Origin of the sequence: Sphingopyxis sp. MC1 (assembly GCF_000371385.1) — a bacterium.
Classification (GTDB): Bacteria; Pseudomonadota; Alphaproteobacteria; order Sphingomonadales; family Sphingomonadaceae; genus Sphingopyxis; species Sphingopyxis terrae.
Window position 1 is genome coordinate 283,028 of sequence record NZ_AOUN01000002.1, and the last position, 55,901, is coordinate 338,928.

Consider the following 55,901-nt stretch of genomic DNA (forward strand, 5'->3'; position numbering starts at 1 on the left):
CGCGGGCGATGATCAGATTCTCGCCGCGATCGTCGACGCCGCGCAGCATGATGTGGGTGTGGGGCTGGTCGGTATTGAAGTGATCGACCGCGACCCAGTCGAGCTTCGTGCCGAGATCATGCTCGGCCTGGGTCATCAGCCGGCGCACATAGGGCTTGAGGTCGGCATACTCCGCACCGTCCTCGGCCGACACGATGAAGCGGAACTGGTGCCGGTCGCCGTCGCAGCGCTCAAGGAACGCCTTGCCGTCGGCCTGATCGACCTCCCGCCCGTAGAGCTCGCCCGGCGCGCCGTCTCGCGTCACCCCGTCGCGCTGGATGTAGCGCAGATGCGCGCGGGCACCGGGCAGACCCTTCGAGCCCAGCCGCACGAGCCTGGTCTTCACGATCGCGCGACGGGCGCGCAGGCCGGTAAAGCGATCGCGGCTGGACAGCAGCCTGCCGATGCTCGCGCCGCGACCGATCCGGCTGCCGTCGAAGCGACGGCGGACGATGCCTGTCTTGGCCCCGGCGAGCCGTGCGGCGACGACGATGCGGCTCCCGTAGCGCAGCACCTTCTTGCCGTCCTTGCCTTTGGTGCGGCCGAGCTTGGGCGTGAACTCGTCATCATCCATAGCGAGTCTCGCGATTTCGGAAGAGAAGTACCGGTTTTCGGAAGTTTTCTTCCGAGGAGTCTCGCACCCTCAATTGCTTGTCTCGCGAAAATACGATGTGCAGACAATCACTTGAGCAGGGTCGCGAGACACTGCCTTTATCTTGTTTTCCCTTCTCCCCTTCTTCCTCACCCTTCTGGCTCAAAAAAGGGGGAGAAGCAGCGCCGGTCCGACGCCGCCTCTCCCCGTCGATCCATGCGCAATCAGTGCGCATCGACCATCGCTTCGTGCGCCGATCTGCGGGACCGGCAGAAGCGCTTTCGTATCGTCCCGTGCGCCATTCCGTCGCCATCCACGAGCATCACGCTTGCGAACCAGCGACCGTCCAGCCGCCCGCAGATCGCTATCCGATCGAGTTCCAGATCATCGTCGTCGATGCTCTCGTAAGACCCCAGCCAACGCTCCTCGATCCGCGCATCCCAGAGAAAATCCGTCTCCTCCGCTTCGAGAAAGCGATGCGCCAATGCCTCCCCTGCACCGCGTCCAAATTCGATTTCCAAACCCGCCATCAGCATCGCCATCACGCGATCCGACGCCGTTCCGATGTTCTGATACATGCCCATGATGACCTCCAACGCTTGCGTCCTCACCATCGAGAACGGCGTTTGAGGGACGGGTGGCGGAGCGGCTGTCAGGGCCGCGGAGCGAAGCGCAGCGCCGCGAAGCGGACGTGGGGGGAACCGATTTGCGCAGCAAATTGGGGGGCACCCGCGGGCCTTGATAGCCGCTTCGCCAGCCGTCATGCTGGGTCTATCGAGACGAGCCTCCAACCTCTCGGTCGTGCGCAACCTCACCTCATTGACCATCACGCCGCACCGCGAAAAGCGTCGCCGATGATGGCTTGGACGGGGGCAATTCCGGCTGTGAAGAGGCGTGGTATCGCACGACGAAAAGGGTCTCGCGCGGTGTCTCGATCGGTGTGGCGGGAGCGATACTGGCCGCGCCGCCGACGCTCTGCAGATAGGCGATGGTCTCGGCAGGCAAGGTGCGATCGCCCGCGAGATGGGCAGCATATCGGCCCGGCCCTGCATTGTAGGCCGCGAACAGGCCGGGGTAGCCGAAGCGATCATACATCAATCGCAGATAGAAGGTGCCGGCCAGGATGTTGTCGCGCGGATCGTCTGGATCGGCGCCGAGACCGAGCCGCTGTCGCATCGCCGCCCACGTCGCGGGCATGAGCTGCATCAGGCCCATCGCCCCGGCGCGGCTACGGATCGGGCGGCCATCGAGCGTGGTCCGGCCGCGACTCTCGGCCTGCATCACCCGCTCGATCCAGGCGGTCGGCACGCCGAACCGCAGCGAGGCTTCGGTGATGTAGGGCCGCCAGTCGGCCACCGATTCCGCGCGGGCTGGCACTGCGACGGACAGCACCAGCGCGGTGGCTGCGAGCCTCAGCGGCGCCATAGCAAACGTGCCTTTCCGATGACATCGCGGCCCTCGGTCGCCCCGAAATAGCGCCCGTCGAACGAGGCCGGATTGTCCATGAGCACAAAGAGTTGACCGCCCCGAAGGCGGGTGCAGCCCGACCATGCCGGCATCGGTCGGCCCTGGCCGTCCGCGACGCGGCGTTCTGCCGTCCAGCGTCCGTTGACGAAGATCTCCTGCCCGAGGGCACAGATTTCGTCGCCGGCGATGGCCGTCACCCGCTTGACCAGTGGCACGTTCATCGGGAGGTAGCGGCGTTCCGCGGCGAGCCGACGAAAGGGCTCGGGGACGCGCGCGATAACCATGTCGCCGGGATCGACGGCGGCGCCGGGCGATACCCCATAGAGACCGACGGGCGCGCTGGCGCTGGCGTTCCAGACGAGGCGCGGCGCGGGCGGCAGGGCGGCGCTCGCGAGCAGAATGACGATTCCGCCTCCGGTGATCGCGCTACGCTTGCGGAGCTTCGAGCGACGTATCTTGTCGGCGCGTAGCGCGTCACCCCAGGCGAGGGGCGGGGTGTCGCCAGCTCGGTTGCGGCGGCCCGTCACTGCACGATCTCGCGTGCGGCCCGCTCGCCAGACCAAGCGTCTAGGTCGTCGATATGATATTGGACGAAGCGGCTGTGACGCCGGAAGACCGGTCCCTTGCCGGCCCGGCGGAGACGCTTCAGGAGCCGGGTCGATATCTTGAGATAGGCGGCGGCCTGGTCGGTATTGAGGAAGGGCGAGCCGCGCTTGGCGCGGCTGGCCCGGGCGATGTCGTCGTCGGTATCCATGGGGGTCGGCATCCTTCGGCGGATCGCAACCGTGCGATCACGGCACCGGGGATGCCGCCGGGAACACCGGGCGGGCAGTGTCGAAAGCCGAAGGGCGATTTTCGACACACCCGCAGTGGGAGCGGTGCGGGTTAGGCCGGGTGGCACGGGTCCGAAGCCCCATGCGACGGAAAGCGGACCGAACAGACGCCCCCGCCTGCAAGGTCCCTCGCGAGCTATGGCAAATCCGGCTCACCGCTCGAACCCCGCGCGCCGAAGCGCGCGGGGCACCGTGTTCAGCGCGACCAGATGAGCTTGTGCTCGCCATTGTCGCCCTGCGTCAGGGTGGCGTAGATGGGCACCGGGAAGGACGGATCGTCGAGCTTGAGGCTCAGATATTCCGCGCCGGTGTCGCGCGCCGCCTTGGTCCAGCCTGCGCCGAACTCGACGCCGCCGGCACTCACGCGATGGTCCGGGGCCTTCTCGTTCTCGCGGTCGACGGGCCGGATGCTGGCCTTGACGCGCAGCGTCAGGGTCCGGATTTCGCCGTTGTAGACGCCGCCTTCACCGCGGGTGAAAGTGCCGATCTGTGCCATGATAACCTCCATTCGATGTTCCGACGCCGCCCCATGCGGCCTCGATGCGGTTGTCAGGCCGCTGGTCGGACGGTGCGCACCGACAGGCCGAAGCGAAGCGGAGGACGGCCGGAAGCCGGGCTTCTTGCCTCGCGAGGAAGGCGCGGGCACCGCGCCGGGGAAGAAGGTCGGCGTGGCCGTTGCGCGCCAGAGGACGGACTGCGGCAGACCGCAATCGATCAAGGCCGCCGGGCTGCGGACGAACGGAATGGGGTGGTAAGGTCAGGCAGATCGTCGGCAATCGCGAAGGGGCGTCCGACCCCAAACGGTGGAAGCTGTCGCCCGACTTGGCCGTTGGCCTGCGTGCTCGGCGTCGCTAGACGATCGGACAGGGGGCATGTGATGACGGTACTGGATCAGGTTCGCGGGTTGATCGAACGGCTGTCGCCCGAGCCGATCTGCGACGACTGTATCAGCGAACGGCTCGGACTTTCCGTGCGCCAGCACGCCAATCACAAGGCGCGCGAACTGGCCGGCACGCGCGGTTTCGAGCGGCAAATCGGCTCGTGTGCTATCTGCGGCGCCACAAAGAAAGTGATCCGGGCAAAGGGGTCTTGATCCATGACCTCAAGTCGGCGGGGCGGTCGTTGCTAGCCGTTTCCGTGACTAGTCGGCTTCGTCGACCTCCGTGCCGACCGCTGTGACGCGAATGTCAAACGCCTGCACGAACGCGGCCATCGAAACAACGGCATCGATCCAGGAGCTCCGCGCGCGCGTATAGGCATCGCCAATCTCGCCGCCGAAGATCGCCTCGCGTGCCGATTGCCACACGTCGAAATCGTCCGATCCTTCCTCGAGCACACGCTCAATGAGATTGGCCGTGGCCTTCACATGCTTGGTGAAAGGCAACCTCTCGCCGTCCGATCCGCCGCGCAGGATTGCTTCGAGCGAAGGGCCTTCGATATTTGCGGGCTCGGAATGGGCGATGCCGAAGTTGCCGGGGGCGGTGTAGGTAAAGCGCTGATGGCCCGTCAGCATTCCCGCGCTCGCAATGTTGCTGCTTGTCACGATGGCGCCGGCACGGGCAAGGTCGAACAGGTCACTGCTTTCCCAGAAGGCGGGTGCGGCATAGACAACAGCCGCGCGCCCGGCAGCTGCCGCCATGATCTTTTCCAGAAGCCCCTGCTGCTTCGGATCGATGCTGTAGCGATAGTAGGACGTGTTCCAGCTTGCCCATTCGGTTGCATTGCTGCGTTGGAGCCATTCGGGCCGCTTGTACTGAACGAAGAGATTAAGATTGAATGGCGGTAATCTCGCGTCGAGAGCACGGCCGAATTCATCAATCTCCGATGCGGTCATCCCGATGAAGTGTCGCCAACGGCGGACGCGGACAAACGGGAAGAATGCCCGATATTCGGGCAGCGGAAGAAAGAACGCGCCATCGAATCCGAGGATTCCCTCATCGCTCTGGTCCGGTGAAAACAGGACGTTGGTGAGCCGGGCCATCTCGGCCAGAAAATAGGTCTCGAACGGCTTTTCCTTGAACTCGGCCCACATTTCAGATGCCCCCTGGCTCTGGCATAGCCGGGCACGGCCGACTTTGCGAACCACGTCAGCATCAACGAGATTGAAAAAAACCGCGCGCCGACCCCGGAACGGCGGAGGCGCGCGGCCGATTTTTCGGGGTCCTAAGGGCGGGCGGGGTCACCCCCGCCCGCCATCCATCACGCCGCTTCGGCGAACGGCTCGGCCTGCTCATCGGGTTCCGGCACGGTCGCGACATCGCGCGCGGCATCAACCTTGGCGTGGGCCGCGACGGTGCCGACACCGCCGCGCGTGGTGTAGGCGCTCGGCGGGAACTGCATCCAGCGCGGCACCCAGCGCTCGACCTTGGGGCGTCCGTCATTGCCCGCCAGATGGTCGGCGATGATCCGCTTCAAGGTCTTGGACTTCTCGCCCGCATTGGCGCTGGCAACCGTCTCGCCTGCCACCTCGGCGACCACCCGGCCCAGCACCTCGCGGTCGCGGATCAGCCCGAACAGCGCCTCGTCGGCCTGCCACCAATCGGCCATGTCGATGCCGATCTCGGTGCCGACCGCCGCGACGGCGGCGCTGCCCGCCGCCAGCGTCTCGCCGATAACGACCGCGATCACCTCCATGACGGCGGGATCGGGAAGCTCGACGAGGCGCAGGAACACGCCCGCCACGCCGTAGTCGTCGCCGTTTCCCCCGGTCACGGTCGGCTCCTCGGACGAGAAACCGAGCAGGGCGAGCACGGCGCGGCGGCGCTCGTCGAACACCGTTTCGCCGCGCGCGGTTTCGAGGCTTTCGCGCACCTCGTCGTTGCGTGTGGTCTGCGGCTCCGGCGACACTCGCCAAAGATGCGAGCCGACCACAGCGTGGGCGACCATCAAGCGGAGCGCCACCTCGGGCCGGGTCAGCAACGCGGCACGGACGGCGGCGTGGCGGTGCAGATCGACATAGGTCTGCAAGGTCGAGGTCAGTTCGGGGCGCCGCGGCTTCGCGCCTTGGGGAGCCTCGCCGCTGGCGACGCGGCGGGCTTCCTTGCGGGTCAGATAGCCTTCGTGGAAAGTCACCTCGCCGGTCGAGCGGACATCGACATAGACGCGCCCGCCCTTGCGCTTGGCGGCCTTCTCATATTCCCACGAATGGAAATGCTCCGACGCGGGGACGATCACGACATCGCTCCAGCCGTCCTCCAGATAGGCCGCGCGCCGTGCCTCGATGGCTTCATTCTGCGCGGTCCAGAACGCCTCGGGGTCTGCGAAATAGCGGTCGTCGCCGAACAGGTCGGCGACGGTCGCGCCCGCATAGGTGGCGAGGTCGAACAGCGCCACCTTCGCCGCGATCGACTGCCCGCCGAACAGCCATGCCTTCAACTGATGGCCGGTCGGCGTGTAGTTGTCGGGGTCGTCGTAGAGCGCCAGCCACGCCTTTTGCTGGCTCTTGCTGGCAAGGGTCAGGTGGCGGACAGTGGTGCGGTCGATCTTCTCGTCGCGGTAGAGTTGGCGGATGCGCGGCAGCAGATTGCCGAGCGCCAGCACGCGGCGAATGGTGAGGTCGGGAAGCCCGAAGGTGGCGGCGATGTCGTCCACCTCGCGGCCTTCCTTGACCAGCCGGGTGAAGGTTTCCCACTGGGTGACTTCGTCGGGATCGAGCCGCGCCAAGTTCTCGATAAGCGAGGCTTCGAGCGCGGCGGCATCGTCGCCCGCCTCCATGATCGCGGACGGCACCCGGCCAAGCTCGGGGTCCGCGCCCTCGTCGGCCTGCGCGATGCGAGCGGCATGAACGCGCCGCCGCCCGGCGACGAGTTCGAACCGGCCTTCGGCAGCGCCGGGCCGCAGGATGACGGGGACGATGATGCCGCGCTTGCGCACGGTCGGCAGGATGTCGGACACATCGGGCGCCTTCTTGCCGTGGCGCATGTTCACGGCGCTGTCGTCGATGTTGCCAATGTCGATGAATTCGAGTTTCATGACGTCACTCCTTGTGAGTGCCGGTCCGTCGCTCTTTCCGGGATGGCGGATCGGCTTACGAATGGCGGCGAACGGCCGCCTGCGTCAGGGACCCCATCAAAGTAGTACTTTGATGGGAACCCTCATCCGCCTCGTGGCGGAAGCTGGTTGGCTCCGGCGCTGCGGAGTTCCTGTTGAGCGGACAGGATCGACCCGGTTCGGCGGGCGGCATCGGCCCAAACGGACAGCGCGTGCGGCGTCTCGAACCCGATATCGCGCTCGATGCCGAGGCCGAACGGCAGGCGAACCGAGGCGATCTCGGACAGGCTGAAATAGCCGAGTTCGGGGCATCCGAAGCCAAGGTCGGCGAGGCCGAACAGGGTGTCGTCATCGCTGTCCAGTTCGGTCGCAAGCCATGTCGCCGCGCCCACCGGATTGAACAGTTTCAGCACCGGCACGGGATCGGGTTCGGGCTTCTCGTCGCGCTGGGCGGCGCGGTGGTTGATGGCGTTCGCGCGTAGCGCGAAGCGAAGATCGGCGGTGAGGAGGATCATGCTGCGATTCTCCCTTGCGCGCGCGCCTCTTGGGCTTCCCGATGCCGCGCGAGCAGCCAATCGGCGGCTTTGGTCGCGGCGCTGGCGGCGCGGAAGATGGCGCGATTGTCCTCGCGCAGCACCTCCAGCCATGAGCCGATATAGTCGGCATGGCGGACGGTGGGGACGATGCCGAGCGCGGCGCAGAGGAAGGCCGAACCCATTTCGGCGACCAGTTCCTCGCGCCCATAATCCTTGCTGCCGAAGGAATTCTTCAAGTCGCGTCCGAGCCGCTTGGCGTGGCCGGTGGCGTGGGTCAGTTCGTGCAGGCAGGTCCGGTAATAGTTGATCTGGTCGAAGAAAGCGGGCTGCGGCGGCACCTGCACGAAATCGGGTTCGGGGGCATAGAATGCCTTGGCCCCGCCGACGCGGAAATCGACACCCGATGCGGCAATAACTTCCTCGGCAACGGGCACGATCTCGCGTTCGGGCAACGGCGCGGGATCGGAGGCCAGCCCGGCGCGCAAGCCCTCGCACTGCGCGACGTTGAACACGGTAAACCGCTTCAAGAACGGCACCGCCTTGGGGTCGTCGCCGTCGCGCTGGGCGCGTTCCTTCTCGGCTTCGGGGGTGAAGCGGTCGGCATAGACCACGGTCACGCCATGCTCGCCCTTGCGGACGCAGCCGCCCGCCTCCCGTGCCTGCCGGAAGGTCAGCCATGATTGCGACGGCCAGCCATGTTCGATCACCGCGCCCCACAGGATCAGGATATTGACGCTCGAATAGCTCCGGGCGGTGAGCGCGTTGCGCGGCAGGCCGGGGCCGGTCCCGCCGGTTCGTCCCCACGGCTGGACCCATGGAAACCGCCCCGCCTCAAGCTCGGCGATGATCCGGGCGGTCACCTCGTCATAGAGGTTGGCGCGGTTCTCGGGTTGACGATCCTCGCCCGCAACCTCTCGGCGGGCACGGCGGCTGGTAGCTTTGCGCATCGCGGTCCTCCATCGCCACCCAAAAAGCAGCAAGCCTCCCCGGAAGGCGGGGTGGGCGGCGAGACGCGACCAAGAGGCCCGGCTCAGTGGCCGGCGGCACCGCAGGGCGGAACGAAGAGGAGCACCCGAGCGCGAGCGAGGGTTGCCGCAGGCCGCGTCGGGCCTAGCCGGGAGCGCCGCCCGCACCCGCCGTACCGGGAGAGGCACAAAAACAACGCCGCCGCGCAGACGCGCGGCGTCCGCAGCCACGCCAGCGATCGTCACCGGACGGCCGAGACCCGGTACGGGACTCGGCGAAGACCGCCTGCGGCGGTCTGAGTAGAGCGCGGTCGCACCCTGGTGCGAGGCGCCGAGATCAGTGTTGCAAGGCTATTGCGTCATCCGCGCATTGAACGCGACAAGAGCGGTCGCGAGTCCTTCGCCGACGATCCAGCGCGCCCGTTCGAGGTGCGATCGCCAGCAGGTCTCGGCCTCCTCGTGGGCTATGTCGAGTTGCATGAGTGTGGCTGCGGCATCGCGCCAATCACGCCCGGCATCATCGGCCTCGAGCAGCGCGGCGTAGAGTGCGAGGTTCCTTCTGTCATAGTCGACCACTTTCTCGCCGCTTGGTGCACGCCAGTCGATGCTGTCCATCAATGATCCTCGTCTCAAGGGACCTACTTAGCGAATAGGAACTATCGTTCCTAGCACTTTCGTTCCCATTCCGTGATCCACTTGGCATGGATCTCAAGGACGTTCTGGCCACAAATTTGCGAAGAATTCGCCATGAGAAGGGACTGACCCAGGAAGATCTAGCTGGGCTGACCGGCCTTAGCCTTCGCTACATCGGTTCTATCGAGAGAGGGCGGGTTTCCGCCAGCGTTACTGTGCTTGGAAAGCTCGCCGCCGCACTCGAAGCCGATCCGTGTAAGCTCATTATGTCGTGATCTACCCGAGTTTTGGACTTGCCCGCGTCAGCTGCATAATGTTCCAGCGTGATCCCGCTTTAACGATGTGTGGACCAGCCTGAACCATTCTCTCGCCACAGCTTATCATCCGACGGACCAGAGATTTCCGATACTCGCCATCACCTGGCCAGTCCCCCGGCCCTAGGATGAGTTCGGCGGTCTCCCGGAGGCTTGCCCCAGCCGTGCGAGCGTCTGCGGCGTGGAGCGCCAGGAGCCTGTCGGCCAGCCGAAGATGTCGATGGGTGACGACCCGACTCCCGACGAAGGCGTAAATGACGGCAAGCTTCTCCTCGAGGAGGTGATCGTCTGGCAGGTCGAATCGCAGCGAAGCCGGCCCCGCCAGCACGGTGCCTTCGATGATGTCCAGTCGAAACGGCGGGCCGTCGCGATCAATCAGCACGTGTTCGCCCGCTCGACTACGAACGACGCGGTCGACCTCTCTGAATTCGAAGGCGCGCTCTTCCCGGCCTCGGCTAAATGAGGCGCGCACCGCAAGAACGCGCGGGTCAACGTCCGCCGACCAAAGCGGCCGTACGTTTGCGCAGCTGTACCTTGGATCTTCAGCGAAAGTGCAACCCCCAGCGCGCAGTAAAGTCGGCGTCTGCAGCAACCGCTTGGACCGGCGGCACCCGGAGTTCCGCATAAGCAGCGTGATATTCCGGGTCGCGACGTAGTACTTCCCAAGCGAGCGCACCGGGTCCGTACCTCAGGATCGCATCATAGGCTGCCGGATCGAGGCCGCGAGTCACGCTAGTCCCGTCCGCCTCGTTGACCGCGAACGAATGCGGCGGCCAATGCGGTCTGATCCGGTCTGAGCGCGTCTATCGCCGGGAGGTAATCGGGCACGTCGTCGGCGAGGAGGATAGCAGGCGACTGCCCCTCAACATTGCCGAGGTTCGGGCGATGCTGGGCGTAGCCGACGAGCGCGGCCAAGTCCGGACTGAACCGCCGCGCGACCGCCGGTGGATAGACCAGCCATTGCAGCTCGAACGGCTTCAGCCAGCCGAGACAGTAGCTGATCACGATGCCTCGACGAGGCGCGGAACCTGCGTTGCCGCCGCCGCCATGGAGCGTCGAGCCGAGGAAAATGAGCGCGTCGCCGGGCAGGACCGTGGGCACAACGCTGTCATCTTCAGGTAGCAGGCTATCCGGGTCGTCGATATGGCTGCCTGTCCACAAGCGCGTCCCGCCATTCGTCCGCGTGAAGGTGGTGAGCGGCCACATCACGTTGACGAGGTATTCGATGCCGCCTTTTGGGCCTCCCCACATATCCTGGTCTCGGTGCGGCAGCTGCGGTAGCGCACCGGGATGGATTTCGATCGCCTGGGTGAGGTTCAGGGAGATCCGCTCGCATGAGGGCAGCAGGGCCTGCTCGACGACCGCGAGCACGAGCGGGTGCATCACCAGTTGCGCAATGCCTCGGGAGCGCGTGAGCAACGAGCCGAACCGCTTGGTACGTTCGCCGTAGAAGGCGCCCTGACAAAGCGGAGTGCCCGCAAAGCGGGCATCGAGCTCGGCATCAATGCGCCCAATGAGATTGGGATCGACAGCGCGGCCGAAGATGCACCAGCCGTCGCGTGCCAGGATGGCCGCGCAGGTGTCGACGCCGGTCATGCGGCCGCCCCGTTCAGTGTTTTCATATACACGCCGGTCCAGCTGAGGCGCTCGGGCGTGTCGCGATCGATCGCGATCAGGAACGCACCGATGGGACCTCCTGCGATGCGCACGGCAGGCCCCAGCGGTTCTGCGCGCCAGCCCATCGCCAACACCTCCTTGCGGAATGCCTCGGGAATGACCCCGGTGTAGCGATCGATTCCGCGAGCGAGCGCAACGTCAACCATCGCGCTGAACAAGGCATTGCGGAGGCGCCGCCGCTCATCGGCTCCGTGACGCTGCGGCAGGCACAGCCTCGAACTCTCCCAGGTGCGAGGATCAGCCGGCACCCCCAGCGGGCACAGGTGAGCGAAGAGCGTCCCGAGCATATGAGGCTCGCTCGTCGGGTAGAGCCGGATCGAAGCAGCATGCCGCCCCTCACCGTCGTCCGCGATCAGGTAAACCGTATGGCCATTGTCGAACTGATCCATTTCATATTTCCCGTCGACGACGGGCACATCCCAGCCGAACAGATCGACAAACAGCCTCTTGCGATCGGCGAACATCGACTGAAGCAAAGGCCGCTTTGCAGCCGCGAGGTGATCATCGACGACATGGATCATGAGAAGGCTCCCGAGACTGTGATGGAGCCAAGGATGCAGCTTCTCACAGCTGCCTGCAGGCCGAGTGATTACTCGGGTTGACGGCGCAATTCGTGGAGCCCGACCTCGCCGGCGAGCACCGCGCTGACGACGAGTTCGGTGCGGTCATGTGCGCCGAACATCTCCCGCGCTTCGGTGAGGTATCCGTCGACCGTCCGAGGAGACAGCGCGAGTGCTCGGGCGATTTCCTTGTTGCTGAGCCCCCGTCCGGCAAGAACGACGCAGTCGCGAGGTCGCGGGTGGAGCTGGGGTGGCGGGAACCGCCGATGCGCCGCGCCCGAGAGGCGGCGTGCGGCCTGGAACGCGAATATGCCTGCGACCTGAACTACACCCAGTCGCCGTTGGGCGAGGTCTGGGTGCCTTGTCCCAGCAAACGTGCACGATCCAATACAATCGCCGAGCAGCACGCAGGGCACGGTGATGCCCTGGTTGAGACCAAGTGCAAGGCCAAAAGCCAGCGATGCCTTATCGCGACGATCCAAGTCGATGTAGCGATCGAGATCGCTCCAGAGGAAAGCACTGTCGGCAAAAAGGCAGGCTCGAAGGATCGGGTCGCGACGGAAATGGCCTTCTTGGAAGAGCCTCTTTTCGACGGCTTGCGGGTAATCCTTCATGTCGACGCGACCGAAGCTGTCGTCGCTAGGTGCCGAATGATGAATCAGCGCATAGTGGCGAAAACCGAGTTCACGAGTGGCAGCCACCATCAGCGCGCACAGTTCGCTCTCCGACGCGGTCGCGCGGACCGCCGCGAGGAAGTCCTCAGCAAACTGCGATTCCGAGGCCATTGTGGATCGAGGCATTCAGCCCAGACTCGGTTGACCGATTACTCCTTTGGCATGCCCCTTGCCGTGATACTCGACGCGCCACGGCGGCGAGCGAGCTAGTCGTGCAATGCGGCGAGAAGTGCCGCACTTTCCCCGATCCGATCGAGATTCACCATTCCGGTTGCATGATAGCCGCCATCTACGTGGACGAGTTCGCCGGTCACTCCTCGACCAAGCGGCCCGATAAGGGCAATCGCCGCGCCCGCCACGTCTTCGAGCGTCGTTTGCCGTCGCAGCATGCTGTTGTGCTCTGTCCAACTGACGATCGCGCGGATATCATCGATACCGCTTGATGCGAGGGTGCGGATCGGGCCCGCAGACAAAGCATTTACCGACACCCCGCGGGCACCCAGATCCGAAGCAAGATATCTGACGCTGGCCTCGAGTGCCGCCTTTGCCACGCCCATGACATTGTAGTTGGGAATAACCCGCTCTGAGCCCAGATAGGTCAAGGTGAGGATCGCCCCGCCGTCAGTCATGAGCGTCGCCGCACGCTGTGCAACGGCCACAAGACTGTAGCATGAGATGTCGAGGGTCTTTCGGAAATTGCTACGGGTCGTGTCGAGAAAAGCGCCGCGCAACTCCTCCTTGTCCGAGTAGGAAATGGCATGCACGAGGAAATCGAGCGGTCGACCCTGGAGATGTGCGGCTAGAGCCTCGAATGCTTCGTCGATGGAAGTATCGTCACCGACGTCGCAGGGGATCATCGGCCAATTCCTCTGACCGACCAGTCGCGTCAGTCGTTTCTCGACCGCCGGGTTGGCGAATGACATGATGCAGTTGCCGCCGCTTCGTTCAACGCCAAGCGCGATCGCCCAGGCGAGAGACTTCTCGTTGGCAGCACCCATGATCAACCCGGTCTTCCCGGCCATAAGCGTCGACGTGGGAACCGTCATATCTTGTGCTCAGTCTGCTCGGGACACGAAGATGACGACGTTCGCTTCGGCATGTTGGGGGCCTCGCAAATAGCAGACAAGTCCCGGGCGCTGTTGCTGTTGGGCGCGCGAAGCGAAAGCTTGCAATCGGCTTCGTTCGCGCAACGCGCAACTGTACCTGATGTGCATAAAGAGCTGCCTGATGCCCGCAGTGAGGTGCTGAAGCAGGCCGAAAGGCAACCCGGAGCAAACGTCAGGCGGACATGACCAGTATGGAACACGACGAAACCTGCTTCCACCTTCCGGGTTACCATTTCATGCCGATTTCCCTCAGAGCTTCCATAATTGTGCACTTCAAGCGGCCTCGGCAGCCGACCTGGCAAAATCGAGCACGAAGTCGATCTGGAGAACCTTCTTGCCGTCCTCAAGCACCGGCGCGAAGATCAGGTCATCGACGATGCCGCCAGCGCAATCGTCGTCGACCCATTTGCCGCCGGCGAAATAGCTTTGCGTCGTCAGGTCACGGTAACCATCGGCGCGGAGCTTGAAATGTACATGGGCAGGCCGCCAGCAGTGTCGACCCATCATGCTCAACAATCCGCCGACGGGCCCCTGATCGGGGATCGTGTAAGGTACTGGCATCGTGGTCGCGACCTGGAACGTGCCGTCGGCGGCAGACCTGACGCGCCCCCGGTAGAGATCGGCGGACATGCCCTTGTGAAACCCCGTATAGGCGCCATCGGGCGTAGAATGCCAAATATGGACGGTTGCGCCTTCGATTGGCGCGCCGTTCGGCGCAGTTACCCGACCGCGGATCATCAGCGGCTCGCCATTGTCCTCCGGAGAGACCTTAAGAGCGCCGCTCACCCACGGCACGTCCTCAATGAAATACGGCCCTTGAATAGCTTGGGAAGAGTTGCGACCTCGCTTGTCCTCGGCCTTAACGACCAGATGCTCGATAAAGAGATCGACCAATAGCGGGATTTCACGCTCAGCCTGCACGCGCGCAAGGAACTGCACGCCTTCGCGGTACTGCTCGCGATCGACCTCGTTTCGCGCCAGAACTTCGGCAACGGCTTGGGATAGCTCGTCGACAATTTTTGCAATTCGTTCCGAATCAGACATTATGCTCTCCGCGGTTCTTGCGCCCGCCTGCTGCGGCACGCTTCCTCTGCAGTGGAGCTTCGGCTTTTGTTCCCGTTAGGCCCATGCTCGCTCGTCCGGAACTCTTGGCAATCGTCTGGAGAGCGATGTCGAGCAATACAAATCCGGACGGAAGTCAGCGATTTCGGACTTACGGCTCCTTCGGTCGGCGCTGCTGTGCGCTAAGCGATGTCTAAGTCGTAGCGAATTGCTCGGCCAGATACAGCGTAGGGAGAGAGGCGGATGGCAACCCGAGCCGACGACGAGCAGACACGTACCTTTGCGAAGGTTGTTCCGACCAACACATATGGCCAACGCTTTTGGTCAGGCGCGTCTGACCTGATCGGGCGGAAGACGCGGGCTTGGTTCGGTAAGCTACCCGGTTTCGGCTTCGTTCGGAAACACAATGATACGCCGATGCTTCAGGCTCTGACGTCCAAGAGCGAATTCATGGCCTCATGGTTCAAGCAGCCTTACGGAACTCCGGACAAGCCGTCTTCGATCGAAGAGATGCCGTGGGACTATATCGAACGGTATCAGGCGGAGATACCGTTCTTCGGACTCCGAGAATACTGGTATCCCGCCCTGGAATCCCACGAACTCAGCCACAATGAGCACAAAGCGGTTCGGCTGCTCGGTGACAACCTAGTCCTATTCCGCGACAAGAACGGCGCACCATGCGCGTTGGAGAACCGGTGCCCGCACCGGAGCGCACTTCTCACGCTTGGCGAGGTCAATGTGTGGGAAGTCGGCACTATCACCTGCCGATATCATGGAATGACTTTCAACAAGCATGGCGACTGCGTTGCGTTTCTGTCTGACGGCCCCGACAGCCCCGCCTGCGGAAAGGTGAAGGCGACGTCCTATCCTGCAGAAGAGGTTGGCGGCATAATCTGGGTCTACATGGGCGTTGCCGATCCGAAGCCGTTCCTTGATTCGATGCCTCACGCACGGGAAGTTATGCACGAAGGCGTTCGCGTCCGGCACCGCGTGACAGTCCCTTATAGCCACCTCAATCAACTCGATAACACTGTCGACATCACCCATGTCGGCTGTCTCCACCGGACCTGCTACCTCTTCGGCGACCAGAAGATGGGCGGCGGAATCGCCTATGAGGAACTACCGGGCAACGGCATTCACGCCCATCTGCGGGAAACAGGCGGCCACGGAGGATCGAAAGCGATCGACGAGATCCGCTGGTTCATGCCCAACCTTGTCCATCACGGTGAGGAGTTCATGGACGGCGGCGTGCATGGGCTCTGGTTCTGGTTTGTGCCCAATGACGCTGGCTCGTTCACCGGCTGGCTCATCGGCTCGATCAACCAGCGCAAGGTGGGCAAAGTTCGCGCAAAGATGATCGCCGCTATCCTCGGTCGCGCGCTTACTTCAGACGCGCTGCCTGGCATGGCCTGCTTTATGGGCGGCGACGCCCCGATGCAGATGTCGCAGGGTCGGATTGTGCGATGGGACCAAGAACAGCTCGCACGGACGGATAGGGCCGTCCTCAAGGTTAGGAGTATGCTGAAGGAAGCCTTCAAAGAGGAGCAGGCGCTGAGGGTGGCCAAGGGGCTGGACCCACTCGCGCATCGCGTCACCCGCGTCGGCTATCCGGCAGCTTGAGTTGAGCCGGCACCATGACGCGACCAAGCATTCCCGCCCGCGTGGTCTCGAAGGAACGCGTGGCGACCGAGATTTGGTCGTTTCGCTTCGAGGTCGCTGCGGATGCGTTCGTCGCCGCTGAGGCCGGATCGCATGTCGATGTCGAGCTGCCCAGCGGACTCATTCGGCAATATTCGCTTGTCCACGTGCCGCACGGCAGCATCTACCAGATTGCCGTGCTCCGCGAGGAAGGCGGTCGGGGCGGATCGCGGGAACTGTGCGACCAGGTCGGCGTCGGAGACACGCTAGGAATATCCGCGCCCCGGAACAATTTCGCGCTCGAAAGCGGAAAAGCTCGGTATCTGCTGATCGCGGGCGGGATTGGACTGACACCATTGTTCGCGATGGCCGAGACGCTGCATGAGCGGCAAGCCGACTTCGAGCTGCACATTTGCGCGACGTCGCCGGCCAACGTGGCGTTTCTTCCCGAAATTGAGGTAGCACCGTGGGTGCAACGCGTGCATCTTCATTACAGTGCGGGTGACCCTCCCTCGCCGCTCGACATTCGCGCGTTGCTGTGCGCGTCACATTCCGACACCCAGATCTATGTCTGCGGACCGAAGCGAATGCTCGCGGCCGTCGACGAGGCGACACGCGGGTGGCCGCCCGGGCGGGTGCGTACCGAGCACTTCGCTGCGACGGCAACTGTCGCAGGGGACGACGAGAACGGCTGCTTCGAGGTTTTGGCGGCGCGGAGCGGAAAACGCTTCACGGTTGAGGCCGGCGTGTCGTTGCTTGACGCGCTGCTGGCGAATGACATCGCCGTTGAAAGCTCATGCCGCGAAGGCACGTGCGGATCGTGCGTGACGCCGGTGATCGCCGGGGAACTCGTTCATCGGGATTCATGCCTGTATGAAGACGAGAGAGTAACGGGAAAGACCATGGCCGTCTGCGTATCGCGAGCGAAGCCGGGCACCGATCTGGTTCTCGATATCTGACAAGGACTAGCGCAGTCGCGCCCGCCGATACGAACTCGGGCTAACGCCCATCATGCGTCGGAACGCCTTGTGAAAGGAGGCGTCGGATTGATAGCCGACGCGAAAGGCGACATCGGCGACAGACAGTTCCGCAGTCTCGAGCAGTCTGGTCGCTCGCGCCATCCGCACGCGGGTTAGATAGTCGATCGGAGGCTGACCGACCGTTGCCTTGAAACGTTCGGCAAGGACCGAGCGCGAGAGGCCGCCATGTCGGGCAAGACCTTCGAGCGACCACTCCTCCTGCGGGCTTTCGTGAATCGCCTGGAGCACGCGACGGATATGCGGGTCCGACATTCCGGCAGCAGCGTTGAGACCCTCGGCCTTAATCTCGCGCAGTACGTGCTCGATGAGAATGATTGCGGCAATTTCGGCGAGCCGATTTGAAATCTGGCTGCGATCTTCGCCCTCGCAGGCGGCATGCTGGCGCAGCATTCCAAAGACCAGATCGAGACGATGTCCGCTGGTCATTTCCTGCCGCGTCAATGTTACCACCTCGGGAACAATGTCCGGAAGCGGATTGGTCGACGCCGCGATGCTGGTCGCAAAGACGAGGCTGCCGCTGTCATTCGAAACCGATGCCGGCACAAATGGCGCCTCGAGGCGCTGCACACGACAGAGCCGATGACCGGCGACATAGATTTCGTGATCGGTTCCCTTCGGCAGGCTACAATGGCCGCCCTCCTCGACAAGGATGATATCGCGGTTCGGAAGCTTGACGGCAAAGCTGCCGCACTCGGCGTTGTAGGCCATCGCGTTCATATTGCCGCGCACCTGGTACCGGGTGCCATTGACCAGCCGGATCAATCGGGCGTGCAGTGCGGTGACGCGCAGTTCGGGGACTCGGATCATGGTCTCAAGTTTCGATTCCGCGTCTCAGTGACTGCTCCCGATCGATGATGCTCGCAACCGAAGGCCGCTGCCAGACCTCCGCCGCATGCCGACGGAGATTGCCGAAGCGCCCCGCCAGCGATGCCAGAGCCGGGCGGTCAAGCCAGCGAACATATACGGCAAGATAGGAATCGCACAGCGTAAAGCGATCGCCGACCACCCAAGGCCGGTCCAAGAGAAGGGCATCGAGCTTCTCGAAAGTATCTGCCAGTGTTCGCAGGCCGGTCGCCGCGACATCGGACTGGCCGGCCAGGCTGGACGCTAGACGTTCCACGCGGAATATCGGTCGAAATGCGATGTGCACCGTGCTTGAGAAGAGACACAGCCAAGCGGTTGCTACTGCCCGCGTCATCGTTCCGGCCAGAGGCAGCAGTTGCCGTTCCGGTGCCAGGTCGGCCAAGAAGAGCTGGATCGCGACGTTTTCCGTGAGTGCCGTTCCGCCGACATCGAGCGCTGGCACGCGCCCCCATGGGTTGCGCGCCAGATGTGCAGGAGCATGAGTGTCACCGTTCCGCGTGTCGACAATCTCGATGCGGTAGGGAAGGCCCGACTCCTCCAGCGCAATCCATGTCGCAAGCGAGCAGGACCCGGGGCCGTGAAAGAGTGTGAACGTTTGGCCTTCGCTCTTCACGTGGCAAGCCTATTCAATCGCTGCCTTGATGAACTCGACGGCGGCGTGATGCGAGCGGCGGGCCGCTTCGGGGTCGTAGCCGAAGGCTCGAACCGAATTGTAAAAGCCGTGACCCGCGCCTTCATGCAGGTGATACTCATGGCCGGGCATATTGCGCAGCGCTTCTTTCAGCATCGTCTGTACCTCTTCTGGAATGTGCGCGTCGCTGTCGCCGACATGGACCTGAAGCGGGCATTTCAGATCGCGGAGCATCTCGCGATATTCCGGTACCTGCACAGGGTAATACGAGACAGCCGCATCGACGAGGCCGGCATGGGCTGCGATGATGGCCTGCTTGCCGCCCAGGCAGAAGCCGACGGCCGCCACCTTGCCGTTGCAGCCGGGATCGGACCGCAGGGCGCAGATGGCCGCCGTGACGTCGGCTTGCAGGCGCGCTTCATTCAATTGCTGCCAGTAGCCGATCGCGGTCGTCCGCTCTTCGTCGGAATAGCCGAGTTCGATGCCCGGAGAAATCTGGGCGAAAAGGTCCGGTACGAGAACGATGAAGCCATCGGCTGCAAACTGGTCGGCCGCAAGACGCATCGCGTCGTTCACGCCGAAAATCTCCTGCAGCAAGACGATGCCGGGGCGCGGATGGTCCGACCCACCAGTGATGTATCCGCCGATAGTGTCGCCTTGGACGGGTATTTGGAAGTTGAGCATGCGTTTTTCCTGAGCAATGACGTCATTCAGTCGGCCACGAGTGGCTCGTTCACATCAGGCGCCCCGGGGGGTGTCACCGCGATGAGGAAGGCGCGATCGAAGCAGGCCTTGATCCAAGGCTGAATGACGATGCTTTCGCGGATACCAGCCAAGGTGAAGGGGTCGTTCGCAACGAACTCGTCGACCTCTTCGCGCGTCATGTCGACGATATAGTTTCCGCCGCGCACGGTCTTGCCGTCGTCAGCAAACGTGGCGCCTGCTGCCAGGATCTTGTGCGCGCGCGCCTTGATATACGCTCTGTGAGGCTCGACGGCCGGAACCCGGTCGGCTGCGCTGTCAGGGCGGTCGGTAATGTAGATCGAATAATGCATCGGATTGTCTCCTGGTCGCTAGGCCTCGCGACTAAAATGGCGCACCTTGTCGAAGTCGAGATCGAAGCCAGTGCCGGGCCCGGACGGCACCTTGATCTGGAACTCGCCATATTCGGCAGCTGAGGTCGTAAGGTCCTCGGCAAGCAATCGCGGGCCGATCAATTCGCATCCCCACGGAAGGTCCGCGAGCGCCGAAAACAGCTGCAGCCCGGCTCCGGTCCCGAACGAGCTTTCAAGCGCCATACCGCCGTAGAGTGGAATTCCCGCTGCTTCGGCAGTGGCCGCTGCTTTGTAGGCACGCCGAAGTCCGCCGCCCTTCGCGATCTTAACCGCATAGATATCTGTCGAGCGGCGCACGAATGCATCATGGGCGTCGTGAAAATCCCACAGGCTCTCGTCCGCGAGCAGGGGCATGTCGAGGCGGTCCGCGAGACGCCCCATCCCTGCGATGTTCCAGCTTGCAATGGGCTGTTCAACCAGAGCGAAGCCGGCATCCTGTAGCCGGGGCAGGAGGCGCTGGGCAGTTGGCTCGTCCCACGCTTGGTTGAGATCGACCGTGCAGCGAGCCTCGGCAGACATGCTGTGGATCGCTTCCGCCGTACGGATCGCACGCTGCGCCTCCACTTCTGGATCGCCTTTGCCGATTTTGATCTTGAACGTCCGATGACGACGCTCGGACAGCTGGAGCTGAGCGTCCTCGACGTCCGCTTCGTAAGCAGCGGTCGCCAATGCCCAGAGGACAGGAATGCGGGTCCGCACGACCCCGCCGTAGAAAGCACTGATAGGCACGTTCATCGCTCGTGCCGCTGCGTCGGACGCGGCGATGTCGACCGCCGCCTTGGCGAACTGATTCCCACTCGCAGCCCGGTCCATCGCGCTCAGCAAGCGTTCATGCGAGAAGATGCTTAGTCCGATGACGGCGGGCGCGAGATAGCGGTCGATAATGACCTTTATCGTCTCGGCACATTCGCCGCCCCAGAAAGCTGTCCCACCGGGAGTCCCACCCTCTCCGTAACCGATTGCTCCATCGGCGGTGCGGAGCGTGACGATGACCAGGCTTTGAGTCGCGTGCGTGCCCGAGGCATGGAAATGGGCGCGCTTGAGAGGCAAATCGACGATGGCTGTCTCAATCGCATCGATGCGGCCTGCATTTTGACTGGAGCTGATCGGCTCTTCGATGGCGAAATCGGTTAGGGGAAGCATAGGGAGGATTCTCCGATTGCAGCTGGCAGTCAGTGGGCAGGTCGCCTTGATTGAAGGTCGATCGTCATGAGATCGTGTGCGAAAAGGGTGCGACCGCTGAACGACCGGGCGATCTGAGCGGACAAGCGCTTGTCGGACCCATCACTCGGCGAACTCACGCCCGGTGAGATGTGCGAGATGACCAGCAATTGCGGCGCGATCGTCGTGGCCATCTTTCCCAGCGCCTGAGCGTCTAAGTGGCCAGCCGCCATCCGCGTCCGCAGTCCCGGGAGGTCATCGCGCTTCAGGTGCATCGAGCGCTCAACGACTTCCATCGCGGCATCGACGTCGACGACCTCTGCGACCATAAGGCTGACGTTGCGTCCCAAGGCCTCGACGGCAGGGGACGGGCCGGTGTCGCCCGTGAACAGGGCGGACCATCCCGACGCATCAATCCGATACGCAAGCGACACTGGCCTCTTCACGTCCAGAATCTGGTCCGCGTCGAGATGACTGTTCCGCGCGAATGCGATTCTTAGGCTTGGAAAAGCCGATAAAGTAACTTGCTGCTCAGGGTCGGCGCCGCACTCGGTGACCGTAACCATCGAGGCTATCGCCGGAGCATCGGCCCCGAGCGCTCGTGAAGCCTCGACTATCGGCCCACTGGCTCGCGCGAGTGCATCGACCATAGCACGCGTTCCAGGTGGACCCACGACTTCGAGTTGACCCTGCGCCCGCATGGCCCAGCGATGCAAGAGCAAGCTCCACAAGGCAGCGACATGATCAATATGCAGGTGAGTTATGAGGATCGTCTTGATCCTGTCCGGCCCGAGACCGGCCTCTGTCATGCGCTCGATGCTTCCTTCACCCGCGTCGACCAGGAGAAGTCCCTCCGGCAGAACGATCGCAGACGCGCTTTGCGCGCGCGCGGTTCGAAGCAGGGGGCCTCCGCCCGTTCCTAGCAAAATCAGTCGTGGACCATGTGTCGGCGTCGACATCGGGAGTGGCTGGGCGACTGCCACAGTAGCCAGCATTGCGCCTGATCCCAGGATGGCGCTCAGTGCCGCAGCGAACCTCACCTTTCAGAATTCCTTCTTCACGGTGAGGAAGACGGTCCTTCCTTCGGTCAGGAGAACGCCCCGGGGGTTGAGTGCGGGCAACGCGAGACTGAGCAATGTGGGGTTCGAGAAGATGCGTATGTTCTGCTTGTCGAGGATATTGCGGCCGCTGACGGCGAACTCGAGCTTCTGTGTGGGCAGGCTGAAGCCGACGCGCAGATCCACGGTCGCATAGGAGCGCCCATTGTCAGCGGGGTTATTCGATGCGTCGAACGACATGCGATCGGTGTAATTGACCTGGAGATGAGTATTTAGAACGAGGTTCGACGACAGGTCGAACTTACCGTCGACATAGCCATTGCCCGACCATTCCGGGGCAAAGGGTAGCCGATTTCCAGTGTAGTTGACGTTGCGACTCGGAAACTCGAACCGATCATATTTTGCATCGAGATACGCGACGTTTCCGCCGATCTTGATCTGCTCGACCGGGTTGACAAAACCTTCGAGCTCGAACCCAGCACTATGGGCTCGTTGAGCATTGTAGTCCTCGAAGCCGAGAATAGCGATGTTGAGGACCTGGTTCTGAAGACCGGTCAGCTTGTTGTAGAAAATCGAGCCATTGAGCTGGCCTTTGCCGGCCGCGAAGGTCGCCTTGAAGCCGCCCTCGAAGTTGAGCGCACGCTCCTCGCCATATTGAATGGCGCTGGGCGACACCGGCATGGCGAGAGCGCGAGGGAAGAATTCGAATCCCCCCGCCTTTGTGCCCCGCGCAACCGAGGCATAGATGAGTAGACCGCGGGCAGGGTTCCATTCGATCGTTCCAGAGGGATCGAAGCTGCTTTCGGACCGTCTCAGGTCTTGCGGAAAAGCGGCGAGCGGATTGGTCGGGAAATGGTCGACGTCGAGTACGGCAATCTGGGCGGGATCAAGTGTGCGTGAGACTGTCGACGCATAGTTCTTCTTCTCATGCGTGAAGCGGGCCCCGGCAGAGAGGCGGAGCTTGTCGGTAATGTTCCAGGTGAGCTTGCCGAACGCGGAATAGGCGTCACTCGACTGGTCGACGTGAATATAGTCGCCAACGAGGATCGGAAGAGCTTGGGCGACAGTCTGGTTCACGCGGTGGCGGGCGTGGATGAAAAGACCACCCAAAACATATTCGAACAAATTCCCAGTCGGCGACAGCAGCCTCAGTTCCTGGGATATTTGATCGAAATTCTCGCCAGTGCTGGAGGTCGCGACTCCGATCGCGCTGCGATCAAGGCCGTCCTGGTTTTGCGAGGTGAAGGCTGAATAGCCCGTCGTCGCTTCCAGTTTGTGCTCGCCGAGCATCAGGTCGGTCACCAACACGGCGTTATACGCATCGCTATTGTCGAAGTCGGAGCCGGGCGGGAATGCAGCGGCGAACGGCCCGTTGATGGCCCCCGACGAGAGCCGCTGGTCTTCGATGCATTCTACTGTCGCGCCTGCGAAGCTGACCTGCGTCGCTCCGGGCGCCGCGCAGGCGAGCTGGAAACGCCGGTCAGCGTTGCGCTTGGAGTATTCCCCTTTCAGGTAGAAGGACAGATTGGACGTCGCGTCCCATTCAAGGCCGCCCCGGATACCGAACTCGTCCGCGCCGCCGACATGCCTGTTGGCACTGGTGTCGAAGAGATAGTCGCCCTTGCGTGAACCATGAACCGACAATCGTGCGCGAAGCGCTGGAGAGAGCGGCCCAGAAACGATCCCCTCGGCGATGTATCCGCCGTTCTGGACTTCGTAGCCGCTGTTGATGCTCGCGTAGAACGTGCTTGTTGGTCGTGCAGATACGATACTGATCGCTCCGGCGGTTGCATTCTTGCCGAAGAAGATCGCCTGTGGTCCCTTCACGACCTCGATGCGCGATAGGTCGAAAAAGGGCAGGACAAACTGGCCCCCACGGCCCCCAAAGACGCCGTCAACAAAGAGAGGTGCTGATTGCTCATAGCCTATGTTGCCGCCGGTGGAGCCAAGTCCGCGAATGGCTACGGTTCTTTGGAACGGCGACTCCGCTAGCGTTACACTGCCGAGTTGCGGCGTGAGCGACTCGAGGTCGAGGATTACACGTTGCTGAAATGTCTTTCCCTCGACTGCCGCAATCGCGATTGGCACTCTCTGAAGCGACTGGGCCCGACCCTGCGCGGTTACGACGATGTCCTGAGTTGTGATCTCCTGCGCACCGATTTCAGTGGTTGTCGGCTGACCTTCGTCCGCGGTCTGCGCCGAAACAACGGACGGCAAAGCACACAGGGCTAAGCTGGCGGACGTCAACCACAGGGTCCTTTGCATTCTCATAGTCCTCTCCCTTCGGCGCTGGCCCCTCAGTGGGAGACAGTCGATTGCCGTTCTTGGGCAGTGACTTCGCAAAAGAAAAATACCATTGATTGGCATTAACGATACTCAATCGGTATGGAGGTTTCATGGAATTCCGCCAACTCCGCTATTTCCTAGCAGTCGCAGAAGAGGCAAATCTTACGGCAGCATCACGCCGCCTCCACGTCTCCCAGCCGCCGATCACCCGGCAGATCAGACAACTCGAGCAAGAGCTCGGCGTCACCCTATTCCTTCGGTCTTCCAAGGGGGTGACGCTGACTTCGGCGGGTGCAAGTTTTCTCGCCGAGGCGCGGCGTTTGGTCACCTTGTCCCAAAATGCGATCGAGCGATGTCGTGCGGCAGATCGAGGCGAGATCGGACATCTCGACGTCGGTTACTTCGGCTCAACAATTCATACGGTCGTGCCGACGAGTATCCGCCGATTCATGGAACGTTACCCCGAGGTTGCTGTACGCATTCACCGTGCCGGGAAAGCCGAGCAGATTGCTCGGCTGCGCGATGGTCGGCTGGGAATCGGCTTTGCAAGGTTCTTTCCTCTTGAGCCCGATTTAGCGTCGGTGCGGTTAGCCGACGAACCATTGTGGCTGGCTGAGGCGGTCAACAAGCAAGTAGCAAAAGACCCCACGCCCTGTCCGATTGCTGACTTAGACGGACGCCCTATTATTCTCTTTCCTCAGGGCGATCGTCCGAGCTTTGCAGACCATGTCCTTGCCTTGCTGAGCAGCAACGACGTGTCGCCATCCGACATCACAATGGCAGAAGATGTATTCGTTGCGTTGGCCATGACCATGGTGAGCGGTGCCCTTTGTGTAGTGCCCGAGTCCGTTGCTCGGCTCCAATGGCCCGAGTTGTCCTTTCGACCGATCGGGGCGGCAGAAGCGTCCGCCCCAGTCAGTTGCCTCTTCCTAAAGGCACAGCGTTCGCCGGTCGTAGACGCATTTCTCGCGTGCATAGAGGATGGATCGATACTCGATCGGTATGGCACGAGCGCATAAACGGTATTTGACGGTATTGCATTGGCGCGCCACCTGCTGATCACGTACAACGGGAGCAAGCGGGTCAATGACGGGTGGAGGCTGCAATCGCGAAAAGCTGCGCCACACGGAGCGAGTATGTACTCGTGGCTAAGTGCGCTCAACGAATGTCATTATCTGAGGCCATTTCAGTCTTTGTCGAAGACGGCATGACTGTAGCGCTGGAAGGCTTCACCCACCTCATTCCATACGCCGCTGGTCATGAGATCATCCGGCAAGGCCGGCGTAAGCTGTCGCTGGTGCGGATGACGCCGGATATCCTTTACGACCAGATGATCGGCGCTGGGTGCGCGCGCAAGCTGACCTTCTCCTGGGGCGGCAATCCCGGCGTGGGGTCGCTGCACCGCTTCCGCGACGCCGTCGAGCGGGGATGGCCGGCGCCGCTCGAGATCGAGGAACATGCCCATGCCGGCATGGCGGCGGCCTATGCGGCGGGCGCGGCGCGGATGCCGTTCGGCCTGTGCCGCGGCTATCTCGGCACCGACCTGATGTCGGTCAATCCCAACATCCGGCTCGTCACCTGCCCCTTCACTGGCGAGGCGATTCCCGCCGTCCCCGCGATCAACCCCGACGTGGCGATCATCCATGCGCAGCGGGCAGACCGGCAGGGCAACGTCCTCATCGCCGGCATCGTTGGCGTGCAGAAGGAAGTGGCGATGGCGAGCCGCCACGTGATCGTGACCGTCGAGGAGATTGTCGACGATCTTGGCGACACGATGAACCGGACGGTGCTGCCTCACTGGATCCTCTCGGCGGTCTGCTTGGTGCCGGGCGGCGCGCGGCCGTCCTACGCCCATGGCTATTATGCTCGCGACAATGCCGCTTACCTGGCCTGGGATGCGGTGGCGGCGGACCGCGGACGCTTCATCGCCTGGCTCGGCGAAACGATCTCAACCGAAGCTGCGGCGAGGCTGGAGGCGCTGACATGAGCGACCAGGCCTACACGCCCGACGAGATGATGGTGGTCGAGGCCGCGCGCCATCTCTCGAGCGATGATGTGTGCTTCGTCGGGATCGGCCTGCCGTCGACAGCGGCAAACCTGGCGCGGCTGCTCCATGCGCCGGGGATCAAGCTCATCTACGAATCGGGGACGATCGAAACACGGCCATCGGTGCTTCCGCTCTCGATCGGTGATGGCGAGCTGGCGGAGACGGCGCGCGCGGTCGTCTCGGTGCCCGAGATTTTCGGCTACTGGCTGCAGGGCGGGCGGGTGACCGTCGGCTTCCTCGGCGCGGCGCAGGTCGACCGGTTCGGCAATCTCAACACCACCGTCATCGGGGCCTATGACAGCCCCAAGGTGCGGCTGCCGGGTGCGGGCGGCGCGCCTGAGATCGCTGCCTGCGCCGGCGAGACGTTCATCATGATCCGGCAATCGATGCGCGCGCTGGTAAACAAGCTCGACTTCATCTCGAGCCCCGGTCACCTCGACGGCGGCAACGCGCGCGCGCGGCTTGGACTCAAGGGCAAGGGTCCGACGCGCCTCATCACCGACCTGGGCGTGATGGAGCCGCATCCCGAGACCCGTGCGTTCGAACTGACCGCACTCTACCCCGGCGTTACGGTCGATCAGGTGCGGGCCGCGACGGGCTGGCCGCTCCAGGTCAGAGCAGAACTGAGCACGCGCAATGCGCCGTCTGCGGAGGAGTTGTCGGCGCTGCGCGATCTCAAGGCGCGCACCGATGCCGCGCACCAGGGAGCCGCATGATGGACAGCTTCGTTTATGAGGGCCTGCCGGCGCGGGTGATCTTCGGGCACGGCACGCTCGACCGGGTGGCGGATGAGGCGGCCCGGCTCGGTCAGCGCGTCCTCGTCGTCTCGACCCCGGAGCAGACCGGCGCGGCCGGCGATCTCGCGAGGCGGCTTGGCGGGCTGCACGCTGCGACCTTCAGCGGCGCGACGATGCACACGCCTGTCGAGGTGACAGACCGCGCCATGGCGGTGGTGACGGACGCACGCATCGACGCCATCGTCGCGCTCGGCGGTGGCTCGACGATCGGCCTCTCCAAGGCGATCGCGCTGCGCACCGACCTGCCGCAGCTGGTCATCCCGACCACCTATGCCGGCTCGGAGATGACGCGGATCATCGGGCAGACCGAGAACGGTCTCAAGACCACCCAGGTGACGCCCAGGGTGCTGCCCGAGACGGTGATCTACGATGTCGATCTCACGCTGACGCTGCCGCCTTTGATGTCGGTGACGAGCGGGCTCAATGCCATGGCCCATGCGGTGGAGGCGCTTTATGCCACCAATCGCAATCCGATCATCGACATGATCGCCGAGTCTGGCATCGCTTCGCTCTATCGCGGGCTGCCGGTGGTGGCGCGGGAGCCGGGCAACCTCGAGGCGCGGGCCAACGCGCTCTATGGCGCCTGGCTGTGCGCGATCTGCCTGGGCGCGACCAGCGTCGCGCTCCACCACAAGCTCTGTCATGTGCTGGGCGGATCGTTCAACCTGCCGCATGCCGAGACGCACGCTATCGTGCTGCCGCACGCGCTCGCCTATAATGCACCGGCGGTGCGCGACGCGGTGGCGGCGATCAAGCGCGCGCTGGGCGGCGAGGGCATTGCCGGCAAGCTGTTCGACGTGGCGCGCGACGCCGGCGCGCCGACGGCGCTCCGCGATCTGGGCATGCCCGAGGACGGGATCGACCGCGCGGTCGAGATCACGCTCGCCAACCCTTACGACAATCCGCGGCCGATCGACCCGGTGCTGATCCGCCGGCTGATCGCCAACGCCTGGGCCGGCGTGCGCCCCGATCATTCGACCTACGCGGTCTGAGGCGGTGCCGGCGGCCTTTATCTGTGGCGGCCTGCGCACGCCCATCGGCCGTCACGGCGGCGCGCTGGCGGCGGTCCGCGCCGACGACCTCGCGGCGGTTCCGATCCGCGCGCTGCTCGCCGGGCACCCATCGCTCGACCCGGCCGCCATCGACGACGTCATGCTGGGCTGCGCCAACCAGGCAGGAGAGGACAATCGCAACGTCGCGCGCATGGCCGCGCTGCTCGCGGGCCTGCCGCCGAGCGTCCCGGGCGTGACGATCAACCGCCTGTGCGCCTCGGGTCTCGACGCGGTCGCAGCGGCGGCGCGCGCGATCGTGGCCGGCGAGGCGGACGTGGTGATCGCCGGGGGCGTCGAATCGATGACCCGAGCACCCTTCGTGCTCGGCAAGGCGGCCCAGCCCTGGCAACGATCGGCCTCGATCGAGGACACCAGCATCGGCTGGCGCTTCGTCAACCCGGCCATGCACGCGGCATATGGCGTCGACTCGATGCCCGAGACCGGCGAGAATGTCGCGGGCCAGTTCGGCATATCGCGTGACGACCAGGACGGCTTCGCCCTGCGCAGCCAGCAGCGCGCCGGTGCGGCGGCAGCCTGGCATCAAGGCGAGATCACGCCGGTCATCATCCCCGGGAACAAGGGTGCGGACGCCGTGGTCGTCACGACCGACGAGCATCCGCGCCCGGCAACGACGGCCGAGCAGCTCGCTCGATTGAAACCCGTCGTCCGCCCCAGCGGCACCGTGACGGCGGGCAACGCGTCGGGCATCAATGATGGCGCGGCCGCGCTGCTCATCGCCAGCGAGGCCGGCATCACGCGCCATGGCTTGACCCCGATCGCGCGGATTCTGGGCGCGGCGTCGGCGGGCGTGGAACCTCGCATCATGGGCATCGGGCCGGTGCCGGCGACGCAGCGGCTGATGGCGCGGCTGGCCCTTACCATCGAGCAGTTCGACGTCATCGAGCTCAACGAGGCATTCGCGTCGCAGGCTCTCGCGACGCTGCGCCAGCTTGGCGTCCCCGACGATGCGCCGCACGTCAATCCGCATGGCGGAGCGATCGCGCTCGGCCATCCGCTCGGCATGTCAGGCGCCCGGCTGGTTCTCACCGCGGCGCACGCACTTGCCGAGGCAGACGGCGATTACGCCCTGTGCACAATGTGCGTGGGGGTCGGACAGGGTGTCGCCTTGGCACTGGCGCGCGTGTGAGTGCTCTCACTTGCAAAGCATAGAGAATGTGCACCAGCCCAAAGGGCTGACGGCGATCGTCGTCTTTGTCATCCGTGCGACGTTCTTCGTGTTAGGCATCGAAGCGGTGATCCGCGCGGGCGCAGTTGTGTCTCTGCCGATCGAGCGCATTCCGATCATCACGACGCTCGCCTTGGCGGCTACGGCGCCTCAGCTGAGGGCAACTTATCCCCGGGCAGTTATAGGCGGTCACCTGATCGCCTTGAGCCTTACGCTGTTTTGTCACGTCTGGCTGATTCCCGCGGTGATCGTCGCTGCCATGGCGCTGGTCGCCATGCAGGTCACCGCTACCGTCCATCCACCGGCCGCCCTCACCCCGTTTTTGCTCGCAGCCCATCCCGACCTTGGGCAACCGGTCGTCCTGCCGTTGTTCTTCGGCTGCCTTGTCGCTGTCATAGTATCTGGACTGTTGCGCCGAGTGACAACTTAGTTCTGATCGTCGTTGTGCTAGAGATCGATCCCGGACCCCGCAAAGACTGACATTTGGCTGCTCCATCAAGTAGTGCGAGTTGGATTCGATCAAGCCGCTGATTACGTGCTTAATTTTGCAAAGCAAACGTTGCTCAAACGTGGCTCGAATGAGGATGGGTGCGTGTCACGGGTGTTTACGAGAGAAGAGCTTTACAGACTGGTGTGGTCGAAACCCATGACCCACCTGGCGCGGGAGTTCGCGCTCTCGGACGTCGCCCTCCATAAGATCTGCAGGAAGCACAATATCCCAAACCCGCCGCTGGGCTGGTGGGCCAAGAAGGCTGCGGGGAAGGCGGTTAAGCAAATTCCTTTGCCGAAAGCCAAGGCTGGCACGTCCGACCGGATCACGATCGCGGCTGGTCAACTGGGACCGGAGCCCGAGGTGATCGCGGCTGCACGCGAGACTGCCCGCCTGCTGGCCTCGTCCATCGATGCGGACGCGGTCCTGCCCGCGAACCCGATCGTCGATCGAACGATTTCGCAGCTTCGCAAGGCAAAGCCTTCCTTGATCAACGGGCTCGTCACGATCGAAGGCTTGAACGTGATCAAGGCGAGCGTCGCGCCGGCCTCGATCGACCGCTTAGAACTCGCCCTCAGTCGCATCGTGGCAGCGGCGGACGCCCTGGGGATCAAACTGGCGCGAGGCGAGAAGACGGCGGCCTTCACTTGCGACGGCGAGGTGATCGGTTTTTCGATCAGCGAAGGCGTCCGCCGCGAGAAGCACGTACTTACCGAAAAGGAGATTGCCGAGGACCAAGCCGCGCGAAAACGGCGTGAGCGGCGCTGGAAGAACCCGAATAGCTGGGACGACATGGATTTCAGCACATCGTTCCTGCGCCGGCCGGAATGGGATTATCACCCGACCGGCCAGCTCGCATTCGAGCTGGAAAATTCATATCTGCTCGGCGGCAGCCCGCGGCGTTCCTTCAAAGACGCCAAGGTCCAGCGGATCGAGAACATGGCGAGCGACATCGCGGTGGGCGTCGCCGTGCTGGCGGCGGCAAAAAAGGACGATCACCTCAAGCGCGAGGCGCAGGCACGACAGGCAGCGGAAGCGCGGCGCCAGCGTGAACTCGCGCTCCGTAGGGATCATATCGCCGAGCGCCGTGGCAAGGCACTCGACGAGGTGCTCGAAGAGTTGGCCGCGCTCGACCGACTAAGGCGGCTAGTAGAGAATCTGCGAGCCGAGAATTTGGCCGAGAGGGCCGGCCGCGTTTCGCAATTCCTAGCTCTGGCGGAGCGTCGGCTGGCATCGCGCGAAGCGGCACTTTCAGCAGACGGCCTCGAGCAGCGTTTCGAGACGAACAAGCTGTTCGGCGGCGATGACGATCATGCATTTCGGCCACCGTACAACCATTATTGAACGGATGTCCGCCCAGCATCAGCGGATTGCGGCGTGACGGCCTCCAAAGTTGGGCTTTAGCACCGTGGCGCCGCTGCGAAGCCGGTCGAGTTCATTCGACCAGAACTGCATCATGGTGACCCGTTCGCTCCAATATTCCCCGCGCGTGTAGGCGCGCCGCACGCCATTGGTCTCGATGTGCGCCAGCTGGCGCTCGATCGCGTCTGGATGGAACTGGCCGCTTTCGTTGAGCATGGTCGCCGCCATAGCCCGGAAGCCATGCGCGCTCATCTCTGATTGCTCGAAGCCGAGCACGCGCAGCGCGGCGTTGACGGTGTTCTCCGACATCGGCCGCCGGTCGGTACGAAAGGACGGGAAGCAATAGCGCCCCGTGCCGGTCAACTCCCAGAGCTCCTCGAACATGCTGGTGACTTGGGTCGAGAGCGGCACACGGTGCGCGCGGCGCATTTTCATTTTCTCTTCCGAGATGTTCCAGACCGAGTTGTCGAAGTCGAACTCCGACCACTCCGCCTGGCGAAGTTCACCGGGGCGTACGAACAGATGGGCGGACAGCCGTAGGGCGTAGAGCGTGATTGCGTGCCCGCTGTAGCTTTCGATCGCCCGCATCAGTTCGCCGGCGCGCTTAGGGTTGGTGATCGCTGCAAGGTGCTTGGCCTTCGGAACGGTGAGAGCGCCGCGCAAATCGCCCGTCGGGTCGCGCTCGGCTCGCGTGGTGGCGACGGCGTAGCGGAAGACCCGGCCGAGGACACTGCGCATCCGCCGGGCACTCTCGTAGCGGCCCGTGGCCTCGACCGCGCGAAGAACGACCAGAACCTCTTGGGTGGTGATCTTCGCAATCGGACGGTTGCCGATTTTGGGATAGGCCATGTCCAGCAGCCAGCGGATCTTGCTGAGCGTGATATCGGCCATTTTCTCTCGCTCAAGCTTTGCGAGCCATTCCTTGGCGACCGTCTTGAAAGTGTCGTTCTCCTCGACGCGCGCCTTAGCCCGCGCGACCTTCTCCTGATGCGAGGGGTCGAGCCCGGCCGCGATCAGCCGGCGCGCCTCGTCGCGCTTGCCTCGAGCATCGGCGAGGCCGACATCCGGCCAGACGCCGAACGCCAGCGTGCGGTGCTTGCCGCAATGGACATAGTTGAACCGCCACAGCTTGGAGCCGTTCGGTCGCACGAGCAGATATAGCCCCGCGCTGTCGGAAAGCTTATAGTCCTTTGCGGCCGGCTTGGCGCTGGCCACTGTCGTGGCAAAAAGGGTGCCCATCTGAGGTATCGCCTCCAAAAAGGGAGGAGAACGATACCTCACGAGATACCCTAATTGTTCTCGATTGGTGCCGTATCCGCCCGGATTTCGCCGGACGCTTATAGCACAAAAAAGTGAGGATTTCAGCCACTTCCGGGACGTTGTCGGACGCCCCCGGAAGAACAAATGGTGCCCAGAAGAGGACTCGAACCTCCACGACCTTGCGATCGCCAGCACCTGAAGCTGGTGCGTCTACCAATTCCGCCATCTGGGCACGGGGTAGGAGCGGGCGCTTAGCGGCGGGGCGGCGGGCTTGTCAACCGCGTCGGCCCGCCCCGCGGCAAATTTTATTTCAAAGTCGCGGATTTGTTGCCCTTGCGCGCCCTGCCCCTCCCTTCGCGCTTGCCCCTTCGGGCGCTTCGCGGCATGGGGACGCGAGGGACGCTGCGGCGTCCGGCTTCGAGAATCGGCAAGACAGGCAAGGGTGATGCAGAATCTGAGCGGGCAATTGATCACGGTGTTCGGCGGCGGCGGCTTTCTGGGCCGCTATGTCGTCCAGCGGCTGCTGGCGCGCGGCGCGCGCGTGCGGATCGCGCAGCGCGACCCACGCCAGGCGGTGTTTCTGAAGCCGCTCGGCGGGCTGGGCCAGACGCAGTTCGTCGCCGCCGATGTGCGCGATGCCCGCAGCGTCGCACGCGCCGCGACCGGCAGCGACGCGGTGATCAACCTCGTCGGCAGCTTTGCCGATATGGCGGCGGTCCAGGCCGCCGGCGCCGGCCATGTCGCGGCCGCGGCAAAGGCGGCGGGCGCGAAAGCGCTCGTCCATGTCTCGGCGATCGGCGCCGATCCGGCCAGCGCCTCGGCCTATGGCCGCAGCAAGGGCGATGGCGAAGCCGCCGTGCGGGCCGCTTTCGTTGACGCGGCGATCCTGCGCCCGTCGATCGTCTTCGGCCGCGAGGACAAGTTCATCAACCGCTTCGCGGGCCTGATCCGCGCGCTGCCTGCGGTGCCGGTTATCGCGCCGAAGGCGAAGTTCCAGCCGGTCTATGTCGGCGACGTCGCCGATGCGGTGGTCGCGGCGCTCGATGCCCCGGGCCAGACGCTCGAGCTCGGCGGGCCGCAGCAGTTCACCATGCTGGAGCTACAGCAGTGGATTGCGAAGGCGACCGGACGGAACCGCCTGTTCATTGAGGTTCCCGATGCCGTGTCGGGCTTTCTGGCGAGCGGTTTCGGCTGGGCGCCGGGCGCCCCGATCACCAAGGATCAATGGCTGATGCTGCAGCAGGACAATGTCGTCAGCACCGCCAACGGCCTTGCCGCACTGGGCATCGCCCCCACCGCGCTGGCCGACGTTGCCGATGGCTGGCTCGTCCAGTATCGCCGCCATGGCCGGTTCGCCGCGGTGGCCCGCTGAGCCGCGCGCGCGACGAACGGCGCAATTAGCGGCTGGATAATTCCGTCCGCGCTGCGTAGGTCTGCACATCAGGACAGGGGCGTCCGGCACCGCTCGGGCGCCCCTTTGCATGTCGTCTTCAGCTTCGGGAAATCCATGATCCAGTTTGCCGCATTGCCCCGCCCCGCCCTCCTGCTGCGCGCGGGGGCCGGACGATGAGCCTGTGGCTGACCGCGATCATCCTCGGCATCGTTGAGGGGCTGACCGAATTTCTGCCGGTCTCCTCGACCGGGCATCTGATCCTCGCCACCGAATTGCTCGGCTATGACGCGTCGAAATGGGCAATCTTCAACATTGCGATCCAGCCCGGCGCGATCCTTGCGATCGTCGTCCTCTATCGCAAATTATTCTGGGACATGTTCACCGGCTTTTTCCGGCGCGATCCGGTGGCGATCGCCTTTGTACGCAACCTGCTCGTCGCCTTCATTCCGGCGGTGGTGCTGGGGCTCGCGTTCGGCGACTATATCGAGACGTTGCTGGAGAATGCCGTCGTCGTCGCCTGGGCGCTGGTGATCGGCGGCTTCGCGATCCTGCTGGTCGAAAAGCTCGCCAAGCCGAAGGAGAGCGGCGGCGTCGCCAAGCTGACGCTGCGCCAGTCGATCATGGTGGGCCTGGTCCAGTGCCTCGCGATGATCCCCGGCGTCAGCCGCTCGGGCGCGACGATCATGGGGGCGATGGCGATGGGCGTAGACCGCAAGACCGCCGCCGAATTCAGCTTCTTCCTCGCGCTGCCGACGCTGACCGGCGCGACGGTGCTGCAGCTCGCCAAGCATCGCGATGCCATCACCTCGAACGATATGGGCCTGATCGCGCTCGGCGCCGCGGTGTCGTTTGTCGTCGCCTGGGCGGTCATCAAGGCGTTTCTGGCCGTGGTCACCCGCTATGGCTTCGCGCCGTTTGCCTGGTATCGAATCATCGTCGGCGGCGCGGCGCTTATCTGGCTCACCATGAGATAGGGCCGATAATTTACTAATTGCGAAACTTAATTGCGCACCTTCGTCTCGGCTGACTGAAGTTGCATATTTTTAGGTCAGCTTAACTGCCCTAATGCCCAATATGTCCGTGACAGCGGCGCTCCCGCCATGCATCCGCGCTTCAACGAAGGGGATTTTGCATGGCTTCCGAACGCATGCTCCGATTTGTGGGGCGCGAACAACATTATCCGGACAAGCGCTCGGCCGACGAACGCGCGCGCGATTTTAACGAGATCGCGGCGCGCTACGCGCAGCCAGAGGCCGACGATCAGGCATCGCGCTGTTCGCAGTGCGGCGTACCCTATTGCTCGGTCCACTGCCCGCTCCATAATCATATACCCGACTGGTTGCGCCTGACCGCCGAGGGGCGGCTGCGCGAAGCCTATGAACTGTCGAACGCAACGTCGACCATGCCCGAAATCTGCGGCCGCATCTGCCCGCAAGACCGCCTTTGCGAAGGCAATTGCGTGATCGAATTTTCGGGTCACGGCGCGGTGACGATCGGCAGCGTCGAAAAATATATCACCGACACCGCTTGGGCCGAGGGCTGGGTCGAACCCGTCCATGTCGGCCCCGCGACGGGCCAGTCGGTCGCCATCGTCGGCGCGGGTCCGGCAGGCCTGACCGCCGCCGAATATCTGCGCGCCGAGGGGCATGAGGTGCATGTCTACGACCGGCACGACCGCGCCGGCGGCCTGCTGACCTATGGCATCCCCGGCTTCAAGCTGGAAAAGGATGTGGTGATGCGCCGCGTCGACCGGCTCGCCGAAAGCGGCATCCATTTCCATCAGGGCTTCGAGGTCGGGCGTGATGCGACGCTGGACGAGCTACGTCGGCGCCACGATGCGGTGCTGATCGCCACCGGAGTCTACAAGGCGCGCGAGATCCACGTCCCCGGCAACGGCGCCGAAGGGGTGATCGCGGCGCTCGATTATCTGGTCGCGTCGAACCGCAAAGGCTTTGGCGACGCGGTCCCCGCCTTCGACGACGGCAGCCTGAATGCCGAAGGCAAGCATGTCGTCGTCATCGGCGGCGGCGACACGGCGATGGACTGCGTCCGCACCGCGACCCGTCAGGGCGCCAAATCGGTAAAATGCCTCTATCGCCGCGACCGCGAGAATATGCCGGGGTCGCAGCGCGAGGTCGCCAACGCCGAAGAGGAAGGCGTCGAGTTCGTCTGGCTGTCCGCCCCCGCAAGCTTCGCCGCCGATAAGCATGTAAAGGAGGTCGCGGTTGCCGGGATGCGCCTTGGCGCCCCCGACGCAAGCGGCCGGCGCAGCCCCGAACCCGATCCGGGCCGCACCTTCGACTTGCCCGCCGACATGGTGATCAAGGCACTGGGCTTTGATCCGGAGGAATTGCCGCACCTGTTCGGTTCACCCGATCTGTCGGTCACGCGCTGGGGCACGCTGCGCGTCGATCATCAGACGATGATGACCAGCCTGTCCGGCGTTTTTGCCGCCGGCGACATCGTCCGCGGCGCCAGCCTAGTCGTCTGGGGTATCCGCGACGGCCGCGATGTCAGCGAACAGATGTCGAAATGGTTGAAGGCGAAGGCGAAAAGCGAAAAGAAGGCAGCCTGACCAACAGGGAAGGGAACATGCTTATGAGACACTGGAAATTCGCCTTGCCAGCCGCCGTGCTAATTGCATTCCCCGTCGCAGTACAGGCGCAAGGCACCGGCGGAACAGCTTCTTCGGCTAAAGTCGAAAGCGACCGGCTTGCCGCAGCCACACAACTGGTAAGCCTGATGCTACCCGCAACGCAGCGCGACGCGATGGTCGATCAGATGATGCAGTCCATAATGTCGACGATGATTGCCAGCATAAAAGGCCAGCCAGAGATCGCGTCAGCTCTCGAACAGCCGAAGGTGGAGGCAGTATTCAACCGGTTTCTCGATAGACAGCGACAGCTGGCTTCAGATCAACTGAAGGCCGAGATGCCGGGCATGCTCACCGCAATGTCACGTGCTTATGCACGGCGCTTTACGACACCACAGCTTGCAGAACTGCATGCATTTTTCGACACGCCCACTGGACAATTATACGCGCGGGAATCCTCCGGAATCCTGTCCGATCCCGACATCGTCGAATGGCAACGCAATCTGATGACTAAAAGCTTTGCGAGATATCCAGACGAAATCAAAGCATTGGTGAACGAATTGGAACACGCTCTGGCAGAGCCAGTCGAGGAGCCCAAGGCATGACGAACTCGAAACTAAAAAATCTGCTGCTCGCCGGTGCAATGGCGATGGCACCGGCCCACGCCTATGCGGCACCCAAGGAAGCGCCGATCGCCGAGGCGGTCACCGTCGCGATGCCCGCCGAGAGCGAAGCCGAACCCGACAGCGAACAGTCGCTCGCCGACGCCAAGGCGAAGATGCAGAAGGAAATCGATCAGGCGATCGCGCTGATCGAAAAAATCTTCGAGGTCGACAAGCTGCCGCCGGTCGATCCGGCGCAGCTTGCACTGGCGCAGCAGACGACGAACGCGCTGATCCCGGCGGGAAGCATCGAGAAGATGCTCGACAACATGTACGGCAAGCTGTTCCGCGCCTTCATGGATCAGACGAGCAGCATGTCCGACCTGATGCTCTCGATCAAGACGGGCGTCGATAGCGAAAAGATCGCCGCGCTCGATGCGACGAGCAAGACCGCGATCGCCGATATGTTCGACCCGCACCGCAAGGAACGCGAGGATCAGATCAACAAGGTCATCAAGCCGCTGATCAGCGAGGCGCTCGGCGATCTCGAGCCGCCGATGCGCGACGGCCTGGCCCGCGCTTACGCCCGCAAGTTCAGCGCGCAGCAGCTCGGCGACCTCAACGCCTTTCTCGCAACCCCGACGGGCCAGGCCTATGGCGCCGAATGGATGTCGCTGCAGGCCGATCCCGAAGTCATGATCGCGATGGTCAAGGCCGTGCCGCCGCTGATCAACAAGTTCATCGACCGCGGCCCCGAGCTTGAAGGCAAGCTCAAGGATCTGCCCAAGGAAAAGGCGATGAGCGACCTGACCGACGCCGAGCTGGCGAAGCTTGCCAAGCTGATGAAAGTCGACGTCAAGACGCTCAAGAAGAACCGCGATATGTGGAACGACGACATGACGACGGACGCCACCGCGGTCGATGCCGTCGATGCAGCGGGCGATGCCGCAGACGCGGCCGCTGACGCCGCGGATGCAGCCGCCGCGGCGGCCGACGCGGCCGGTGACTATGACGAGGCGTATGACCGCTCCAACTGGTCGGCCGCCGATCTGCAGAAGGTCGAAGATCTGGAGGCCGAGGCCGACAAGGCATCTTCGGCCGCCTATGACGCCGAACAGGAAGCCGTCGCAAACGCGCGCAAGCGGCTCAAGCCTTCGACCTGACCCACGCCCATTCCGGCAGGAACCACGACATGACCTATTACCCGACCCCCGATCACCAGCGGCTTGCCGAAGACGGCATGTATCGCCCCGACCTTGAATCCGATGCCTGCGGCGTCGGCATGGTCGCGGCGACCGACGGCAAGGCCTCGCGCCGCGTCGTCGAGGCGGCGATCGAGGCGCTGCGCGCCGTCTGGCACCGCGGCGCCGTCGATGCCGACGGCAAGACGGGCGATGGTGCGGGTATCCATGTCGACCTGCCGGAACGCTTTTTCGACGATGCGATCGCGGCCTCGGGGCACAAGGTGCTGCCGAACCGCCTCGCCGTCGGCATGATCTTCCTGCCGCGCACCGATTTGGGCGCGCAGGAAGCATGCCGCACGATCGTCGAATCCGAAATCATCGACGCGGGCTACACCATCTACGGCTGGCGCCAGGTGCCGGTCGACGTGTCGGTGATCGGCGACAAGGCGCAGCGCACGCGCCCCGAAATCGAACAGATCATGATCGCGGGGCCCCTGCCAGAAGACCAGTCGATCGACGAATTCGAAAAGCAGCTCTATCTCGTCCGCCGCCGCATCGAAAAGAAGGTGATCGCGGCACAGATCGCCGATTTCTATATCTGCAGCCTGTCGGCGCGGTCGATCATCTACAAGGGACTGTTCCTCGCCGAAAGTCTGGCGGATTTCTATCCCGACCTTGCGAACAAGCTGTTCGAAAGCCGGGTCGCGATCTTCCACCAGCGCTATTCGACCAACACCTTTCCGCAATGGTGGCTCGCCCAGCCGTTCCGCACCCTCGCCCACAATGGCGAGATCAACACGATCCGCGGCAACAAGAACTGGATGAAAAGCCACGAGATCAAGATGGCGAGCCTCGCCTTCGGCGAACATTCGGAAGACATCAAACCGGTGATCCCGGCCGGCGCCAGCGACACGGCAGCGCTCGACGCGGTGTTCGAGACGCTATGCCGCGCTGGCCGCGATGCGCCGACCGCAAAGCTGATTCTGGTCCCCGAAGCCTGGGCCACCGACGAGGACATGCCCGCCGCGCACAAGGCGATGTACAGCTTTCTCGCCAGCGTGATGGAGCCGTGGGACGGCCCCGCCGCGCTCGCGATGACCGATGGCCGCTGGGCGGTCGCGGGGATGGACCGCAACGCGCTTCGCCCGCTGCGCTACACGCTGACCGCCGACAATCTGCTCGTCGTCGGCTCCGAAAGCGGCATGGTGTTGCTGCCCGAGGCGAGCATCCGCAAGAAGGGCCGCCTCGGTCCCGGCCAGATGATCGCCGTCGATCTCGACGAAGGCACTCTCTACGAAGACCGCGCGATCAAGGACAAGATCGCAGGAACGCACGATTATGCGGCGCGCGTGAAGGGCTTCCGCACGATGGCCGACCTGCCCAAGGGCGGCAAGTCGAGCCTGCCGGCCTTCGACCGCGCCGAACTGCTGCGCCGCCAGGTCGCCGCGGGGTTCACGATGGAGGATATGGAACTCATCCTTTCGCCGATGGTCGAGGATGCGAAGGAAGCGATCGGCTCGATGGGCGACGACACGCCGCTCGCGGTCATTTCCGACAAGCCGCGCCATGTCGCGCAATTCTTCCGCCAGAACTTCAGCCAGGTCACCAATCCGCCGATCGACAGCCTGCGCGAACGGCATGTGATGAGCCTGAAGACGCGTTTTTCGAACCTCGCCAATATTCTCGACGAAAAGGGCCAGAGCCCGCACGTGCTCGTCATCGACTCGCCGGTGCTCGTCGGCGACGATTGGGACCGGTTGCGCGCCTATTTCGGCGATGCCGTGGCCGAGATCGACTGCACCTTCCCCACCGGCGGCGACGCCTCGACGCTGCGCGACGCGATCGCGCGCATCCGGCGCGAGGCAGAGGACGCCGTGCGCGCGGGGCGGAGCGAGCTGTTCCTTTCCGACCAGACGATCGGCGAAGATCGCGTCGGGGTCGCGATGGTGCTCGCCGCTGCGGCGGTCCACACGCACCTCGTGCGCAAGGGGTTGCGCAGCTACGCCTCGATCAACGTCCGCTCGGCCGAGATACTCGACACGCACGGCTTTGCGGTGCTCATCGGCGTCGGCGCGACCACGGTCCACGCCTATCTGGCCGAAGCGGCGATCGCCGACCGCCTGTCGCGCGGCCTGTTCGGCGAGCTCGCACTGGCCGATGCTCTGAAGCGCTTCCGCAAGGCAATCGACGACGGTCTGCTCAAAATCATGGCGAAGATGGGGATCGCGGTGATCTCCTCCTATCGCGGCGGCTATAATTTCGAGGCGGTGGGCCTCAGCCGCGCGCTCGTCAACGACCTCTTCCCGGGCATGCCGGCCAAGATTTCGGGCGAGGGCTATCAGTCGCTGTTCATCAACGCGACCGAGAAGCATGAGGCAGCGTTCGACGCGCGCGTCACGACGCTCCCCATCGGCGGCTTCTATCGCCAGCGCGCGGGCGGCGAAGCGCACGCCTATTCGGCGCAGCTCATGCACCTGCTGCAGACCGCCGTCGCGACCGACAGCTATTCGACCTATCTGCAATTCGCGCGCGGGGTCGCCGACCTGCCGCCCATCTATCTGCGCGACCTGATGGAATTCAACTTCCCCGCGCAGGGCATACCGCTCGACAGCGTCGAGGCGATCACCGAAATCCGCAAGCGCTTCGTCACCCCGGGCATGTCGTTGGGCGCCCTATCGCCCGAAGCGCACGAAACGCTGGCCATCGCGATGAACCGCATCGGCGCGAAGGCGGTGTCGGGCGAAGGCGGCGAAGCGAGCGAACGCTACAAGCCGTATGCAAATGGCGACAATGCCAACAGCAACATCAAGCAGATCGCGTCGGGCCGCTTCGGCGTCACCGCCGAATATCTCGGCGCCTGCGACGAGATCGAGATCAAGGTCGCACAGGGTGCCAAGCCCGGCGAAGGCGGCCAGCTTCCGGGCTTCAAGGTCACCGAGTTCATCGCGCGGCTGCGCCATTCGACGCCGGGCGTGATGCTGATCTCGCCGCCGCCGCACCACGACATCTATTCGATCGAGGATCTGGCGCAGCTCATCTACGATTTGAAGCAGATCAATCCGAAGGCGCGCGTCTGCGTAAAGCTCGTCAGCTCGGCGGGCATCGGCACCGTCGCGGCGGGCGTGGCAAAGGCGCACGCCGACGTCATCCTCGTGTCGGGCAACACCGGCGGCACGGGTGCTTCGCCCCAGACGAGCATTAAATATGCCGGCACACCGTGGGAAATGGGCCTCAGCGAAGTCAATCAGGTGCTGACGCTCAACGGCCTGCGCCATCGTATCCGCCTGCGCACCGACGGCGGGCTCAAGACCGGGCGCGACATCGTCATCGCCGCCATCCTGGGTGCCGAGGAATATGGCATCGGGACACTGAGCCTTGTCGCCATGGGCTGTATCATGGTGCGCCAGTGCCATTCGAACACCTGCCCCGTCGGCGTCTGCACGCAGGACGAAAAACTGCGTCAGAAGTTCGCAGGGTCGCCCGAAAAAGTCATCAACCTGATGACCTTCATCGCCGAGGAAGTGCGCGAAATCCTCGCCAAGCTCGGCTGCCGCAGCCTCGACGAGGTGATCGGCCGCACCGAACTGCTCCGCCAGGTCAGCCGCGGTGCCGAGCATCTCGACGACCTCGACCTCAATCCGATCCTCGCCAAGGTTGATGCTCCCGACGAGCAGCGCCGATCGCAGGGACCGAATTTCCGCAATCCGGTGCCCGACAGCCTCGACGCTCAGATCTTGAACGATGCGAAACCTTTGTTCGATCGCGGCGAGCGGATGCAGCTGACCTATAACGTCCGCAACACCCACCGCGCCGTCGGCACGCGCCTCTCGGCCGAGGTCACGGCCCGTTTCGGGATGACCGGGCTTGCCGACGACCATGTGCAGGTGCGTCTGCGCGGCACCGCCGGGCAGTCGCTCGGCGCATTCCTTTGCCAGGGCATCACGCTCGAAGTGTTCGGCGATGCCAACGACTATGTCGGCAAGGGCCTGTCGGGTGGGCGCATCATCGTGCGGCCGACCGTGTCGAGCCCGCTGGTCAGCCAGCATAACAGCATCGTCGGAAACACCGTCCTCTATGGCGCGACCGCAGGCACCTTGCTCGCCGCGGGTCAGGCGGGCGAACGCTTCGCCGTCCGCAACTCGGGCGCGAAGGTCGTGATCGAAGGCTGCGGCGCCAATGGCTGCGAATATATGACCGGCGGCACGGCGGTGATCCTGGGTGCGGTAGGGTCGAATTTCGGCGCCGGCATGACCGGCGGCATGGCTTTCGTCCTCGACGTCGATGACAGCTTCGAACGCCGCGCCAATCCCGAATCAATCGTCTGGCAACGGCTCGACAGCGCACATTGGGAGGGCGCGCTGCGCGCACTCGTCGAGGAGCATGCGGCGGCAACCGGCAGCAAATGGTCGGCCGAGGTGCTTGCCGACTGGGATCGCTGGCGCACGCGTTTCTGGCAGGTATGCCCCAAGGAAATGATCGGCCGTCTCGCGCATCCGCTCAGCGACCGCGCTGCAGAGGCGGTCGCCGCCGAATAGCTGGTGTCCCCGGTCTTCGCCGGGGACGCTTGCCGCATCGCGGCCCCGGTCTGCCGCAAGAGGACAGATCATTCAGCCGCGTGAAAGCGTCGGGCCGCTATGTGCGGTACCGATGTTTCGCGTCCCGAAAGGATGATGCCATGCGGTCGGTCTGCGCTGCCCTTCCCCTCCTCGCGCTTCTCGCGCCCGTCCCCGCGTCGGCGGCCGATGCGCGCGACGCTGCTGCGGTGCTGAACGATCCGGCGACGCAGGAGCGGATGGCCGACACGATTACCGCACTGGTCGGCGCGATGATGCAGATGCCCGTCGGCCCGCTCGCCGAAGCTGTCGCGCGGATCGATCCGTCATCCGATGCGGCCCGCATTCCACCCGACGCCACCGTCGGCGACGTCGCGGGGCGCGACCCCGGCTATGCCGAGCGCATGGGCGGCGACGTTCGCGCGAGCGCGCGCATGGCTGGCCACGCCGCTTCCGCGGTCGCCGCCTACGCGCCCGTTATCAAGGATATGGCGCGCGATCTTCTGGCGCAATGGGAAGCCGAACGCGCCGCCGCTCGGCGATAGCACGCTGCCTTCGGATACCCCCGAACCGACCCGGTTGATAAGTCCGCCATAGCCATTGGACGAGCCGCCTCGCTGCCGCTATGCGGATGGTCATGTGGCAACTCTATCAATTCCCTCTCTGTCCCTTCTCGCGCAAGATCCGGCTGCTGCTCGGCGAAAAGGGCGTTGGTTATGAATTGGTGCGCGAATCGCCTTGGGAGCGCCGTGACGAATTCGTCGACCTGAACCCCGCCGGGCGCACTCCGGTGATGGTCGACGAGGGGCGCGGACAGGTGCTCATCGACAGCAACGCCATCGCCGAATATTTCGAGGAGACGGTCGAGGGCAAGGCAATGATCAACGGCACCGCCGCCAACCGCGCCGAAATCCGCCGACTGGTCGCGTGGTTCGATCAGGAATTCTATTTCGAAGTCACCGGCCCGCTGCTCTTCGAACGGATGCAGAAGCGCATCGTCCACCGCCAGCCACCCGACGGCGGCGCGCTACGCGAGGCGATGAAGGCAGCGAACCAGCATCTCGACTATATCGACTATCTGATCGACCACCGCACCTGGCTCGCCGGTGCGACGATGAGCCTCGCCGATCTCGCCGCCGCGGCGCATATCTCCGTCGCCGACTATCTGGGCGGCATCGACTGGACCGGGCACGAGCAGACGAAGGGCTGGTATTCGGGCCTCAAGTCGCGCCCGAGCTTCCGGCCGCTGCTCGCCGAGCGGATGGAAATCGTGACGCCGCCCAAATATTACGAAGACGTCGATTTCTAGCACCTCCGTCGCCGGGCGAACGGCCGACCGTTCAAGGCCTTCGGCCTTGTCCTCCGCATAAAATATGACCCGCCTTCCAGGCCCATGTCCCCGGAAGGCGGGTCGCGACCCGTCGCCATGAGGGTTGGCGGCCGGTCCCGAAGCATGTTCGGGACCGGTGCCCACCCGGTTACGCGAGGTCGAAGCGGTCGGCGTTCATGATCTTCGTCCAGGCTTTGACAAAGTCCTTCACGAACTTTTCCTCGTGGCCCGTCTCGGCATAGACTTCGGCGACCGCACGCAGTTCCGAATTGGAACCGAAGACGAGGTCGGCGCGGGTTGCGCGCCAGGTTTCGCCGCCGCTCTTGCGATCGGTGGCCACATATTCCTGGTCATCCGATCCATCGACGGCCTTCCACACATTGGTCATGTCGAGCAGGTTGACGAAATAGTCGTTCGTCAACTGACCCGAACGCTTGGTGAAATGGCCGTGGCCGCGATCGCCATGATTGGCGCCGAGCACCCGCAGGCCGCCGATCAGCACGGTCATTTCGGGCACCGACAGACCGAGCAGCGACGCGCGGTCGAGCATCATTTCCTCGGTCTTCACCGCCAGCTTCTTCTTGCCGAGATAGTTGCGGAACGCATCGGCTTCGGGTTCCATCACCGCGAAGCTGTCGGCATCGGTCTGCTCCGCCGTCGCGTCGCCGCGGCCGCCCGTGAAAGGCACCGCGACGTTGAAGCCCGCGTCCTTGATCGCCTTTTCAAGCCCGACGACGCCGCCCAGCACGATTGCATCGGCCATCGACATCGATCCGCGCAGACCGTCGAGCGTATCGAGCACCTTCGCCAGCATCGCCGGTTCGTTGACCTCCCAGTCCTTTTGCGGCGCGAGGCGAACCCGCGCACCGTTGGCGCCGCCGCGGAAGTCCGACTTGCGGAAGGTGCTGGCGGAGGCCCACGCCGTCTTGATGAGCTGGCTGACGGTCAGGCCGCTCGCGGCGATCTTGTCCTTCACTGCCTGGACCTCGGCATCCGAAGGCATGGTGCCCGCGGGGATCGGGTCCTGCCACATCAGGTCTTCGGCGGGCACTTCGGGGCCGAGGTAGCGGGTTTTCGGACCCATGTCGCGATGCGTCAGCTTGAACCACGCGCGCGCGAAGGCGTCCTTGAACGCCTCATGGTCGCTGCGAAACTTCTCACTGATCTTGCGGTATGCCGGATCGCGCTTCAGCGCCATGTCGGCGGTCGTCATCATCGTGGGCACCTTGATATTCGGATCCCACGCCGCCGGCGCCATATCCTCTTCCTTCTGGCCGATCGGCTGCCACTGGTTTGCGCCCGCGGGCGATTTCACCAGCTCGTAGTCATAGTCGAACAGCAGCCGGAAATAATTTTCGGTCCACTTGTCGGGGGTGTTCGTCCAAGCGCCCTCGATGCCGCTCGTCACCGCATGTTCGCCGATGCCGCCATGTTCCTCGCCGCTGACCCAGCCGAAGCCCTGCGCAGCGAGATCGCCGCCCGCTGGCGCGGCCCCCAGCGTCGAGGCGTCGCCATTGCCATGCGCCTTGCCGAACGTATGGCCGCCAGCGGTCAGCGCGACGGTTTCCTCGTCGTTCATCGCCATACGCGCGAAGGTTTCCTTCATGTCGCGCGCCATGCCTTCGTCATCGTGCGGATTGCCCTGCGGCCCTTCAGGGTTGACGTAGATCAGCCCCATCTGGATCGCGGCGAGCGGCCCTTCGATCACTTCGAAGCCGTGCTTGGGGTCGATGCGCGTCTGCACGCCTTCGTTCACCCATTTATCTTCGCTACCCCAATAGATGTCGCGTTCGGGTTCATAGACATCGACGCGGCCGCCACCGAAACCGAAGACCGGACCGCCCATGCTTTCGATCGCGACATTGCCAGTGAGGATGAACAGATCGGCCCAGCTGATCTTGTTGCCATATTTCTGCTTGATCGGCCAAAGCAGGCGCCGCGCCTTGTCGAGATTGCCGTTGTCGGGCCAGCTGTCGAGCGGTGCGAAACGCTGTTGCCCGCTGTTGGCGCCGCCGCGGCCGTCGGCGGTGCGATAGGTGCCAGCCGCGTGCCACGCCATGCGAATGAAGAAGGGCCCATAATGACCATAGTCGGCGGGCCACCAGGGCTGGCTGTCGGTCATCAGCGCGGTCAGGTCAGCCTTCAGCGCCTGATAGTCGAGCGATTTGAATGCTTCCGCATAATCGAAATCTTCGCCCATCGGGTTGGATGATCCGTTGGGGGTGAGGATGTCGGTCGCCAGCATGTCCGGCCACCAATCCTTGTTCGTGCGGCCGAGCAGCGCGCGCATACCGCCCTTGTGGACGGGACAGCCGCCTGCGGCGTCGATGGGGGTCTGGTCGTTCATGCAATCTCTCCTCTTTTGGATTATCGGATCGTGACGCGGCAGGATGACGGACGCGTGACGGGCAAAGTCGGGCCGAACGGCATTGCGCCGAGTCGATGACGCTATCCTCTCCTTCTGACGGGTCGAGGATAGGCTGCGCGCTCCCATCGACATAACCGAATAAGCTGTATTCAGTGATCGACCCTTCCGATCATTAACGCTTGGAGGACGATCCGGATCAGCCGCTCGTCGCCCCGCCGCCACGACCGGGCGCGGATGCGACGAACCGAGGAACATCGCCTATTCGCCAAGGGTTTTTCATGGGTCCGGCCGCGATACTTGCAGCCGGACTGCAAGGAGAAGGAAAGTGGCTAATACCCCCAACCAGAACCAGCAGAAGCCGCAGGCGGATCGCGAAGAAGAACAGCGCCGTCAGCAGCAACAGCAGGGCGGTCAGAACCGCCAGCCGGGCGAGCAGCGCCGCGAAGAAGAGCGCAATCCCGGCCAGCAGCGCTAACGCCGCCGGCATGTGAAAGGGGCCGCCCATCGGGCGGCCCCTTTTCCGTTGGCTGCACACTAAGACACCGGTCAGAAGCCGAATTTGATCGTCCCGCCCCACGTCCGCGGGTCGCCCGGCAGCCCGGTGATCAGCCCGGTATTGCCCGGTCCGACAAAAAGCTGATCGATATAATCGCGATCGAACGCGTTGCGCACCCAGACAAAGACATCGAGGCGGCGCTCCGCCCGGAAGCCGACACGGATATTCGACAGCGAATAGCCGTCGACCCAGGTGTAGATCGACGGGCTCGCGTTCGACGAGAAGTTCGAACGATAGCTGCCGTCATAGCCCAGATAGATCTGCCCCTCCTGTCCGAACAGCGATGCCGGGACATTGGCTTCCGCGCCGAAGGACAGCGCCCATTTCGACACGCCCGGCAGCCGCGCGCCCGATATGTCGCAGTTCGCGGGACTGTTCGTACCGCCCGACAATTCGGGTGGACATGGCGCATCGACGAAGCGCCGGTATCTGGCGTCCGTGTAGGCGCCGTTGACATAGGCATTGAAGCGTTCGCTCGGGCGGATCGCCACGTCGGCCTCTATCCCCTGTGTGCGGACCTTGTCGGCATTGGCGAGATAGCCGCGCAGCACCCCGAACTGGCCGTTGTTCACATTGGCCTGATAATCGCCGATATCGGTGCGGAAGATCGCCACGTTGAACGTCCCCTTCCCGTTCCAATATTCGGTCTTCAGCCCCGCTTCGTAATGATCGACCGCTTCCGGCCTGATCGTCGCGGCGCCGAGCAACGGGTTGCCGGCGCCATCGGTCGGCACGCCATTCTGATTGATACCGCCCGATTTGAATGTCCTGGCATAGGTTGCATAGACCAGGACGTCGCGCGCCGCCTTGTAGGTCGCGGTCAGGTCATAACTGAAGTTCCAGTCGCTGAAGCTTGGCGCATATTCCTGCGGCGCAAACACGCCCAGCCGCGCAACCGACACCGGGTCGGTCAGCGCCCGCGTAACGGGCGATCCGTCGCCCGCGAACACCAGCCGCTGATAATAGCCGTCCTTCTTGTCATAGTTGATCCGCGCGCCCGGCTGGACCGTCAGGCGGTCGGTAATCTTCCAGCTTAGCTGCCCGAAAAGGGCGAGGCTGGTGTTCTTGAGATATTGCGTGTTGCGCGCCGTCAGCCCGTCGAGCACGGTCGGATCATTGGCGAGCGCGCTCGTCGGATTGAGCGTCCAGCGGCTCGACGCCGCGCCATGCGCCTCCGTCCCTTGCGTGTCGATGCGCTGGTAGAAGGCAAAACCGCCGAGCACGAAATCGACGCGGTCGCCCGAAACATTGTAGCGCAATTCCTGCGTATATTGATTCTGCTGCGACGGGTTTTGCGACTTGGTGACGATCGGCAGGCCGGTGAAGTCGCGGTCGTTCTCGGGCCGCCAGTCCCAATAGCGCCACGCGGTGATCGAGGTGAGCGTGCCGGGACCGACATCCCATTTGACGCGCAGCGCCACGCCGCCGATCTCGTTCCCGGCATTGAGATTGGCGTCGAGGTCGGTCAGCCGGTCGAAGGGATTGGTGCTCGGCACTATATAGCCCTGCGCCGCCGCGAGCGCGGCATATTGGCGGGCGAGCGGCCGCTGCGTCGCGCCGGTTCGCACGAACACCGACCCGCAGCATACCGCGTCCTGCTTGTTCCAGTCGCCGACGAGCGTGACGCTGAGCGTGTCGGTGGGTTTCCACAGCAATTGCCCGCGCAGGCCGATATTGTCCTGGCTCTGTATCCAGCGGTCGGTCGTGACATTGTAGATGGTACCGCGGCGGCTCGTCGCGGACACCGCGATGCGCGCCGCCAGCCGGTCGGACAGCGGCCCCGAAATCGCCGCCTTCGCCTGTTTGAAATTGAGGTCGCCGATGCTGAGTTCGGCCTTGCCCTCGAAATCAAAGGTTGGCTGGTTCGTCGTGATGTTGATCGCCCCGGCGGTGGTGTTCTTGCCATAGAGCGTGCCCTGCGGCCCGCGCAGCACTTCGATCTGCGCGACGTCGAGAAAGTCGAAGGTCGCGGAGGCGACGCGCGAATAATAGACATCGTCGACATAGATGCCGACGCCCTGTTCGATACCGTCGTTCGTCAGGCCGAACGGCGCGCCGATTCCGCGGATATTGACCGCCGAGTTGCGCGGATTGCTCGTGTAGAATTGCAGCGTCGGCGCGAGTTGCTGGAGGCGGCCGACATTGAAACTGCCGGTGCTGTCGATCTGGTCGCCGCCGACGACCGAAATGGCGATCGGGACATCCTGCGCGGTTTCGCTGCGGCGGCGGGCGGTGACGACGATTTCATTGCCATAGGCGGCCTGCGGGCCTTCGCCCGCGACGGATTCTGCGGCTGCGGTGTCGTCAGCGGCACCTTCGGCCGCCAAGACGGGATCGGCGACAAGAAGCAGCAGAAGGGTAAGCGGGATGGCGGCCGGAGCAAGCCGGCGGCGAGACGATGACTTTCGGATCATGACAATTTCCTGTTGCAAGAAATTGCCACATCCGGTGGTCCGGTCTGCGGCAGGTGGCGGGGAATATCCCCGTTGGGAGCTTGAGAATCAGTTGGGGTAGCGGTGCCGTTCGGTCACATCGACCTGCACCAGCCGCCCTTCGTGGACGGTCAGTTGGATGGCGCCGAAGCGGAGCTTTTCAAGCGCGTCGAGCACGGTTTGAACCGCGCGCGAGGGCGGCTCGCGCTCGCCGGGCGATGGGTCTTGGGACGACGTCATGGCATTTCCTTTCCCCTTTGGTGGATTCGGCGCCGAGACTATCCCAATTGTTTTAGTTGACAATGATTGTTTTGCTTTGGGCGCCCAAAGGAGAGTTTCCCGCGCCCAGCCGAACCGCGAAATCCATGCCGCTTTCGGGGCTGCGCACGGCAATGGATTGCGCGCGCGCGCCGCTGCTGGCAAAGGCGCAGCAATGAGCAAATTGAATGAACTCATGGCGCGCGGCACGGCTCTGCTGGGCAGCGACTACGCCATTCTCTGCGGCGCGATGAGCTGGGTCTCGGAGCGCCATCTGGTCAGCGCGATCAGCAATGCCGGCGGCTTTGGCGTGATCGCCTGCGGTGCGATGACGCCCGAGCTGCTGGATTCCGAGATCGCGGCGACGAAAGCGCTGGCAACCCGCAATTTCGGCGTCAACCTGATCACCATGCACCCGCAGCTTTTCGAGCTGATCGAGGTGTGCTCCAAACATGGCGTCGGCCATGTCGTGCTGGCGGGCGGATTGCCGCCAAAGGGCAGCCTCGAGGCGATCAAGGCGTCGGGCGCCAAGGTGATCTGCTTCGCGCCGACGCTGGCGCTCGCAAAGAAACTGGTCCGCTCCGGCGTCGATGCGCTGGTGATCGAAGGGATGGAAGCGGGCGGGCATATCGGCCCCGTGTCGACGAGCGTGCTCGCGCAGGAAATCCTGCCCGCGCTCGCCGCCGAGGTGCCGATCTTCGTCGCCGGCGGCATCGGCCGCGGTGAGGCGATCGCCGGCTATCTGGAAATGGGCGCGGCGGGGGTCCAACTCGGCACGCGCTTCGTCTGCGCCACCGAAAGCATCGCGCATCCCAATTTCAAAAAGGCGTTCATCCGCGCCTCCGCGCGCGACGCGATCGCCAGCGTCCAGATCGATCCGCGCCTGCCCGTCATCCCGGTCCGTGCGCTGAAGAATGCAGGCACCGAAGCCTTTACCGCCAAGCAGCGCGAGGTTGCCAATCTGCTCGACGGGGGCACCGTCGACATGGCGGCGGCGCAGCTGGAAATCGAACATTATTGGGCCGGCGCGCTGCGCCGCGCGGTGATCGACGGCGACGTCGAAAACGGCTCGTTAATGGCAGGGCAATCTGTCGGTATGGTAACGCAGGAAGAGAGCGTTGCCGAGATCATCGCATCTTTGGTGCAACAGGCCGAAACGGCGTTGCACGCACGGGGTTGACGCCGCATGAAGCATGCGGTTGGGGAGAAGGTCATGAATTTGTCGCGTAAAATCATCGTTGCCGGCCTGCTGGCAAGCGTCGCCGCCTGTGCGCCGAAGCCCCCGCCGCCCCCGCCGCCCCCGCCGCCCCCGCCGCCGGTGGCCGTGGTCATCCCGCCGCGCCCCCTGCCCCCCGGCAATGCCTCGCTGACGCAAATCCTCCCCGCGCGCGGCGTCGACGGCCGGTTCATGACCGCGAACAGCGGCATCAGCGGCGACCGCGCCTTCTGGCAGCTCAAGATTGCGCTCAACGTCGCGGCGATCGGCTGCCGCGGCGCCGAAGAAGCGACGCTGGTGTCGGCGTACAACAATATCATCAAGGCGCATGCCAAGCAGATCCGGTCTACCGAAAAGACGGTCATCGCCGATCTGGGCAAGGAAACGCGCACCAACGGCATCGCCGCGCGCGACAAGCTGTCGACGCAGCTCTTCAACTATTTCGCGCAGCCGCCGGCGCAGCGCGCCTTCTGCGCCCGCGCCAACGAAGTCGCCCAGCTCGTCTCGTCGACCCCGTCGGCACAGGTCATTCCGCAGGCTCCCGCCCAGCTTGCGCAGCTCGACCAGCCCTTCGTCGATTTCTATGAAGCCTATGCCAAATATCAGGCCGATGTCGCCGCGTGGGACGCAAAATATGCCCCGCCCCCGCCGGTGATGACCGCGCCCGCCACGACAGCGGTGTCGGGACCGTCCGGGGCACCCGTCGGCGGCAACTGAAACCGCCAGAATAGCGGGATAAAAGTGGTGCCGGGCAATGGCGTTGGCGCCGTGCATCTGTTAGCAGGATTGCACGATGACCAACGCCCCGCCCCCGCCGACATCCGCCGCCCAATCGGCCCGCACGATCCTGACGCGGCTGCACGAGGTGATGGCGGCGCGCACCAACGCGCAGTCGAAGCTTAACCAGGTTGTCGGCATCATCGGCGAATGCCTCGATAGCGAGGTCTGTTCCATCTATCTGCTGCGCGAAGGCGCGCTCGAACTTTATGCCACGCGCGGGCTGAAGCAGGAGGCGGTGCACGTCACGCGGCTGGGCCTCGGCGAAGGTCTGGTCGGCACGATTGCCGAACAGATCGAAACGCTGAACCTCGACGAAGCGGCGGCGCATCCCGACTTTTCCTATCGTCCTGAAACCGGCGAGGAGCTGTTCCACAGCTTTGCCGGCGTGCCGATCATCCGGCGCGAGCGCGCGGTCGGCGTCCTGTGCGTCCAGCATGCCGAACCGCGCCGTTATGAAGAGATCGAGATCGAAACGCTCCAGACGGTCGCGATGGTGCTGTCCGAACTGATCGCCAACGCCGACCTGGTCGATACCGCGGCGCGGATCGATGCGGGCGAAACCGACCAGTCGATGCAGCGCCTGTCAGGCCAGAAACTGGTCGACGGCATGGGCGCCGGGATCGCGGTTTTCCATCAACCGCGCGTCCATATCGAACATACGGTCGCCGACGATATCGAGGCCGAGCGCCACCGCGTCTACGCCGCATTCGACAAGATGCGCGAACAGATCGACCGCATGGCGAGCCAGGCCGAATTCGGCGTCGGCGGCGAGCATGAGGAGGTGCTCGAAACCTATAAGATGTTCGCTTATGACGAGGGCTGGTCGCGGCGGATCAACGAAGCGATCGACAGCGGGCTGACCGCCGAAGCGGCCATTGAACGCGTCCAGCAACGCACCAGGATGCGGATGCGCCAGATCGACGACGCGCTGCTGCGCGACCGCATGCACGACCTGGAAGATCTGTCGAACCGGCTGATCCGGATCGTTTCGGGGCAGATGGGGACGGCGGCGCAAGTCGGGCTGCGGCAGGATTCGATTCTCGTCGCCCGCAACCTCGGCCCCGCCGAGCTGCTCGAATATGATCGCCGCCGGCTCAAGGGCGTGATCCTGGAAGAAGGATCGCTGACCGCGCACGTCATCATCGTCGCGCGCGCGATGGGCGTCCCCGTGCTGGGCCGGGTCCGCGACGTCCGAACCTCGATCCGCGAGGGCGACATGCTGCTCCTCGATGCCGCCGCGGGCACGCTGCACGTGCGCCCGACGCAGGCGGTACAGGACGCCTTCGATGCCAAGCTCGTCATCTCGCAAAAGCGCCGCGCGAGCCTGGCGTCGCTGCGCGATCTGCCCGCCGTCACCAAGGACGGGGTACCGATCGAGCTGATGATCAACGCCGGACTGCGTGAGGATGTCGCCGCACTCGACCTCACCGGCGCACGCGGTATCGGGCTCTTCCGCACCGAATTCCAGTTCCTCGTGTCGGCGACGCTGCCGCAGCGCGAACGGCAACAGCGGCTCTACCGCGACGTGCTCGACGCCGCGGGCGACCGTCCTGTCATCTTCCGCACCGTCGATATCGGCGGCGACAAGGCGTTGCCCTATATGAATGTCGACGAAAATGCGCTGGAGGAAAATCCGGCGATGGGCTGGCGCGCGCTGCGCCTCGCGCTCGAACGCGAAGGCCTGCTGAAAGTCCAGGCGCGGGCGCTGATGGAAGCGGCCGCGGGACGCACGCTGAACGTGATGTTCCCGATGGTGTCCGAACCCTGGGAATATGAGGCGGCGCGCCAGTTGTTCATCAACCAGCGCGCCTGGCTGAAACAGCATAACAAGAAGCTGCCCTCGGCGATCCGCTATGGCGCGATGCTCGAGGTGCCGGGTCTGATCGAGACGCTCGATCTGATGCTGCCGCACCTCGACTTCCTGTCGATCGGCACCAATGACCTGACCCAGTTCCTCTTCGCCGCCGACCGCGCGCACCCGCGCCTCGCAGAGCGCTACGACTGGCTATCGCCGACGGTGATGCGCTATCTGGCGCGGGTCGTGAAAATGGTGTCGGGATCGAAGGTCACGCTTGGCGTCTGCGGCGAAATGGGCGGCCGCCCGCTCGAAGCGATGGCGCTGCTCGGCATCGGGATCGAACGCCTGTCGATTACGCCGGCCGGGGTCGGTCCGGTAAAGGCAATGATCCGCTCGCTCGACCTTGGCGCGCTGCGCCGCGATGTCCCGGCGATCCTCGCCCACCCGGCCGCCAACCCGCGCGGGCAATATCTCGACTGGGCCCAGAAGCACCAGGTCGATCTGGGCGAGTAACCGCGCGGCCTGACCGCCGACGTAATTGCTTTTGGAAAAATGTTTATGGTATGTTCTCCTTCCAGCCAAGGAGAGAGACATGACCGATTCCCCTGTCCGCGCCTCCGGCCAGTGCCATTGCGGCGCGATCCGATATTCAATGCCGACGGCGGTCGAACATCACGCCCTGTGTCATTGCAGCGATTGCCGCCGCCACGCCGGCGCGCCGATGGTCGGGTGGGCGCTGGTTGCCGAGGCCGATCTGGAGCTCAGCGGCACGCCGAAAATCTACGCCTCGTCGGAGCATGGACGGCGCCATTTCTGCGGCGATTGCGGCACCGGCCTCTTCTATACCAACGACCAGATTTTCCCCGGCAAGATCGACGTACAGTCGGGGACGCTCGACGATCCCGACCTGATACCCGCGGGCGCGCAAATCCAGGTCGCCGAACGGATCGGCTGGATGGAAAAGCTGGACGAGATGCCCAGCTTCGCGCGCTACCCCGGCATGGAGTGAGGCCTTATTTCCGGGCGCCGGCCTTGTCGTCGCCCGCGACGACCGCAGCGGTGAGTTTGGCAATATCGAGCCGCTGCGCCGCGTCGTCATAGCCCTGCCGGACGATGACCAGTCGCCGCGACGGAATGATGACTACATATTGGCCGCGATTACCGAAAGCGCCGAAGGCATCGGACGGCACGCCCGCCGATTTGTCGAGCAGCCAGAAACCGGCACCATAGCCGAATAGCCCGTCCGGCTGCGGGCCGCTCGGCGTCGAAACGAAGCGCCGCCAGTCGGCAGGCAGAATGCGCTCGCCGTCCGCCATGCCGTCGTTCAGATAGAGCAGGCCGAGCCGGGCAAGATCGCGCGCGGTCGTCCACACTTGGCTCGACAGGATGAAGTCGCCATCCTTGTCATGTTCGACGAAGGTGCGCGTCATGCCCAGCCGGTCGAAAAAGGCCGCGGGATCGAGCGCCTCACCCTGCTTCGCCAGCGCGGCCTTCAGCGACAGCGTTGCGAGCAGCGTGTCGTTGTTGGCATAGCGATAGCGGCTGCCCGGCGGGTTGAGCAGCGGCCATTGTGTCGTCCACGCACGCACCGATGCGCCGCCCATATAGATGGCATCGGTGCGGTTGCCGGCGCTGTCGCTGGTCAACCCGCTTGCCATGCGCATGAGCTGTTCTGTGGTGATGACGGCGCGCGGATCGCCTGCCGATTGCCATTCGGCAATCGCTGCGGGCGCGGCCACGTCGAGCTTGCCGCGCAGCACCGCGTTGCCGATCAGTGTTGCCGCCAGCGACTTTGCGACCGAAAAGGTCCGCTGCGCCGTATGGACGTCGTGCCCGGCCTGATAGTGCTCGACGACGATCCGGCCGTCCTTGACGATCAGCAGCGCGCTTGTCCGCCCTCCGAAACCGGCAATGTTCATCACCGCCGCTTCATAGGGCGTCAGACCGCGCGGGATCGGCGCGCGCGCACCCTGGTCGCCGAGCGGCCATGACCGGGCGTCAAAGTCGGCGCGCTTCTGCGGCGAAACGCCGGGACCCGACGCAGTATCGGCGCCGATCGGCAGCGTCACGCAGCCGTCCCGCCCGGTCCATTGCGCAACGCGCGGCGGCATGTCGTCGCGATAACGGACGAGGACGCGGCGCGCCGTCTGATCGACATCGGCAGTCAACGCGCGGACATCGGCCTCGATTTCGGGATAGATGCCCATCAGTTCGTCGCGTTCGATATCGGCCATCGCCTTGCCCGCGCCGTCCCATAGCGACGAGCAGGTAAAGGCGGCGCGATAGCCCGCCGCCCAAGCCCGATTGAGATCGGCCCCGGCGTCCGCGGCCTGCGCCGGCATCGCCGTGAGCGCCATGGCTGCGACAAGAAACGCCCGCCAGCGCACGTCAGGGCCGCGGCCC

55 protein-coding genes and 1 tRNA gene (2 of these 56 running past the window's edge) are annotated in these 55,901 nt (G+C 64.0%); 25 read left to right on the top strand and 31 right to left on the bottom strand.

Annotated elements, in window-relative coordinates:
- The 6 genes from rlxS to EBMC1_RS01915 form a co-directional block, all read right to left on the bottom strand.
- On the bottom strand, window positions 1-613 hold the 5' end (the start) of the coding sequence (gene rlxS, locus EBMC1_RS01890) for a relaxase/mobilization nuclease RlxS (protein ID WP_003039714.1). Its footprint begins 1,352 nt before the window's first position; the window shows 613 of its 1,965 coding nt (coding positions 1-613); it begins with the start codon at window positions 611-613; its stop codon lies beyond the left edge, outside the window.
- A gap of 242 nt (window positions 614-855) precedes the next feature.
- On the bottom strand, window positions 856-1,227 hold the full coding sequence (locus EBMC1_RS01895; RefSeq protein WP_231292849.1) for a hypothetical protein: 372 nt from the start codon (window positions 1,225-1,227) through the stop codon (window positions 856-858).
- A 220-nt stretch (window positions 1,228-1,447) separates the two neighbouring features.
- The gene (locus tag EBMC1_RS01900; RefSeq protein WP_003039718.1) at window positions 1,448-2,056 is read right to left on the bottom strand and encodes a lytic transglycosylase domain-containing protein; all 609 of its coding nucleotides are present in this window, start codon (window positions 2,054-2,056) and stop codon (window positions 1,448-1,450) included.
- Window positions 2,044-2,625: a S26 family signal peptidase gene (locus EBMC1_RS01905; RefSeq protein ID WP_003039721.1), complete on the bottom strand. Its 582-nt coding sequence runs from the start codon at window positions 2,623-2,625 to the stop codon at window positions 2,044-2,046. The genes EBMC1_RS01900 and EBMC1_RS01905 overlap by 13 nt, the downstream gene beginning before the upstream one ends.
- Window positions 2,622-2,852, bottom strand: coding sequence for a helix-turn-helix domain-containing protein (locus EBMC1_RS01910; RefSeq protein WP_003039724.1), 231 nt, complete (start codon window positions 2,850-2,852; stop codon window positions 2,622-2,624). Before EBMC1_RS01910 ends, EBMC1_RS01905 begins: the two co-directional genes overlap by 4 nt.
- A gap of 275 nt (window positions 2,853-3,127) precedes the next feature.
- The gene (locus EBMC1_RS01915) at window positions 3,128-3,427 is read right to left on the bottom strand and encodes a DUF736 domain-containing protein (protein WP_003039727.1); all 300 of its coding nucleotides are present in this window, start codon (window positions 3,425-3,427) and stop codon (window positions 3,128-3,130) included.
- 381 nt (window positions 3,428-3,808) lie between these two features.
- Between EBMC1_RS01915 and EBMC1_RS01925 the strand changes: the two genes are divergently transcribed.
- On the top strand, window positions 3,809-4,024 hold the full coding sequence (locus EBMC1_RS01925; protein WP_003039730.1) for a hypothetical protein: 216 nt from the start codon (window positions 3,809-3,811) through the stop codon (window positions 4,022-4,024).
- Between the two features lie 48 nt (window positions 4,025-4,072).
- Here the strand turns inward: EBMC1_RS01925 and EBMC1_RS01930 are convergent, their stop codons facing one another.
- The 5 genes from EBMC1_RS01930 to EBMC1_RS01950 all read right to left on the bottom strand — a co-directional run bounded on the left by EBMC1_RS01930 (window position 4,073) and on the right by EBMC1_RS01950 (window position 9,037).
- Window positions 4,073-4,963: a hypothetical protein gene (locus EBMC1_RS01930; protein ID WP_003039733.1), complete on the bottom strand. Its 891-nt coding sequence runs from the start codon at window positions 4,961-4,963 to the stop codon at window positions 4,073-4,075.
- 167 nt (window positions 4,964-5,130) lie between these two features.
- Window positions 5,131-6,903 (bottom strand): ParB/RepB/Spo0J family partition protein, encoded by a 1,773-nt coding sequence (locus EBMC1_RS01935; protein ID WP_003039736.1) that lies wholly within the window; start codon window positions 6,901-6,903, stop codon window positions 5,131-5,133.
- Between the two features lie 122 nt (window positions 6,904-7,025).
- Window positions 7,026-7,436 (bottom strand): DUF2958 domain-containing protein, encoded by a 411-nt coding sequence (locus tag EBMC1_RS01940; protein WP_003039739.1) that lies wholly within the window; start codon window positions 7,434-7,436, stop codon window positions 7,026-7,028.
- Window positions 7,433-8,404, bottom strand: a complete 972-nt coding sequence (locus EBMC1_RS01945) for an ArdC family protein (RefSeq protein ID WP_003039742.1) — start codon at window positions 8,402-8,404, stop codon at window positions 7,433-7,435. Before EBMC1_RS01945 ends, EBMC1_RS01940 begins: the two co-directional genes overlap by 4 nt.
- 369 nt (window positions 8,405-8,773) lie before the next feature.
- On the bottom strand, window positions 8,774-9,037 hold the full coding sequence (locus EBMC1_RS01950) for a hypothetical protein (RefSeq protein ID WP_003039744.1): 264 nt from the start codon (window positions 9,035-9,037) through the stop codon (window positions 8,774-8,776).
- 86 nt (window positions 9,038-9,123) lie between these two features.
- Between EBMC1_RS01950 and EBMC1_RS18015 the strand changes: the two genes are divergently transcribed.
- The gene (locus tag EBMC1_RS18015) at window positions 9,124-9,330 is read left to right on the top strand and encodes a helix-turn-helix domain-containing protein (RefSeq protein WP_003039747.1); all 207 of its coding nucleotides are present in this window, start codon (window positions 9,124-9,126) and stop codon (window positions 9,328-9,330) included.
- Window positions 9,331-9,550: 220 nt separating this feature from the next.
- Window positions 9,551-9,832, top strand: coding sequence for a hypothetical protein (locus EBMC1_RS18615; RefSeq protein ID WP_040589131.1), 282 nt, complete (start codon window positions 9,551-9,553; stop codon window positions 9,830-9,832).
- A gap of 79 nt (window positions 9,833-9,911) precedes the next feature.
- Here the strand turns inward: EBMC1_RS18615 and EBMC1_RS18960 are convergent, their stop codons facing one another.
- From EBMC1_RS18960 to EBMC1_RS01980, 6 genes are all read right to left on the bottom strand, one after another.
- Window positions 9,912-10,100 (bottom strand): transcriptional regulator domain-containing protein, encoded by a 189-nt coding sequence (locus EBMC1_RS18960; RefSeq protein ID WP_442852378.1) that lies wholly within the window; start codon window positions 10,098-10,100, stop codon window positions 9,912-9,914.
- A gap of 1 nt (window position 10,101) precedes the next feature.
- On the bottom strand, window positions 10,102-10,965 hold the full coding sequence (locus tag EBMC1_RS01960; RefSeq protein WP_003039754.1) for a phytanoyl-CoA dioxygenase family protein: 864 nt from the start codon (window positions 10,963-10,965) through the stop codon (window positions 10,102-10,104).
- A complete protein-coding gene (locus EBMC1_RS01965) occupies window positions 10,962-11,567 on the bottom strand; it encodes an acyl-homoserine-lactone synthase (RefSeq protein ID WP_003039757.1) in 606 nt (201 codons plus the stop codon). Before EBMC1_RS01965 ends, EBMC1_RS01960 begins: the two co-directional genes overlap by 4 nt.
- Before the next feature lie 68 nt (window positions 11,568-11,635).
- Entirely contained in the window at window positions 11,636-12,391 is a 756-nt protein-coding gene (locus EBMC1_RS01970) for a LuxR family transcriptional regulator (protein WP_003039758.1), read from the bottom strand.
- Window positions 12,392-12,486: 95 nt separating this feature from the next.
- Complete coding sequence (locus EBMC1_RS01975) at window positions 12,487-13,326, bottom strand: enoyl-ACP reductase FabI (RefSeq protein WP_003039761.1); 840 nt, start codon at window positions 13,324-13,326, stop codon at window positions 12,487-12,489.
- 333 nt (window positions 13,327-13,659) lie between these two features.
- Window positions 13,660-14,430 carry a dioxygenase family protein gene (locus EBMC1_RS01980; protein WP_040589132.1) on the bottom strand — a complete coding sequence of 257 codons (771 nt, stop codon included), beginning with the start codon at window positions 14,428-14,430 and terminating at the stop codon, window positions 13,660-13,662.
- Window positions 14,431-14,691: 261 nt separating this feature from the next.
- On the opposite strand from EBMC1_RS01980, the gene EBMC1_RS01985 reads away from it, so the two are divergent.
- Complete coding sequence (locus tag EBMC1_RS01985) at window positions 14,692-16,068, top strand: Rieske 2Fe-2S domain-containing protein (protein WP_003039765.1); 1,377 nt, start codon at window positions 14,692-14,694, stop codon at window positions 16,066-16,068.
- A 59-nt stretch (window positions 16,069-16,127) separates the two neighbouring features.
- Entirely contained in the window at window positions 16,128-17,045 is a 918-nt protein-coding gene (locus EBMC1_RS01990; protein ID WP_003039768.1) for a PDR/VanB family oxidoreductase, read from the top strand.
- Window positions 17,046-17,051: 6 nt separating this feature from the next.
- Here EBMC1_RS01990 and EBMC1_RS17705 read toward each other — a convergent pair whose 3' ends face one another.
- The 7 genes from EBMC1_RS17705 to EBMC1_RS02025 are packed head-to-tail and all read right to left on the bottom strand — an operon-like array spanning window position 17,052 to window position 24,220.
- A complete protein-coding gene (locus tag EBMC1_RS17705) occupies window positions 17,052-17,933 on the bottom strand; it encodes an AraC family transcriptional regulator (RefSeq protein ID WP_003039770.1) in 882 nt (293 codons plus the stop codon).
- 4 nt (window positions 17,934-17,937) lie between these two features.
- On the bottom strand, window positions 17,938-18,603 hold the full coding sequence (locus EBMC1_RS02000; protein ID WP_003039774.1) for a glutathione S-transferase family protein: 666 nt from the start codon (window positions 18,601-18,603) through the stop codon (window positions 17,938-17,940).
- 9 nt (window positions 18,604-18,612) lie between these two features.
- Window positions 18,613-19,305, bottom strand: a complete 693-nt coding sequence (locus tag EBMC1_RS02005) for a dienelactone hydrolase family protein (RefSeq protein ID WP_003039777.1) — start codon at window positions 19,303-19,305, stop codon at window positions 18,613-18,615.
- Between the two features lie 26 nt (window positions 19,306-19,331).
- Window positions 19,332-19,676 (bottom strand): YciI family protein, encoded by a 345-nt coding sequence (locus EBMC1_RS02010; RefSeq protein WP_003039780.1) that lies wholly within the window; start codon window positions 19,674-19,676, stop codon window positions 19,332-19,334.
- Between the two features lie 18 nt (window positions 19,677-19,694).
- The gene (locus EBMC1_RS02015) at window positions 19,695-20,879 is read right to left on the bottom strand and encodes a muconate/chloromuconate family cycloisomerase (RefSeq protein ID WP_003039783.1); all 1,185 of its coding nucleotides are present in this window, start codon (window positions 20,877-20,879) and stop codon (window positions 19,695-19,697) included.
- Between the two features lie 29 nt (window positions 20,880-20,908).
- Complete coding sequence (locus tag EBMC1_RS02020; RefSeq protein WP_156000891.1) at window positions 20,909-21,892, bottom strand: MBL fold metallo-hydrolase; 984 nt, start codon at window positions 21,890-21,892, stop codon at window positions 20,909-20,911.
- Window positions 21,893-21,940: 48 nt separating this feature from the next.
- Window positions 21,941-24,220, bottom strand: coding sequence for a TonB-dependent receptor (locus EBMC1_RS02025; RefSeq protein ID WP_196795383.1), 2,280 nt, complete (start codon window positions 24,218-24,220; stop codon window positions 21,941-21,943).
- Between the two features lie 131 nt (window positions 24,221-24,351).
- On the opposite strand from EBMC1_RS02025, the gene EBMC1_RS02030 reads away from it, so the two are divergent.
- The 7 genes from EBMC1_RS02030 to EBMC1_RS02060 all read left to right on the top strand — a co-directional run bounded on the left by EBMC1_RS02030 (window position 24,352) and on the right by EBMC1_RS02060 (window position 31,157).
- Entirely contained in the window at window positions 24,352-25,260 is a 909-nt protein-coding gene (locus tag EBMC1_RS02030) for a LysR substrate-binding domain-containing protein (protein WP_003039792.1), read from the top strand.
- A gap of 146 nt (window positions 25,261-25,406) precedes the next feature.
- Window positions 25,407-26,228, top strand: a complete 822-nt coding sequence (locus EBMC1_RS02035) for a CoA transferase subunit A (protein ID WP_040589137.1) — start codon at window positions 25,407-25,409, stop codon at window positions 26,226-26,228.
- On the top strand, window positions 26,225-27,004 hold the full coding sequence (locus EBMC1_RS02040) for a CoA-transferase subunit beta (protein ID WP_003039797.1): 780 nt from the start codon (window positions 26,225-26,227) through the stop codon (window positions 27,002-27,004). The genes EBMC1_RS02035 and EBMC1_RS02040 overlap by 4 nt, the downstream gene beginning before the upstream one ends.
- Complete coding sequence (locus EBMC1_RS02045; protein WP_040589139.1) at window positions 27,001-28,077, top strand: maleylacetate reductase; 1,077 nt, start codon at window positions 27,001-27,003, stop codon at window positions 28,075-28,077. The genes EBMC1_RS02040 and EBMC1_RS02045 overlap by 4 nt, the downstream gene beginning before the upstream one ends.
- Window positions 28,078-28,081: 4 nt before the next feature.
- Window positions 28,082-29,284 (top strand): 3-oxoadipyl-CoA thiolase, encoded by a 1,203-nt coding sequence (gene pcaF, locus EBMC1_RS02050; protein WP_003039801.1) that lies wholly within the window; start codon window positions 28,082-28,084, stop codon window positions 29,282-29,284.
- Between the two features lie 28 nt (window positions 29,285-29,312).
- The gene (locus EBMC1_RS02055; protein ID WP_003039804.1) at window positions 29,313-29,753 is read left to right on the top strand and encodes an HPP family protein; all 441 of its coding nucleotides are present in this window, start codon (window positions 29,313-29,315) and stop codon (window positions 29,751-29,753) included.
- A 216-nt stretch (window positions 29,754-29,969) separates the two neighbouring features.
- Window positions 29,970-31,157 carry a hypothetical protein gene (locus EBMC1_RS02060; RefSeq protein WP_205498169.1) on the top strand — a complete coding sequence of 396 codons (1,188 nt, stop codon included), beginning with the start codon at window positions 29,970-29,972 and terminating at the stop codon, window positions 31,155-31,157.
- Window positions 31,158-31,175: 18 nt separating this feature from the next.
- Here EBMC1_RS02060 and EBMC1_RS02065 read toward each other — a convergent pair whose 3' ends face one another.
- Window positions 31,176-32,414 (bottom strand): tyrosine-type recombinase/integrase, encoded by a 1,239-nt coding sequence (locus EBMC1_RS02065; protein ID WP_003039810.1) that lies wholly within the window; start codon window positions 32,412-32,414, stop codon window positions 31,176-31,178.
- A gap of 166 nt (window positions 32,415-32,580) precedes the next feature.
- A tRNA-Leu gene (locus EBMC1_RS02070) sits at window positions 32,581-32,667 on the bottom strand.
- Window positions 32,668-32,880: 213 nt separating this feature from the next.
- Between EBMC1_RS02070 and EBMC1_RS02075 the strand changes: the two genes are divergently transcribed.
- The 8 genes from EBMC1_RS02075 (at window position 32,881) to EBMC1_RS02110 (ending at window position 44,069) form a co-directional block, all read left to right on the top strand.
- Window positions 32,881-33,807: a complex I NDUFA9 subunit family protein gene (locus tag EBMC1_RS02075; RefSeq protein WP_003039814.1), complete on the top strand. Its 927-nt coding sequence runs from the start codon at window positions 32,881-32,883 to the stop codon at window positions 33,805-33,807.
- 194 nt (window positions 33,808-34,001) lie between these two features.
- A complete protein-coding gene (locus tag EBMC1_RS02080; protein WP_003039817.1) occupies window positions 34,002-34,802 on the top strand; it encodes an undecaprenyl-diphosphate phosphatase in 801 nt (266 codons plus the stop codon).
- Between the two features lie 158 nt (window positions 34,803-34,960).
- Window positions 34,961-36,403, top strand: a complete 1,443-nt coding sequence (locus EBMC1_RS02085) for an NAD(P)-dependent oxidoreductase (protein ID WP_003039820.1) — start codon at window positions 34,961-34,963, stop codon at window positions 36,401-36,403.
- Window positions 36,361-37,026, top strand: a complete 666-nt coding sequence (locus tag EBMC1_RS02090; protein WP_156000893.1) for a DUF2059 domain-containing protein — start codon at window positions 36,361-36,363, stop codon at window positions 37,024-37,026. Before EBMC1_RS02085 ends, EBMC1_RS02090 begins: the two co-directional genes overlap by 43 nt.
- Window positions 37,023-38,186: a DUF2059 domain-containing protein gene (locus EBMC1_RS02095; protein ID WP_003039825.1), complete on the top strand. Its 1,164-nt coding sequence runs from the start codon at window positions 37,023-37,025 to the stop codon at window positions 38,184-38,186. Before EBMC1_RS02090 ends, EBMC1_RS02095 begins: the two co-directional genes overlap by 4 nt.
- A 29-nt stretch (window positions 38,187-38,215) precedes the next feature.
- Window positions 38,216-42,742 carry a glutamate synthase large subunit gene (gltB, locus tag EBMC1_RS02100; protein ID WP_003039828.1) on the top strand — a complete coding sequence of 1,509 codons (4,527 nt, stop codon included), beginning with the start codon at window positions 38,216-38,218 and terminating at the stop codon, window positions 42,740-42,742.
- Between the two features lie 140 nt (window positions 42,743-42,882).
- Window positions 42,883-43,305 (top strand): hypothetical protein, encoded by a 423-nt coding sequence (locus tag EBMC1_RS02105; RefSeq protein ID WP_003039830.1) that lies wholly within the window; start codon window positions 42,883-42,885, stop codon window positions 43,303-43,305.
- 92 nt (window positions 43,306-43,397) lie between these two features.
- The gene (locus tag EBMC1_RS02110; protein ID WP_003039833.1) at window positions 43,398-44,069 is read left to right on the top strand and encodes a glutathione S-transferase family protein; all 672 of its coding nucleotides are present in this window, start codon (window positions 43,398-43,400) and stop codon (window positions 44,067-44,069) included.
- Between the two features lie 169 nt (window positions 44,070-44,238).
- Here EBMC1_RS02110 and katG read toward each other — a convergent pair whose 3' ends face one another.
- Entirely contained in the window at window positions 44,239-46,437 is a 2,199-nt protein-coding gene (katG, locus tag EBMC1_RS02115; RefSeq protein WP_003039836.1) for a catalase/peroxidase HPI, read from the bottom strand.
- 346 nt (window positions 46,438-46,783) lie between these two features.
- Between katG and EBMC1_RS18280 the strand changes: the two genes are divergently transcribed.
- Window positions 46,784-46,933: a hypothetical protein gene (locus EBMC1_RS18280; RefSeq protein ID WP_156000895.1), complete on the top strand. Its 150-nt coding sequence runs from the start codon at window positions 46,784-46,786 to the stop codon at window positions 46,931-46,933.
- A gap of 71 nt (window positions 46,934-47,004) precedes the next feature.
- On the opposite strand, the gene EBMC1_RS02125 is transcribed toward EBMC1_RS18280, so the two are convergent.
- Together EBMC1_RS02125 and EBMC1_RS18020 are read right to left on the bottom strand one after the other, a co-directional pair.
- The gene (locus EBMC1_RS02125) at window positions 47,005-49,428 is read right to left on the bottom strand and encodes a TonB-dependent receptor (RefSeq protein ID WP_003039841.1); all 2,424 of its coding nucleotides are present in this window, start codon (window positions 49,426-49,428) and stop codon (window positions 47,005-47,007) included.
- An 87-nt stretch (window positions 49,429-49,515) separates the two neighbouring features.
- Window positions 49,516-49,686, bottom strand: a complete 171-nt coding sequence (locus tag EBMC1_RS18020) for a YezD family protein (protein WP_003039845.1) — start codon at window positions 49,684-49,686, stop codon at window positions 49,516-49,518.
- Window positions 49,687-49,879: 193 nt separating this feature from the next.
- Between EBMC1_RS18020 and EBMC1_RS02130 the strand changes: the two genes are divergently transcribed.
- The 4 genes from EBMC1_RS02130 (at window position 49,880) to EBMC1_RS02145 (ending at window position 54,507) form a co-directional block, all read left to right on the top strand.
- Window positions 49,880-50,884, top strand: a complete 1,005-nt coding sequence (locus EBMC1_RS02130) for an NAD(P)H-dependent flavin oxidoreductase (protein ID WP_003039847.1) — start codon at window positions 49,880-49,882, stop codon at window positions 50,882-50,884.
- 33 nt (window positions 50,885-50,917) lie between these two features.
- On the top strand, window positions 50,918-51,637 hold the full coding sequence (locus tag EBMC1_RS02135) for a hypothetical protein (RefSeq protein ID WP_156000897.1): 720 nt from the start codon (window positions 50,918-50,920) through the stop codon (window positions 51,635-51,637).
- 76 nt (window positions 51,638-51,713) lie between these two features.
- Window positions 51,714-54,011: a phosphoenolpyruvate--protein phosphotransferase gene (gene ptsP / locus EBMC1_RS02140; RefSeq protein ID WP_003039852.1), complete on the top strand. Its 2,298-nt coding sequence runs from the start codon at window positions 51,714-51,716 to the stop codon at window positions 54,009-54,011.
- A 79-nt stretch (window positions 54,012-54,090) separates the two neighbouring features.
- A complete protein-coding gene (locus EBMC1_RS02145; RefSeq protein ID WP_003039855.1) occupies window positions 54,091-54,507 on the top strand; it encodes a GFA family protein in 417 nt (138 codons plus the stop codon).
- A gap of 4 nt (window positions 54,508-54,511) precedes the next feature.
- On the opposite strand, the gene EBMC1_RS02150 is transcribed toward EBMC1_RS02145, so the two are convergent.
- Both EBMC1_RS02150 and EBMC1_RS02155 read right to left on the bottom strand, forming a co-directional pair.
- Window positions 54,512-55,855, bottom strand: a complete 1,344-nt coding sequence (locus tag EBMC1_RS02150) for a serine hydrolase domain-containing protein (RefSeq protein WP_003039857.1) — start codon at window positions 55,853-55,855, stop codon at window positions 54,512-54,514.
- A gap of 31 nt (window positions 55,856-55,886) precedes the next feature.
- Window positions 55,887-55,901, bottom strand: partial view of an MmcQ/YjbR family DNA-binding protein gene (locus EBMC1_RS02155; protein WP_003039860.1) — the 3' portion only. Its footprint extends 342 nt past the window's final position; only the last 15 of its 357 coding nucleotides appear in the window; its start codon lies off the right edge, out of view; its stop codon occupies window positions 55,887-55,889.

Bases quoted from the DNA above. Each gene is read 5' to 3' on its own strand.
- EBMC1_RS01925 (WP_003039730.1), top strand. From the start codon at position 3,809: ATGACGGTACTGGATCAGGTTCGCGGGTTGATCGAACGGCTGTCGCCC.
- EBMC1_RS01965 (WP_003039757.1), bottom strand. From the start codon at position 11,567: ATGATCCATGTCGTCGATGATCACCTCGCGGCTGCAAAGCGGCCTTTG.
- EBMC1_RS01940 (WP_003039739.1), bottom strand. From the start codon at position 7,436: ATGATCCTCCTCACCGCCGATCTTCGCTTCGCGCTACGCGCGAACGCC.
- EBMC1_RS02035 (WP_040589137.1), top strand. From the start codon at position 25,407: ATGTCATTATCTGAGGCCATTTCAGTCTTTGTCGAAGACGGCATGACT.
- EBMC1_RS02045 (WP_040589139.1), top strand. From the start codon at position 27,001: ATGATGGACAGCTTCGTTTATGAGGGCCTGCCGGCGCGGGTGATCTTC.
- EBMC1_RS01935 (WP_003039736.1), bottom strand. From the start codon at position 6,903: ATGAAACTCGAATTCATCGACATTGGCAACATCGACGACAGCGCCGTG.
- EBMC1_RS01950 (WP_003039744.1), bottom strand. From the start codon at position 9,037: ATGGACAGCATCGACTGGCGTGCACCAAGCGGCGAGAAAGTGGTCGAC.
- ptsP (WP_003039852.1), top strand. From the start codon at position 51,714: ATGACCAACGCCCCGCCCCCGCCGACATCCGCCGCCCAATCGGCCCGC.
- EBMC1_RS02040 (WP_003039797.1), top strand. From the start codon at position 26,225: ATGAGCGACCAGGCCTACACGCCCGACGAGATGATGGTGGTCGAGGCC.
- EBMC1_RS18020 (WP_003039845.1), bottom strand. From the start codon at position 49,686: ATGACGTCGTCCCAAGACCCATCGCCCGGCGAGCGCGAGCCGCCCTCG.
- EBMC1_RS18015 (WP_003039747.1), top strand. From the start codon at position 9,124: ATGGATCTCAAGGACGTTCTGGCCACAAATTTGCGAAGAATTCGCCAT.
- EBMC1_RS02110 (WP_003039833.1), top strand. From the start codon at position 43,398: ATGTGGCAACTCTATCAATTCCCTCTCTGTCCCTTCTCGCGCAAGATC.
- EBMC1_RS02015 (WP_003039783.1), bottom strand. From the start codon at position 20,879: ATGCTTCCCCTAACCGATTTCGCCATCGAAGAGCCGATCAGCTCCAGT.
- EBMC1_RS02105 (WP_003039830.1), top strand. From the start codon at position 42,883: ATGCGGTCGGTCTGCGCTGCCCTTCCCCTCCTCGCGCTTCTCGCGCCC.
- EBMC1_RS02090 (WP_156000893.1), top strand. From the start codon at position 36,361: ATGGTTGAAGGCGAAGGCGAAAAGCGAAAAGAAGGCAGCCTGACCAAC.
- EBMC1_RS01970 (WP_003039758.1), bottom strand. From the start codon at position 12,391: ATGGCCTCGGAATCGCAGTTTGCTGAGGACTTCCTCGCGGCGGTCCGC.
- EBMC1_RS02030 (WP_003039792.1), top strand. From the start codon at position 24,352: ATGGAATTCCGCCAACTCCGCTATTTCCTAGCAGTCGCAGAAGAGGCA.
- EBMC1_RS02130 (WP_003039847.1), top strand. From the start codon at position 49,880: ATGAGCAAATTGAATGAACTCATGGCGCGCGGCACGGCTCTGCTGGGC.
- EBMC1_RS01980 (WP_040589132.1), bottom strand. From the start codon at position 14,430: ATGTCTGATTCGGAACGAATTGCAAAAATTGTCGACGAGCTATCCCAA.
- EBMC1_RS01960 (WP_003039754.1), bottom strand. From the start codon at position 10,965: ATGACCGGCGTCGACACCTGCGCGGCCATCCTGGCACGCGACGGCTGG.
- EBMC1_RS02145 (WP_003039855.1), top strand. From the start codon at position 54,091: ATGACCGATTCCCCTGTCCGCGCCTCCGGCCAGTGCCATTGCGGCGCG.
- EBMC1_RS02075 (WP_003039814.1), top strand. From the start codon at position 32,881: ATGCAGAATCTGAGCGGGCAATTGATCACGGTGTTCGGCGGCGGCGGC.
- EBMC1_RS01930 (WP_003039733.1), bottom strand. From the start codon at position 4,963: ATGTGGGCCGAGTTCAAGGAAAAGCCGTTCGAGACCTATTTTCTGGCC.
- EBMC1_RS01915 (WP_003039727.1), bottom strand. From the start codon at position 3,427: ATGGCACAGATCGGCACTTTCACCCGCGGTGAAGGCGGCGTCTACAAC.
- EBMC1_RS17705 (WP_003039770.1), bottom strand. From the start codon at position 17,933: ATGATCCGAGTCCCCGAACTGCGCGTCACCGCACTGCACGCCCGATTG.
- EBMC1_RS01910 (WP_003039724.1), bottom strand. From the start codon at position 2,852: ATGGATACCGACGACGACATCGCCCGGGCCAGCCGCGCCAAGCGCGGC.
- EBMC1_RS02095 (WP_003039825.1), top strand. From the start codon at position 37,023: ATGACGAACTCGAAACTAAAAAATCTGCTGCTCGCCGGTGCAATGGCG.
- EBMC1_RS02060 (WP_205498169.1), top strand. From the start codon at position 29,970: ATGACCCACCTGGCGCGGGAGTTCGCGCTCTCGGACGTCGCCCTCCAT.
- EBMC1_RS02135 (WP_156000897.1), top strand. From the start codon at position 50,918: ATGAATTTGTCGCGTAAAATCATCGTTGCCGGCCTGCTGGCAAGCGTC.
- EBMC1_RS02020 (WP_156000891.1), bottom strand. From the start codon at position 21,892: ATGCTGGCTACTGTGGCAGTCGCCCAGCCACTCCCGATGTCGACGCCG.
- katG (WP_003039836.1), bottom strand. From the start codon at position 46,437: ATGAACGACCAGACCCCCATCGACGCCGCAGGCGGCTGTCCCGTCCAC.
- EBMC1_RS02080 (WP_003039817.1), top strand. From the start codon at position 34,002: ATGAGCCTGTGGCTGACCGCGATCATCCTCGGCATCGTTGAGGGGCTG.
- EBMC1_RS01900 (WP_003039718.1), bottom strand. From the start codon at position 2,056: ATGGCGCCGCTGAGGCTCGCAGCCACCGCGCTGGTGCTGTCCGTCGCA.
- EBMC1_RS01945 (WP_003039742.1), bottom strand. From the start codon at position 8,404: ATGCGCAAAGCTACCAGCCGCCGTGCCCGCCGAGAGGTTGCGGGCGAG.
- EBMC1_RS02065 (WP_003039810.1), bottom strand. From the start codon at position 32,414: ATGGGCACCCTTTTTGCCACGACAGTGGCCAGCGCCAAGCCGGCCGCA.
- EBMC1_RS02150 (WP_003039857.1), bottom strand. From the start codon at position 55,855: ATGGCGCTCACGGCGATGCCGGCGCAGGCCGCGGACGCCGGGGCCGAT.
- EBMC1_RS02005 (WP_003039777.1), bottom strand. From the start codon at position 19,305: ATGCTCAACTTCCAAATACCCGTCCAAGGCGACACTATCGGCGGATAC.
- EBMC1_RS01985 (WP_003039765.1), top strand. From the start codon at position 14,692: ATGGCAACCCGAGCCGACGACGAGCAGACACGTACCTTTGCGAAGGTT.
- EBMC1_RS02010 (WP_003039780.1), bottom strand. From the start codon at position 19,676: ATGCATTATTCGATCTACATTACCGACCGCCCTGACAGCGCAGCCGAC.
- EBMC1_RS02025 (WP_196795383.1), bottom strand. From the start codon at position 24,220: ATGCAAAGGACCCTGTGGTTGACGTCCGCCAGCTTAGCCCTGTGTGCT.
- EBMC1_RS01975 (WP_003039761.1), bottom strand. From the start codon at position 13,326: ATGACGGTTCCCACGTCGACGCTTATGGCCGGGAAGACCGGGTTGATC.
- EBMC1_RS02125 (WP_003039841.1), bottom strand. From the start codon at position 49,428: ATGATCCGAAAGTCATCGTCTCGCCGCCGGCTTGCTCCGGCCGCCATC.
- EBMC1_RS02085 (WP_003039820.1), top strand. From the start codon at position 34,961: ATGGCTTCCGAACGCATGCTCCGATTTGTGGGGCGCGAACAACATTAT.
- gltB (WP_003039828.1), top strand. From the start codon at position 38,216: ATGACCTATTACCCGACCCCCGATCACCAGCGGCTTGCCGAAGACGGC.